Here is a 42,553-nt window from a genome sequence, read left to right on the forward strand (position 1 = left end):
ACTTATCGGTGAATTCTAAAATACTTTCTCCTGTAAATTTTTCCATTCTTTAAATTTACATAAAAAGTATAAGTAATTATCCGAACACCTCAAAACATTTTTTCTTGTGTCTCTTCTAGCAAGAGTTTCTTTTGTTCTGTTATCAGTTTATTAGATTTTAAATTTTCTTCTATTGCCGCACTAGAAGACTGCTTTATTTCAGACAAGGTACATTCTGGGAGGCTCATTAATTCCCACATTTCTGAAAGCTGTCTATGTGCTTTAATAGCACTAATGTTATTATGCTTAGAAACCTTACACTTATAATAATTAAAATATTTTCCAGATTTACCCCTCGATGGTGCACCTGTAAGCAGGTTACCACAATGACATTTTAGGATTCCTCGAAGTGGTAAGTTTTCATCTAATATAACCCTAATTTTTTCAGGCTTTTTCATCTTATTTTGCACCATTTGCCAAGTTGCTTTATCTATAATAGCTTCATGAATGGCTGGGAAAATCCCACCAGGATACTCTTTAAATCCTTGTACTTGCAACATACCTGCATACACAGGATTTGATAGCACTCTCTCAACAGCAGTATTTCCTTTCGTTCTAAATCCTACTTTATATGCATGTTCTTTTATTTTATAAAGTGGTGTATCATGTAGGTAAGCATCATACATAAATTTAACTACTTTGGCTTCCGTTTCTTCGATAATTAATTTCCGTTCTTTTCCTTCGCCTTGCTTTATATAACCGTAAGGTGGTTTAATACCGATGTATCGCCCTTCTTTTGCTCTAGCGGTATAGAGCCCTCCCCTTATTTTAATACTCCTGTTTATATTATCCTCCTCAGCAAGCAAAAGTTGTAATCCCGCTCTGAAAAAACTTCCAGGAGTATCATAGTCAAATGTTATTCCCTCAGTAACACTAACTACTTGGATATTGTATTTTCTTTGAAGCATCTTAACCATACTCATTGCTTCTCCAGCGTCCCTACTAAATCTGTCCATTTGATCCACCAAAAGATAGTCAACAGTTCTAAAATGTTTAGAGATGAAATTTTGAAGTTTTATGAAATCTGGTCTGTCAAATGTCTTGGCACTTCTACCTCGATCAATAAAGGTATCCGCTAATTCAACATTGTTAAATTTCAACCATTGATCCGTATAAAGCTCCTGTCTTTCAATGGAACCATTACTTTGTCCCAACTGACTAAATCTTAAGTATCTAATCGCTCTTTTCATTTAATTCATTTAATGTTATAGAAACAATAATTTCAATCAGTAAATTTACGAATTTCTGCTCATTTAGCTTCTCAATATCAAATTTTAACTCCTCTATCTTTCCATCAATCAAGCTCTTATCTTCCTGTTCCATCATTTACCTCCTTTTCACTTTATGCAAATGAATTTTATTTTGCTTTGTTAATTATTTATTTGCGTACACATAAATAAATTTAACAGCAAGGCCAGTTAATCAAACGGGAATGTCATGCCAAGGCTCTTTTTGACTACTAGTGGCATTTAACATCGGCTGATATATCATTTTGTTTGTCAGTGGTAATACGTATAAATAAATTTTCTGTTTCCATGGCTAAATTATATTTATCCCATTTCTATCACCTGTACTATTTCACTATTGCCTTTTCTAAAATTGAGGACTAAATAAGTAAATTAGCTCAATAAACAATCAATATAAGTTGTCCCGTTCAATACTTAATACTAATGAATAGACTTCTCTTTCTTGTAGATAAATATCCTTTGACAATGCATTATTTTCTTAAATTTTAAAATTCAGCTCAGACTTTAAGAACCCTGCCCTTTTTATCCGTAGCACAATCCTCAAAGCACATTTTTCCTACCGTTACTCTCCAGTAAAAAAGAGCTTAATCGGATATCTGATAAAAGAATCTTAAAAAATCAAAGACTTATACCATACACTATTTTTTAAGATCCTTTTACGCGGCTTTCGACGCCACTTATTATAGGAAAATACTAGACACTTAGAGTTTTCTAGTAGTTATATCACGTTAGTTCTTTCTTTTTAAATCATATAGAACCATTTCCTTAATGCCTTTTCCAGGGCTTCCACTCTTTTTTTATTCAAGAACCAATATGCTTTTTTGTTCCATTTCAAGAGCAAAGGTCTCCTAGTGTTCTTAACGCAAAAACAAGGTCAAGCCCTACGGGTTTATCAAAAAATCTCCACCCATTCGGGTTGTATTTATTTGACAAAACCTTGCTTTTGCTAAACACTACCCTTTTATGCTCGTGAAACGAAACAAAGCATACTCCGGCTCTTTATACGAATAAAAAAAATGTCAATTATGGAAAACAGTAGTAGTAGCATTAGAAATGGTAATAGAGTGAAACAAAACAGCTCCTCCTCTCATTACCGAATAAATTAATTAAAAAAAAATAACCCTAAAAATAAAAAATCATGAATATCATCGGAAGATTGACAAAGGATGGGGAAATCCACAGAACCCCGCAGGACAAACAAGTGGTAAATTTTTCAGTAGCTATCAATGATAGCTACCAAAATAAGCAAGGCGAACGAATAGAGCAAACTAGCTATTTTGATTGCTCCTACTGGATAAGTCCAAATGTAGCAAAAATACTCACCAAAGGCGCTTTAGTAGAGCTAACAGGAAGAGTAAGTACAAGAGCCTGGACAGCTAATAACGGTGAATTAAGAGCAGGGTTAAATTTTCACACGGCTACTATTAAATTACACGGTATTAATAAGAAAATTGAACATACACAAGCTACTGTAAAACAAGAAAACACAAAGGCCATTATACAAGAACCTGTAGATGACCTACCATTTTAACATTAAATAATTAATCATTTTTTCAACTTTTAAAATTTTAATATCATGGCACACAATTTAAATTTCAACGAAAGAACGGGACGTTATTCATTTTTTGGCGTACAACAAAAAGCTTGGCACGGTTTAGGTCAAATAGTAACAGACTATCCGACAAGTGCAGAAGCTATTAACCACGCAGGACTTGACTATGAAGTTATAAAAAGTCCTCTTTATTCCAAGGTATCAAACATAATTGATCCTACTGACAGTTTAGAAATTAGGGACAATGAACTAAAAGTGCCTAATTATTTTGCTACTACCCGTACCGATAACAATACTGTTTTGGGTGTAGTCGGTAAAGAGTATCATATTGTACAAAATCGTGAAGCATTTGGTTTCTTTGATGCTATTGTAGGTGGTACAGATGGAATTATGTACGAGACTGCAGGCGCTTTAGGAAATGGAGAACGCATTTTTATTACAGCAAAATTACCTGACTATATTCGTGTTGGTACTGGTGATGATGTTACAGAAAAATATATTTTCCTCACTACTTCACACGATGGTAGCGGAAGTGTTACGGCAGCTTTTACACCTGTTAGAATTGTATGCCAAAATACACTAAACGCTTCACTTCGAAATATGAGCAACGTGGTACGCATCCGCCATACTTCGGGAGCAAAACAACGTTTGGATAACGCTCACAAAGTAATGGGATTAGCAAACGAATTTAGTAATCAACTAGAGGGAATTTTTAATGAATGGTCAAAAGTAAGAGTAAACGACAACGAGGTTAAAAAATTGATACAATTAGCACTATGTCCCAACAAGGAAACCTTACAGCATATTAAAAACGGAAATGAGGACGAAATATCAACCGTTTTTAAAAATACGGTTGAAGATGCCTTTGCCTATGCTATGACGAGCGACTCACAACAAATGGAAACGACAAAAGGCACTTTGTTTGGCGCTTATAACGCAGTTACAGGCTACTACCAAAATGTACGTAGCTATAAGAACAATGAAGCAAAATTACAATCTATTATTTTGGGAGGTACTGCACAATCAAAATCGCAAAAGGCTTTTGAAATCTGTACCTCATTTCAAAAAAATGGTACTGACGTTTTCAACTTCAATTAAAAAGGCTTTAAAATTAAAGGCGACTACTCACAAAAGTAGTCGCCTATTTTAACAATTTCTATTATTTTTCAGAATAAAGTTTTTTTCTAAATCTTAAAGATTTTAGGGCACAACCTATTCCGGTTGCATTACTTCAAAGTCTGGATGCAAAAAGACACTCCCTTCCAATGGTCGGGAAAGTCTTTTTGCGGGAAATGATACAACCATTTTGGTAAAACAACAATCGCACAGATTCTCATTGCTCTTTATATTTTACCAAAAAGCTCGTGATTATTGGTTAGGATAGTCAGTATCCTATTTTTTTTTACTGGACTTCTTTTCTTTCCACATAAGTGACAAAAGAAAAGAAGCAAAAGAATGCCACTTTATTATTTTGGATTTTGATCGTGTTTAAATGGAACTTCTTTTTGAATTAGCACTTTGTTATCTTTCTGTTGTTTTGAATAACTCCATAATAAAAGTAGTCCAAAAATAATCAGAATATAAGCAATCCATCTTCCTGTACGTTCCAGAAATGAAATAAGGACTGATTTTTCATAACTTGAAAAACTTTCCGCTCCCAAAGGACTTCTTCTGTAAAATTTTCTTCTGTTTATCCAATAACGAATACCAAAACCACTTAGCAAAGCTAAACCACTTAAAACCATTGTTGGATTCATAATTTGATTTTTTTTAATTTTAAATTTAGTAAAAACTACCTCATCAGTACGGAACTTACTATTTATAGATCAGCAAGTTGCGTACTTATTTATAAACAGAAAAAAAAACACTGTAATATACCCAACAAAAATAGGCTATATCACAAGTCGTGAAACAGCCTATTTGCCCATTATTATATTTTGAATACTATGAGAGAATTATCCTCAAATACCTCCTTTATAAAGAACCAATTTTAATTATGAAACTTCCTGTCTTTTATCAGTATTGCTTTGAGTAAATCTGAATTTTTAAGTTTTATCAACTGATGTCTCGCTCCGTTTTTCTCATAAATTTCTATCAGGAGTACTTTGTCATCGGCAATAGTAAATTGATCCAATAAAAATATATTTCGCTCTACCGTTTTACCTTTAATTTCGTCCAATGGTTTGTAAATTCTTAGTGGATTCAACGTCATTTCTTGTATAACCGTACGTTTGGCTAGCTTTTTATCAACTACTTTGAAAGTAACATAGTCGACAAGGAAAGAGACATAACTGCAATTAGTAACTTGAGTATGGAAATAGAACTTGCCATCATCTACATAGATTCCTTTTAACATGAACTCGACACCATAACTTCTAGCACCCTTATTCTTTATTAAACGTTTGTCTTTTTTGTATATCGTTCCCATTAAATCGTCTACCAGTGAAGGCGAATTTTTTCCGAGTTCTTCAAAAAGAACATCATTTGAATTCTCTCTATTTATCCCTTTCTGCATTTCTAAAAGATTATAATTCATATCCACAGGACTAGAATTGTAGAGGACATTGAAATTATAAAAATGTCCGTCTTCTGTAATTACGGAAAAGTTTGTTTCCTCATCGAAATTACGGACTGAAGCTTTTACTCTTAATACATTTTCTGCATCTTCTGCTTTGCTTGCAATCAAATAGTCACTTCCTAAATCTACGTATCGTATTGCAGAAGGAAAGAGTAGATGCGACGTTTTACTATAAGTTACCTCTATCGGGTACGGATCTATTTTTTCTAAGTACAATTTTTGGGCATTAGTAACAGTCACTTGCCCTTCTGATTCCATACTGTATCCTAAAAATAAGACCAGTACTATTACTATATATTTTTTTGTAGTTTTCATATTTAAATTTTTTATTAAAGTGAATAATTATTTTTTTGACACTAGAAACACTTGAAGGCCTGCCTTCAAAGTGACTTTTGGAGTTTTCATTTTTTTTGAAAAATAACCTGAAATACCCTGCACAAGGCCACGGCTCAAATCGCCAGCTATCTGTTGTCCTGGGGAACTTGAAAGCATAATACTGCTTCCTGAAGTTTGTCCCATATTGGCAGCCATTTCTTTTAGAGCGCTCATTTCGGGAGAATAGGGTACAAATAATCCTTGTTGTCCATCTAATCCATAGATAGTAAGATCAACAGGGAGGATAGTACCATCCAACTCAATAGAAGTAATTTTCATTTGCAGCCTTCCTTGATTAAATTTTGAATTTGCCGTCAACACCGTTCCTTGCGGAATAATATGATTTTGCATTTTGGCAGGCTCTAATAAACGTAAACGAACACTACTTTCCACTGATACTAACTGTGTGGTTTGGATAACTGCTCGAATACTATTTTTGAGCTGTGTCTCCTTTTCGATTTTCCCTGCAGTGTAAAATCCTCGATTACGACTTTCGCTCCAATTGGCTATAAATGAACTGTCAGGAAGATCTCTATTCAATGACGAAACAGCATTTTTTCGAGCAGGAATAAATGAAATAAAAGATTCCTTTTCGGTTGAAGCAGTAGAAACAGCCATTGTTTTTTCATTTAATTGTTCCGTTGAAGTCTTATTGACTGCCAAATATTTAGCCGCCATTTGATATGACTTCTCCATTAACTCCAATTGATTGTCAACAATATTGGTAGGTGTTTCTTCCTTTCTTGCTAACTCTTTTTTTACCTCATCTAATTGTTTGCGTAATTCCTGCGTTTCAGATTTATCATTATTGTAAAAACTGCCCAATGTATTTTGTGCATTGCGATAACTATTCAGCGAAGTATTAGTATTGGTTTCTTTTTCTGTTTCAGGAACATCTTGCAATGATTCTTCTGTACTCCCCTCATTCCAGTAATCAGAAAGAGAGGTTAGCGCATTTTGTTTTTCTCGATTTTTTTGTTCCACTATTTCCTGTTCATAGGCTTTTTGTTTATCATTCTGTAAACCGATAGTAGAAGCCGGAGGAACGGAATCATTGAGACCTACATCTTCTGTCTTTCTTATGTTTTCCGATGGTTTGAATAGTAGATACATACAACCAAGAAATACTATACCCATCAACGCAAACAGGATTGGCTTTTTAAATTTTTCTACATTATTATCTGAAGATTCTCGCGCTATATCTGTACTTTTATCTAAGCTACCATCCGTAACCAAGACCGTATTTTTTTTGTTTTCACTTTCTTTCATGTTTTCTGTTTTTTATAATTAACAACAAGGAATCCCGTAGCGATGCTGTGGATTCGTTCTTTTTGAGAAGAGCGTTTTCAATACGCTCCTCATCCAGCTTACTGCTGTATTTTCCGGTTTCAAACCAAACGCTAAGTGTAACAACTACAGTAAGAATCAAATAACTGATAAAAGAATACAGAATGTACTTATACTGTTTTAGAAGAGGAAGTGCTCTCCAGCGTACATCAATCTTTATTAACCATAAGTCAATATTTGTTCGAAGATTTTCCATCTTGGTTTATTTTAACGTTCAATAATTTCTAGATCATTATTCTGCAGCACAGTAAACTTTTCTATATTGAAGCCTTGCGGATTAGTATCCGAACGAACGGAATTTACAAGGTAACAGGAGGTAACTAGATTGCGTTTGGTTACATTACTAGAGCGAATGATGAACTGCTTAGCATAAGTTTTTACAGCATAAGGATAGGTTTCAAAGTTGCATATCACACTATCTACTTCAAGGCGTTGTTGCACATTACCTGAAATAATCCGATTGTAATACCCCTTTTCAGCTAAGTCTTTGTAATAATCAAAAGCGCTTTTGTCTGCTAGATTAAATGCTCTTTTCATATTATTTTCTATAGCACTCTTGTCTGGTGCGAGTGTAAAGAAAAGCTCATGAAATCGGCGTATGTGTTCCCGAGCTTCTACAGGACGATTGATTGAAGCGTCTTGCGCCAACGCTAGCATTAATGATTTTCCGTTATCCAACACATAAACTTTTTGACGCTGCAATTCTGCAAACCGATACGATTCCCAAATTGCATATCCTGCTACTCCAACACAGAGTACTGCAAATACTATGGCATACAGTCGGATTTGTTTAAAGCTATTTTCGATATTTCTTAATGTTTTAAATTCCATTTTACTTTAATTTTAAATTGTTATTTCATTAATCTCCCCCCAATATTTCCAGTAACTGCTCCCGTACCAGCTCCTACAATATTTCCAGTTTTAGCGCTAGTTTGATTTATATTACGAACAAAGTTTCCTGCTCCCCCTGCCTGAATAATCCACCCAGTCACCGTAGGAATGGTGAAATATCCAATGATGCCAATAATCATAAAGATGATGTATACCGTACTGGATGAATCTGGAATAAAATTAGGATCGGATAAACTGTCAATATCCTTTTGCAGTATTAACGATTGGATCTTGGACAACATCGAGCTGAAAAGGTCAGAAACTGGCAACCAGAGATACACACTAATGTATCGAGTAAACCACTGTGTTAAGGTGGACTGAAACCCATCCCAAACCGAAATAGCAAAAGCTATGGGGCCTAAAATTGATAGCACAATCAAGAAGAAAGTTCGTATCGTGTCAATGACCAGTGCAGCAGCTTGAAAAAGCACTTCTAAAAATTCTCGAAAACTATCGCGAATCATTTTCTTGATACTATACATTTCTCTTTCAATATACATACCCGATATGGTTGCTAAATCGGAAGGCGTCCATCCTAATTCATCCAATTTCTTATCAAATTCTTCATCCGATGCTAAATAGGCAGTCTCAGGATTTCGAAGCATAGCCTCTCTTTCCAGTTGGTCTTTCTGCTGTTGTAAAACATTCAAGTCCAAAACTTGATTTTCTAATATGCTATGGGTTCCTTGTACTATTGGACTAAGTACCCCATTGAGCGTTCCTAAAATAATCGTTGGAAAAAACATGATACAGAGTCCTAAAGCAAATGGCCGAAGTAACGGAAATACATCTATCGGTTCTGCGCTACTTAGTGCCTGCCACACTTTTAATGCTACATAAAACAAAGCACCCAATCCAGCTAAACCTTTTGCTACTGCTGCCATATCAGCTGATAGTGGCAACATCTCGTCATAGAGCGATCGTAGTACTTGGTGTAGATTACTAAATTCCATGATTACCAGTATTTTTGATTAGCAGTTCCATAAAGCTCCAATACCCTTTTACTACTGTTTGCTTTCTTAGCTCGCAGATAACTAACCGAAATATTTTTATTGGTAAAATAACGAACCAAATTGTGGTACTCTTTTACTTTTAGATAAACACGATCAATAATATCCATTCGCTCCTTATCAGTAAGCGACAAGCTGGAAGTGCTTACAATTTGCTTTAGCTCTTTCAGAAGTTCGGTGCTTTCATTTAACAATATGGAATACCCATTAGCAATAGCCGTTAATTCTTGTTCATTAAAATTAGGATCGTTCAACATTTTCCCAAAATTACTTACATACATCTCAGAGACATCACCAACAAGTAATACGGTCTGCTGTACTTTTCGAGCATCCTTTACTAGGTTATTTACAGCCTTTAGCTTGTCATAATATTCTTTTCCTTGATTATATACTTTTTGGACTTCTTTAAAGTTGTTAATCATGTTAGTCGCTGTGGTTGAAGTTTGTATAATCTGTCTCGCTGAATTGACTATTCCTTGAGCCAAATTGGTAGGATCTGTTACCACCCACTGTGCTTTAGCAGTCGGCACGACAGCAAATAAAATTACCATGCACACCATAATTTTTAAATTTTTCATTTTTATTCGTTTTTAAATTTTTACTATTTGTTTTCTTTTTCCCTTTTTTCAAGAGCTAATCTTTTAATGGCCTGTTCTACATTTCCATTCAGTTCTCCCGCAAGACGCATCACTTCTAACTTTTCGGTTTCTTCTGTGGTATAGGCTAAATATTCTTCAAGACTCACTTCTGTAGCATATACTGCCGAATGCGTACCTCCTAGTCCAATCCAAACTTCTTTGTATAACCTATTAGGATCATTGTTCATATTAATCGAAAGTACCTGTGCTTTTTCTTTTTCAGTCAGACCAAGCATGGCTTGGATATCATCAAATTTGTTCATGTACTTTCGTTGGTCAAGGAGTATTTTACAATCCGAATTATTAATGATACTTTCTTTCACAATGGGTGATTGAATAATATCATCTACTTCTTGGGTAACAACAATCGCTTCTCCAAAAAACTTCCGTACCGTTTTAAAAAGGTATTTGATGTACTCTGCCATTCCCTCTTTTGCAATAGCTTTCCAAGCTTCTTCAATCAGAATGAGCTTCCTAACTCCTTTCAAACGTCGCATCTTGTTGATGAAAACTTCCATAATGATGATGGTCACAATTGGAAAAAGGATTTTATGATCTTTGATAGCATCAATTTCGAAAACAATAAATCGCTTGGAAAATAAGTCCAATTGCTTTTCAGAATTCAGTAGGTAATCGTATTCCCCTCCTTTGTAATAGGGCTCTAGTACATTGAGGAAGTTGGCAATATCAAAGTCTTTTTCTCGCACCTGCTTTTCCTGCAATACTTTTCTATAGTCCCCTTTTACAAATTCATAAAACCCATTGAAAGAAGCAAATTTATCATGCTGCTTGATACGTTCAATATAACCACTCACGGCATTGGACAATGCAACTTCCTCTGAACGAGTGGGTGGTTCATCATCCCGTTTCCATAAAGTCAATATCAAAGTTTTGACACTTTCTCTTTTCTCAATATCGAATACACCATCATCGGTGTAAAAAGGATTAAAGGCAATAGGATTGTCCTCTGTGTAGGTGAAATAAACCCCATCTTCTCCTTTGGTTTTTCCTTTGATGAGTTCGCACAAACCTTGATACGAATTACCAGTATCTACCAATAAAACATGTGCACCTTGCTCATAATATTGTCTGACCATGTGATTGGTGAAAAATGATTTTCCAGAGCCTGAAGGCCCCAAAATAAACTTATTCCTATTCGTGATAATACCCTTTTTCATTGGCAAATCAGAAATATCCAAATGGATGGGTTTTCCAGTAAGTCGGTCAGCCATCTTGATTCCGAAAGGAGACGGTGAACTTTTATAGTTGGTTTCCTCCGTAAAAAAACAAAGCGCAGGTTCTATAAAGGTGTAAAAACTTTCTTCACTTGGAAAATCTCCTGCATTGCCTGGCATTCCTGCCCAATAAAGGGTAGCGACATCAGTAGTGTTGTGCCTTGGTTTGCATTCCATCAAAGCCAAAGCGCTACCTGTGTCGTTCTTTAACTGTTTTAGTTCTGCTGGATTATCAGACCAAGCCATTACGTTGAAATGCGCCCGAATAGAAGCATGACCAAACGAGTGTGCTTCGTTCAAATAGCGTTCGATCCATTCCTTATTGATTTGATTGGCTCTGCTATAGCGTGCCAACGAATGCATGTTTCGTGCTGACTTCTCGAACTTCCGAAGGTTGTCCTCACTGTTATCCAAAAAAAGATACTGGTTGTAGATGTGGCTATAAGACAACAATAATCCTACTGGTGCAGCAAAAGACAAGAGACAATCACTCCTATCAGTGGACAGTTTTTCGTATCGAGTTTCTGCAGAAACCGAACTAGGCAGATCATCCGTATCGGACAACGTATGCAAACACAATCTTTTGTTTCCAATACGAACTTCTTCCGCTCCCAAAGCAATATCCTGCATTGGTGTCCCCTCCTCTCTTGAAAGACTGAGGTATTGTTCCAATAATCCTTGTTTGTCAGTTGTTCCAATGATGTCTTCCTCACTCAATCGTTCCAATTTTACAAAACTCGAATCATTGACGATACGCTCGAACTGTGCTACCGATTCCATAAAACGATGCATTGTTTCCTTATCTCTTATTTCTTTTGGAATAAGTACCCCTTTGCAAAGCGAAGAGAAATTACTCTGCATTCGCATACATTCTTTGGATGTTTTTGTTAAGAACAGATAACAATAATGATTGAGAAACGGACGCTCATTAAAATGTTGTTGGTAGGATTTTGCCAAAAAACTCAAATCTTCTTTTGCTATATCAGGAGCATAATTTTCCTTGATGTACCAATCCTGTTTGTGTACCACCGTGTAATCGGGCAAAGTTTTTATAGCCTTGTGCCAAGCTGAATGAATGGCATCATATTCCGCAGAGGCAACTGTAAAAAGCTCTGGTAGCTGAACTCGAAAACAAGCTGTGATATCGGCATCCTTTGAGATAATGCAATTATTTTCTACTGCGAGCAACGGAAACTTAGATTCCAGTGTAGTCGCTTTTGATTTATTTCTCATGGCTGGTACAGTTTAGAATTCAACTTAAAATAACGATGCACAGACTTGCGACAGATGATATATCGTGGATGTCGTTTATTCGCTCCTACTTTCATCAAACCATGTTCACCATACTTTCTGTTTAGTAAAAAAGTTTGCCACACCAATAGCGATCCCCCACCGATTCCTATAAACAAACACAAATAAGAATTGACACCAGTTATATACAAGATCATTATCAGGATAAGCATCCCGAGCAGACCACCTGCAAATAGGAACAAATACTGTGCTTTCAGTCCTTTGAATTCTACCGTTCTTCCAATGCCTTTATTAATACTATACGTATTCATACCGCAAAAACTAAAGGAAGAAAGAACGTAAAACAGTTGCCGCAACAATCAAAAAGATACAAGCTCCAAACCAACTCGCCGCCGTCTTGCTAGTATCTGGATCACCGCTACTAAATTTGTTATACACCTTAACCCCACCAATAAGTCCCACCACTGCACCAATAGCATAAATAAGCTGGGTAGCAGGATCAAAATAAGAAGTTACCATTTGAGTCGCTTCTGTAATTCCTGCAGTTCCGTTTCCTTGCGCAAATGCATAAAATGCTGACAGCATTGTTACCGCTAGCAGCACTACTTTTTTTCTTTGATTTTCCATGATTTAGATTAATTAATTTTTTCTACGTTCCTGCACCTTGCAGGAGTTAGGGGCAAATATCTTTTGCAATCGGTAAGGTTATTATAAAGCGGCAGTTAAGGGAATTGCTTGGCAGAAGAAGACTTGACAACTTGGTTTGTGATAATAAAAAACACTAAATTTGATTTGAAAAAAAACACATATCGCAAATCGCAATATGCAATATCATTAAAAACTATTCTATACAGTTTATAATTATGACAATAAAAAGAGTACAGAAATATATCTTTTTTGTTGCCTTTAATAAAATTATTAATTAAGTTTACATCTGCAATAAGGTATGAACTTAATACCTTATTGCAGACAAAAACTTAAAATGAAAACTAATTACGCTTATTTAGAAGACTTTATTAATGAATTACGTTCCAACGGAAGGTATGCCTTTTCGTTGCAAGAAGTAAGAAACCAATTTGATCAGTCTGATCAAGCGATTAAAAAGGCACTTCAACGACTTAAAAAGAAAAAAGAAATTGCCTTAATAAGAAATGAATTTTACGTAATAATTACATCAGAGTACAGGAGTAAAGGGACTCTTCCACCTTCCTTATTCATTTCGGAATTAATGAAATTTTTGCGAAAAGATTATTATATTGGATTACTAAATGCAGCATCGTATTATGGTGCTGCACATCAACAGCCTCAATCATTTTCTGTAATAACTATGAAACCTAGTTTAAGAAATATCAATAATGACAACCTAAAAATAAACTTTTACATTAAAAAGAAATGGTCGAAAGTTGATATAATCCAAAAGAAAGTTGATACAGGATATATAAACGTTTCATCTCCCGAATTAACTGCTTTGGATTTGGTGTGTTATTTTGATCAAGCGGGAGGTCTTAATAGGGTTGCAACCGTGCTAGAAGAACTTTGTGAAAGCATTGATGCGACTAAATTGCTTGATATCTCAAAATATTATTCACCTATAACTGCGGTACAACGATTAGGTTTTTTGCTAGAGGAGATTTTAGATATGCGGGATTTAAGCGATCCAATTAAAGAATATCTAAAAACAATAAAATATTTTCCAGTATTATTAAGACCACAAAAGGGGAAAACGGAGATGATAACAGGTAATGACTGGAAGGTTGTACAAAATTTAGAAATAGAAACAGATTTATGATTCCAAAAGCCTATATAACTGCATGGCGTAAAAAAGCACCCTGGCAAGAGGATTTCCAGGTAGAACAAGATTTGGTCATTGAAAGAGCCTTAATGGCGATATATAGCGATGACTATTTAAAAGCAAAATTAGCTTTTAGAGGAGGAACAGCTCTACACAAATTGTATCTGTCACCCGCAGCAAGATATTCTGAAGACATTGATTTGGTACAAATTACTGCAGAGCCATTTGGTCCTATTATGGATAAACTTCGTGAAGTATTGTCTTTTTTGGGAGACAAACCTATACGCAAACAAAAACAACATAACAACACATTAGTGTACCGTTTTGATTCAGAAGATGGGGTTCCTTTAAGGCTAAAAGTTGAAGTTAACTGCAGAGAACATCACACCATTTTTGGCATTCAAGAAGTACCGTACACTATGCAATCTGAATGGTTCACCGGAGCAATATCAATACCATCCTATGACTTAACCGAGTTGTTGGGAACAAAAATGCGTGCACCAAACCAACTCGCCGCAGTCTTGCTAGTATCAGGATCACCACTACTAAATTTATTATACACCTTAACCCCACCAATTAGACCCACAATTGCTCCAATAGCATAAATAAGCTGGGTAGCAGGATCAAAATAAGAAGTGACCATTTGTGTAGCCTCAGTGATTCCCGCTGTACCGTTTCCTTGTGCAAATGCACCAAATGCTGATAGCATAGCAATCGCTACCAACACTAGTTTTTTTCTTTGATTTTCCATGATTTAAATAGTTTTTTTGTTCTCTATTCCTGCACTTTACAGGATTTCGCAACAAAGGTGTTTCAGAAATTGAGGTGAGATAACAAAGTGGCAGTAATTGGAAATACTTTGCGGTTGGTGGCATTAGAAAAGAAATATTCGTCAATGAAAATTGATATGCAAGTTTTGAATTTTATGACTTGTTGTTGCTTCAATGCAACTTTTAGATTACATTTACTAACTCATAATAAAGACTATTATAATTCTTTTAAGATGAAAATATCAGGCAGACATATTGGAGAAATACTGAAAGAAGCCAGAGAAAAAATGCAATTAGCTAAAAAAGCTGGTAAAAAAAGAAGTTATATATCTAAAATAGAAACTGATTATGGTAATAATATTAAACTCCAGACCCTTAAAGAATTTGTAGAAAAAGGATTTGAAGGTAGTGTTAAAATTGATTTAGAACTCTGATTGGTATATGGATACATTATTAAAAAATGCCTTTAAAATGCAAATTCTATCTAAAGAAGGATTTGAATTCGAAGAGTTTATTGACGAACTATTTCTTTTGAAATATGGTGTAGATAATTATAGTCCTATCAGAAGGATTAGAGATAAAGGTAATGACGGCACTATTTTAACTGAGCAAAAGATATTGGCTTGCTATGCTCCAAGAAAGTACAATAAAGCAGATTTTGAAACAAAAGTAATAGGAGCAAAAAATAAAGAAGGAGATTTCGAAAAATACCAAAAAAATTGGAAAACTGAATATCCTTATTGGGAGATGTATGTAAACCACGAAGTTGCTCCAGAACAATTAACCCTTATTCAAGGATTAGACGGTAATACTTCAATCAAAGGTATAGACCAAATACTTTCTATTATAGATGATTTGACTTCAAGTAAAAAACGAAGACTTGCATCTTATTTGGGAATTGAAAATTTCTTTATCCAAGATTACATTCAGGAAATCATTAATGATTTATTAAATGCTTCAAATGTAGAGGATAAAGCCCTGCATTTTGACAAAAGGACATTGGTACCGCCTCAAAAGAAAATTGAGGTAAACTTTGAGCAGGAAGATTGGGATGGAATGAATTCGGAGATGATATTGGTAATGGAAGAATTTACTACAATTAACAATATACTTTCTGGTTATAACGATGATGAAATCAATATATTAAAAAGAAGGATAATAAATGATTACAATAAACTTTCAGGCAGTTTTAAAAAAAGATTATATAATCTTACAGACCAATATACCAGAGAATATGGCAATCCCAAAGATGATGAATATGCAAAATGCGTTAAATCCATATTGTTGTATATGTTTGAGCAATGTTTAATTGGAAGAAAAACAGATACTGAATTATGATATTACCTCAACCAGAAAGCAATTTAAAAACCAATCTTATGGTATTGGGAGCAGACATTATCAGTATTATGGGCAATTCTCCATTTAAAAATAAATATGTAATTGTGGATGACGTGATGCAGAAGTTTTTAAAAAGAGACAAAGACAGAACACCAGACCTTTTTTTGTATGCGCTAACTTTTTTGCATACGCTTGGTAGCGTAGAAAAAAAAGGATATAAAATAAAATTGGTAAAGAAAGAAAATGAAGAAAAAAACCAAATAACTTTATTCGACTAAGATGTTAATTAGAATATATTCAGATACCAACCTTATAGATACTGTTCCATTTCACAATGGAATAAACATCATATTGGGTAAATATTCGGAAGATAAGGAAGCCAGAGGAATTAATGGAATTGGTAAATCTACTTTGGTAAGGCTAATAGATTTTACTTTATTAAGTTTTAAAGCTGAAAAAAGATTTAATCAAAAAAAGTATGACTTTTTAAGAGACGACGAACATACAATTATTTTAGAATTTGAATTGCAGGGACAAAAATATTTTATCAAAAGAAGCTTTGCCGATACCAAAAAAATATTTTTTGGTAAACGACCTGATGCACTTGATGAATATGAAAAATCTGAAATGCCCAAAGTTCTTGAGGGAATATTTTTCCCTACTGAAAATAATGAAGTATTCTTTGAAGGGAAAAGATATGGAACGTTGATGGAGTTTTTTGTCAAGGATGATTTACAAAGTCAGCAAAGAGCAGACCCTTTAAATTTCGTTTCTTATAATGCAAATGCGAGAGAAAAAGCATTATATAATTTTTATCTGCTTAATCTTCCAACTAAAACACTTTTAAAATACAATGAAGTCTCTTCCGAATATGAAAAATATAATAACACCGTAAAATCCTTATCTGAAAAAATTAAAGCAGATACTGGTAAAGATATTCAGGAGTTTAGAACAGAACGGTTGAAAATTGAAAAAGACATTTCTGCAATTGAAAATAGTTTGAAAGAATATAATTTTCTCGATAATCACAAAGAGATAGAGCAAAAACTAAATCAAGTTATTTCTGAAATCAATGAGCAATCTGTAATCTATCACAATGCAAATCGAAAATTAGAAAAACTAAAATCCTCTTACAGTGATGTCTCATCAATTGACTTGTCTAAAATTCAAAAGCTATACAACGAAACGATAGCAACTTTTGGAAATTTTGTTAAGAAAAACTTAGATGAAGTTATCGATTTTAAAAAGCAACTACTTGCTAATAGAAATAAATATCTCTTAGAGGAAGAGAAAAAGCTACAGTCTTCCATAGACCAAAGCTTAAAACAGCTTGAAAAATCAGAAAAAAGTAGAAGTCAATTATTTTCCTTGTTAAAAGAAAGAGGTGCTTTGGATAGAATTGAAAGTACTTATGAAAGATTAGTGAATGAGAAAACACTTTTGGAACGTAATACATCAATTGTAAGAGAGATTGACGAAATCGAGGAAATATTGGGAAATTCTAATATTGTCATAGCTGAACTAAAAAGAGATATGCTCAGCGAATTAAACAAGCAACAACCTTATATTGATGAATTAAGATTGCTATTTCAACAAATTCTTGAAAACGCTATTTATTTAGATGAAGAATTCGATAATTCTTACTTCAATATTCCATTAAATTCTACAACACCAAGAAATCAGTTACCTTTCAAGATTAATTTAGAAATTCCAAAAGCAGATGCTTTAGGACAAGAGCGCTTAAAGATTGTAGCCTATGACTTAATGGTATTTTTGAAAAGCCGTATCGACAATAGAAATATTCCTGATTGCTTAGTACACGATGGGGTATTTCACGCTATATCAAACAAAACGATAACCAATGTTCTGAATTATATGTTTCAAAAATCAAATGAGCTGCACAATTTTCAATATATACTTACATTCAATGAAGATGAAATTGATTTAAGCCGAGATGAAAATAAGTTTGGTAAGTTCGACTTTGATTGGTCTAAACAAGTGATAGCAGAATATTCTGATAGCGAACAAGAAACAATTTTTAAAAGATTTTTTTAAATGGTAAAATATCAACTACCGCCTTTAAAGGATGATAAAATATTTGAAGAATTCACGTGCGATTTATTCAATTTTTTAGAAAATACATTATCTTATGAAAACATAGATTTTCAGACTTTTGGTGTGAAAGGTCAAAATCAAAAAGGGATTGATGTCTTTTCCGCAAAAACGAAAACGGTAATACAATGCAAATTAAAAAGCATTGATAAAAAGGATGATGCAATTAGAAAAAATTTAATTCAAGACATAAATGCGGATTTAGAAAAGGTAAAAGATCTAAAAATTGATTTTGAAAGGTTTATTTTTGTTTCAACATTTCGTGATGATGCACAAATACAGGAGTATTTAAATCAGATTAGGAAAGAACAAGAATTAGCATTTCATTTATATTACTGGGGATGGGATACTTTAACAAAAAATATTGAAAGGTCAGAAGTTTTATTACATAAGTATTTTCCACAGTTTATAAAGAAAATCAAACCAGTAAAACCGAAATTGGAATTACCTGAAGGAGCTTTAGGCAAAGAACTTTCTAAAAGGAACTACATCGATTATCTTAAAAAACGATACGGAGATTGGAAACAGTTTGAACTAAACAAAAAAGGCGAAAAATTCAATTGGGCTTCATTCACTATTTCGTTATCCAAAAGATATAAAGCTTCAGGGATTAATTATATTGATGTTAAATATTTTGATGATTTGGCATTGTACCTAAAAGGTCGAATTGATGGGACAATAATGGGAAAAATAAATAAATCTAAAGGCTCAAAAAATTATTCGGCATTTGAAGATTTTTTGGAAAATCCTTTATAAAAAAACATAGGGGAGCCTATACAAACTCCCCAATATCAAACTCCTCCAAATCATTTTTACACAAAAAAGAAGAACCAGAATCCGTTTCTGAAGAAAGTGTGCCGTCTAGTAGCTTGGCTATTTTTTGAGAAGCATCTTCAATAGAATTTTCCAATAGGTCGAATAATTCGGTTCCTTGTATTTTCTGAAGTAGTACTGTTGCTGTTTCCTTTTGAGAGGATCTCATTTTCTCTTTTTGTAACAACGTTTTTACAGTGCTTAATTCTTCAAAGGTAACCCCTTGGGCAAAACCATTATCGCTATCGGATATTCCAAAACTATTCCATTCTTCTTCTTCAGTCTCAAAATCAGGTACATTCTCAAAAACTTCTTCCAGCTCTTCTGGTAGCATTTGTAATTCGACTTTTTCTTCGTCGATTTCGATTTCAAAATTATCATTTGTTTGCTCCTCTTTTTGCTTTTGACTTTCATAGTCATTGTTTGGCACAGCAAGGCTTTTTTGAGGCTTGGGTTGTCCCATAATATCGGGAAGATTTGGATTTTTCCCTTCTTGCACTGCCTTTTGCCTTGGATATTTTTTAATAACAATTTTGTCTTTTGCCAAAAGGAAAATGACGATGAGCAGACAAATTACAATTAGAGTTTCCATTCTATTTCGTTTTTTTCATTCATTAAAAAATCGGTTTGTTTCTCTCATTAAAGAAGTCCTGAATTTCATTTCCAAAATCATTAAAATGCTGTTCTAAGATATTATCGATATAAGAATACAGTGTTGTTTTCTCTTCCCTTGTCAATTGTACAATTCGAAGGAGTCGCTCGTGGTATTCAGGTCTTATGTAGACTACTTTACCACTACGTCCTGACGGGTATCTATTGGTAAGAAACATCTCTTCATAGTTCCGCTTTTTTGTAGCACTTGCACGAGTTTTCTCTTTAGGTTTGTTTTCCGTTGGTTCAACATTTTGGCTATTATTAACCACTTCATCGCCACTCATGATATTCATGAGGTAGTCCTCATCTACATTAGGTTTTTGAAAACCTTTGTGCTTTTTATCAGATTCCATAGAAGATGGGATTTAAGGGTTTACACTTTTGAGAAATTCATTTACAAAGAGGTCTAGTTTAGTTATCTTCATCAAATTAAGTTCAGCAGGAAGAAGGCTTGACCTAAATATGTAATTGCTAGTATCATCTGTTTCCTTGCGGAAGCGCTTGCTATCCATTATTTTTGTTTCCATTATGGAAAGACCTAATTCTTCTATCACACTTTGGTAAGCCTTATATAAACTGGTCTTTTCCCTCCTATCCACTTGATTCCAAAACAACCAAAATTTTAAGTTCTTGTTGCCTCCATCTGTTTCTGGAAGCTGCAAAAATGCTTTGGCAAAGCTTAAGGTACTTTCTACTACCAAACGGTCAGCAGTGATGGGCGAAAAGATAAAGTCCATCGCTTTTAATGTGGTCAAAACACCTTTGGTATTGGCAGTTCCTGGAAGATCAAACAAAATAATATGCCAATCAGTATTCGATTGATCTACATATTCTGACGCTTTTTCTAGCGCATTTTCGGCCTTACAACGAATGACTGGAAATGCTTTTTTATCAATCGACTGAAACTGCTTCATTGCAGCTCTTTTGTGGTAGTCATTTTGCATCACCGTTTTAAGATCTCTGTCTCTCATATTACTAAGACTATGCTGCGGAAAATCACAGTCCAACACCAGAATATTAAATCCCAATCGGTAATGTAGCACACTAGCTAACAAAGTTGTCATTGTCGACTTCCCTACTCCACCCTTTTGGGTAGAAAAACTGATTTTTAAAGTTTTCTTTATTGTTTTCATTACTTATAATTTTAAAGTTATCTATTTACTAAATTGTTTTGCTCTACCTCAGTATGCCTTCTTGTATTTCCGTACAAGCTTTTGTTCTATTTATTTGCTTTAAATATGTATTTATCTACAATTGCATATTCCTATATTTTCCAAAAAGTATTCCTTGTTTTTCGGTTTTATGTAAGCTCATTTGTTTTACTGCTTTTATGCTTTTACATTTTTATAGTTGTACAACTTTATCGTTTTACAACTTTCTTTTTTGCTAATTGCTTGCTTACTCCTAAATCTTATTATTTGTGTTTATAATTGGATATAAAATCATTTTTAAATATCCCTTTACAATTTTGAAACAAAGAAAGTAGCTACCACCGCTACTTTATAGAAGCAGGATTTCATTGGCGTTATGTGGCATTATTTGGCTACACTTACTATTACATCGTTCTAAAATTCAATGATTTACTTTGTTAAGGAAGTAAAGAAATTAAAAAATGAAAGGCGTAAATAAAAAGTTAAACACTAACTGGAACGGCCTAAAGCCGTTTTTCCCTGCTCTATTAAATCTGTTCCGCCGGCAGGCGGACGGATTATCTGTTCACCAGAACAGAGCAAGTTGTGTTTTGAGGCACTCGAAATGAATTCCGTGCCTCAAAACAACTTGCCCGCCGCGGCGGGGCTTAAAACTCCCTCCGAAGTCGGGGTTTTCTAAAAATTACAAATGGAATGATGATGGAAGATCAAGAGAACAAAAAACAACACAAAGGCGGTAGGAACCCCAAAAAGGATCCTAGCATACACCGTTATGTTTTTCGTTTAACGGATCAGGAAAATGCTAAATTCCTATCTCTTTTTGAAGCTTCGGGAGCAGACAATAAAGCTCATTTTATTACTTCAGTTCTATTTGAAAAGCAAATAAAAACGGTAAAAGTAGATATGGCAACAATGGATTATTATATGCGCTTAACCACTTTGTATGGTCAGTTTCGTGCCGTTGGCGTTAACTACAATCAGATTGTGAAGATATTATACCGTAATTTTTCTGAAAAGAAAGCAGCAGCTTACCTCTTTAAATTGGAAAAACAAACAATAGAATTAGCACAATTATGTCGCGATATCGCTCAATTAACAGAAGAATTTGAACTGAAACATTTGAAAAAAGAAGAAAAATGATAGCAAAAATTGGTCGTGGTGCAAATATAATTGGTGCGCTTTCGTATAACCAATTAAAAGTAAATCAAGAAAATGGAGCAATATTAGCGACTCACAGAATAAGAGAAACAGTCAATGGACAGTTTACTGTTAACCAGTTATACAGTTCGTTCGAACCTTATTTAATGGCAAACAAACGAACAGAAAAACCTGTTTTGCATATCTCACTTAACCCAAATCCAAAAGATAGTGTATCTGATGAAGACTTTAAAAAGATCGCAAAAGACTACATGGAACTTATGGGATATGGTGACCAGCCTTATGTAGTATTTAAACATACTGATATTGAACGAACGCACATTCATATCGTTTCGACCTGCGTTGATCGTTACGGCAAAAAGTTAACTGATTCCTATGAAAAATTACGTTCTATGAATGCTTGTCGTGAATTGGAACAAAAATATCAATTACTTTCTGCTACTGAAAAGAAACACAATTCGAAAGAAGTAATTTTTAAACCAGTTGACTACAAAGAAACCAATGTAAAAAGTCAAATAGCATCGGTAATTCGCTATTTACCAAAGTACTATCAGTATCAAAGTTTAGGAGCATATAACGCTTTGCTTTCACTTTTTAATATCACTGCCGAACAAGTGACAGGAGAAATTCAAGGTCGAACTAAGCAAGGACTCGTCTATTTTGCATTGAATGAAAAAGGAGAAAAAGTGACTAATCCGTTCAAATCCTCTCTATTTGGAAAACAGGCTGGAATGGATAGTTTACAAAATCATTTCGAACAATCTAAAGAAAAAATGAAAACAGAACCTTCGAAAGAGATCCTAAAAAATTCGGTTGAAGTCGCAATGCATACCACGACTAATGAAACCGACTTTAAAAAACAACTAGTCGATCAAGGAGTTAATACCATTGTTCGAAGAAATGATCAAGGACGAATTTACGGAATGACTTTTATTGACCACGAATCTCGTACCGTGTGGAATGGATCCCAATTAAGTAAAAATTTATCAGCCAACGTTTTTAATGACTGTTGGAAGAATGAAGGTACTCAAAAAGTTCAAAATGACATGAAGAATGATAAAACAGTCCTATCCACAAATCAAGAGAAAGATTTCGAACTAGAAAATGAAAAACCACACGCTCTTTTCGATTTTCTTAATGGAAATAATTCAACCCATTCTAATATTGATTTTGGCCTTGTAGAAAGCCTTGGAAGTTTGCTACCAAATGGACAAGGTGAAGATTATGAAGAGCAAGCATTTGCTAATCAAATGAAGAAAAAGACGAAACGAAACAATCATCGCGGCAAGAAATAGTTTCAGCGAGACAACCAAGGTCAATTGATGCCAACGGAAGTCAATTAACTTAGATTCTTTAACGTTCGATCTATTTTCGCTCGTTACATTTTAATTTTTTCAATTATGCAAGGAGAAGACGATTTAAGAGGACTCGCCAAAATAATGGCTTTCATGCGTGCGGTAAGCATCCTATTATTATTGATGCACTTCTACTGGTTTTGCTATAGCTTTTTCTTAGAAAAAGGTTGGACGCTAGAAATCATCAATAAAATACTAGGTAATTTTCAACGGACGGCAAGCCTGTTCTCTCATACCTTATACACCAAGATTTTTGCTTTGGTATTGTTAGCTTTAAGCTGTTTGGGAACAAAAGGAGTCAAAAACGAAAAAATTAGTTGGACAAAAATCTACATTGCCTTAATCATTGGATTTATACTCTTCTTTCTCAATACACCTTTGTTGAAGTTGCCTGCTGGAATCGCTATCTCCTTGTATATCTTGACTACTTCAGCGGGTTATATTTCGTTAATGGTAGCTGGTGTATGGATTAGCCGCCTACTGCGTACCAATCTTATGGATGACGTTTTTAATAATGAGAATGAAAGCTTTATGCAAGAAACCACATTAATACAAAATGAATATTCCGTTAATTTGCCAACCAAGTTTTATTACAAAGGAAAATGGAATGAAGGATGGATAAACGTTGTAAATCCTTTCCGAGCCTCCATTGTTTTGGGAACACCAGGTTCTGGAAAAAGTTATGCGATCATAAACAACTATATCAAGCAGCATATCGAAAAAGGATTTTCGATGTACATCTACGATTTTAAATTCGATGATCTTTCGACAATTGCCTACAATCACTTATTAAAGCATAGCGATAAGTATACCGTTAAACCAAAGTTCTATATTATCAACTTTGACGATCCTAGCAGGAGCCACCGTTGTAATCCCATCAATCCCGATTTCATGACTGACATCTCAGACGCTTATGAATCTGCCTATACCATTATGTTGAACCTAAACCGCAGTTGGATACAAAAACAAGGGGATTTCTTTGTCGAATCTCCAATTATATTACTAGCCGCTATAATCTGGTATCTGAAAATTTATGATAATGGAAAGTACTGTACTTTTCCACATGCTATTGAATTACTCAACAAGAAATATATTGATGTATTCACGATCCTTACTTCCTACCCTGATCTCGAAAACTATTTATCTCCGTTTATGGATGCTTGGCAAGGTGGAGCGCAGGATCAGTTGCAAGGACAAATCGCTTCCGCGAAAATTCCGTTGTCACGCATGATTTCGCCTCAACTTTATTGGGTTATGACTGGAGATGATTTTTCGCTGGACATTAACAATCCAAAAGAGCCTAAAATTCTATGCGTTGGTAATAATCCAGATCGTCAGAATATTTATTCAGCGGCATTGGGTTTGTACAATTCGCGAATTATAAAACTCATCAATAAGAAAGGAAAATTAAAAAGCTCAGTGATCATTGATGAGTTGCCAACAATTTACTTCAGAGGATTGGATAACCTAATAGCTACCGCTAGAAGTAACAAAGTAGCCGTTTGTTTGGGATTTCAAGACTATTCGCAATTAACCCGTGATTATGGCGACAAGGAGAGTAAGGTGATCCAAAATACCGTTGGCAATATCTTTAGCGGTCAGGTTGTGGGAGAGACTGCCAAAAGCCTATCTGAACGCTTTGGGAAAGTATTACAAAAACGTCAAAGTTTAACCATTAATCGAAACGATAAATCAACTTCAATTTCCACACAATTAGACAGTCTGATTCCAGCTTCTAAAATCTCTACACTTACGCAAGGAATCTTCGTGGGAGCTGTTGCAGATAACTTTGATGAACGCATTGAACAGAAAATTTTCCATTCTGAAATTGTCGTAGATAATGATAGAGTAACTTCAGAAACTAGGGCGTATAAAAAGATACCTGTTATCTTATCTTTCGTTGATGAAAATGTTGAAGATCAGATGAAAGCCGAAATTGAGACTAATTACAAACAGATAAAACGGGATATTGTTTTAATTATCGAAAGTGAATTGCAACGAATTAAAAACGATCCTGATTTGCAACATTTGGTGCAGGAGGGTTAGTTGAAAAGAATATCAACTATCAAGCAGACTTAATTACATAATGCTCCAATAGTGTTTCTAAGTATTCTATTTATATAAAACCATTCAAGAAACAAACGTAAAAATGTTTGTTATTATGTACAAATTGATTGTTTTTGTTCATAATAACGAACGTATGTAAAAATGAGCACCAAAAAATAAATCTTGTTCCATAACCACCTATGCTCCAAGAAGCGAACAAGAACTAACTAAAAAGTATTCAATATTTAGAAAAAGATAGTAAGGAGTAAAAAATAAATGATACAACTCCAAAGAATAATTATAGTTTTATCTCCTATTTTTTGAGATATAATAGTAATTTAGATGCCTTTACTTACACAGCAATAAACTGTATCAGTAAAGACCTTAAAAGAACGGAATCAACAGTACTAGAATAATTTGAATTCTTTTATAAAATACGAACAATACTTTTTCACCTAAAATAATATAAGTTAACCCTAAAGATTTACAAAAAGAATAATAATGACAAGTACAGCACAAAGAGCAGAATTACAAGCGAAAATATGGAGAATAGCCAACGAAGTACGCGGCTCAGTAGATGGATGGGATTTCAAACATTTTGTTTTAGGAGCACTTTTCTACCGATTTATAAGTGAAAATTTTACAAAATATATTGAGGGTGGTGATGAAAGTGTAGATTACGCCAATTTTGCAGATGATCAAATAGTAGCAGAAATAAAAGACGATGCGATAAAAACAAAAGGGTATTTTATCTATCCTAGTCAACTTTTTGCAAATGTCACTAAAACGGCTAATACCAATCCAAACCTGAACACCGATTTAAAAACTATTTTTAATGCTATTGAAAGTTCTGCGAATGGCTATCCATCAGAACAAGATATTAAGGGATTGTTTGCCGATTTTGATACTACAAGTTCTCGATTAGGAAATACAGTTGAAAACAAAAATAGCCGTTTAGCAGCGGTGATAAAAGGTGTAGAAGAACTAAATTTTGGCAATTTTGAAGACAGCGAAATTGATCTTTTTGGGGATGCTTATGAATTTTTGATTTCCAATTATGCCGCTAATGCTGGTAAATCAGGTGGTGAATTTTTTACACCGCAACACGTATCCAAACTAATTGCGCAATTGGCAATGCACAAGCAAACCACTGTAAATAAAATTTATGACCCTGCAGCAGGTTCTGGTTCTTTACTCTTACAAGCCAAAAAACATTTTGATAACCACATTATCGAAGATGGTTTTTATGGCCAAGAAATAAACCACACAACCTATAACTTGGCGCGTATGAACATGTTTTTACACAACATCAATTACGATAAGTTTAATATTGTGTTGGGAGACACGCTAAAAGACCCGCAATTAGGCGATGAAAAACCCTTTGATGCTATTGTATCCAATCCTCCCTATTCGGTAAAATGGATTGGAGATGAAGACCCAACATTAATCAACGACGACCGCTTTGCTCCTGCTGGGGTATTAGCACCAAAATCAAAAGCAGATTTTGCCTTTGTGCTTCATGCACTACATTATCTATCTCCAAAAGGAAGAGCTGCATTAGTTTGTTTTCCCGGTATTTTTTACCGTGGTGGTGCCGAACAAAAAATTAGAAAATACTTAATAGATAATAACTTTGTAGAAACCATTATATCCGTAGCTCCCAATTTGTTTTATGGAACTTCTATAGCGGTTACACTTTTGGTACTTTCTAAACATAAGACAGATACTACCACGCAATTTATCGATGCCAGCGGCGAAGATTTCTTCAAAAAGGTAACCAACAACAATATGATGAGTGATGCACATATTGAAAAAATAATGGACTTATTTGATCGTAAAGAAGATGTGCCTCATGTTGCCATTTCTATCGAAAATGCAAAGATTGGGAAAAACGATTACAACCTATCTGTGAGTTCTTATATAGAAGCAAAAGACAATCGTGAAAAGATTGACATTACCGAATTGAATAAGGAAGTTGCCAAAACAGTAAAAAAAATTGATAAGCTGCGTGTGGATATTGATGCCATAATTAATGAAATAGAAAGCTAAATCATGGACGAGAAGAAAACAAATAGCAAATCAATTAGTAGATCTTCTGCTGCAGAATACTTAACATTTATTGCTGCCACAGGAGATGGAGGTGTAGATGTTATTTATGCAGATGAAAACATTTGGCTGTCACAAAAAATGATGGGCATTTTGTATGATGTAAATACTCGCACCGTAAATGAGCACTTAAAGCATATTTTTACCGATAGTGAAGTAGATGAAAATTCAGTTGTCCGGAATTTCCGGATAACTGCCACTGATAGAGAAATACTCCAAAATGCAGGCAAAGTTACTGCCGAAATTGCCAAAGCACATGCAGAAACCGAATTTGAAAAATATAGAATTTTGCAAGATAATTTGTTTGAAAGCGATTTTGATAGCATGATAAAACAACTCCCATCAACTAAAAACGAACCCAAAGCATGAATTATTTAGAAAAATTATTGGAAGGTGTTGCCGTTGAATGGAAAACTGTAGATGACATTTTTCAGGTTAAGAATGGCTATACTCCGTCGAAGCAAAACACAGAGTTTTGGTCTGATGGTACAATTCCTTGGTTTAGAATGGAAGATTTACGACAAAATGGAAGGATTTTAAGTTATTCTATTCAGCATGTATCCACCATAGCTGTAAAAGGAAACCTTATTCCCGCAAATTCATTATTAATGTCTACTACAGCTACATTGGGTGAACACGCATTGGTTCTAGTACCTTATTTGACTAACCAGCAAATAACTAATTTTTCATTAAAAGAAATTTACCAAAATAAAATTAATATTAAATTTCTTTTTTATTTATTTTATGACTTTGGTAAATGGTGTGCTGACAATGCTAACAAAAACGGAGGCTTAAGTATAATTGGAGTAAGTAAATTAAAACAATACCAATTCCCAATCCCTTGCCCCGAAAACCCTAAAAAATCACTCGAAATTCAACAAAAAATAGTTGCAATTCTCGATTCTTTTACAAAGCTTACAGCAGAACTTACAGCAGAGCTTACAGCTCGTAAATTGCAATATAGTTATTATAGGGAACAGTTGTTTATTTTCGATGAAAAGTTAGTAACAAGTAAATCTCTTGGAGAATTGGCAGAGAATATGGATTCTATGCGAAAACCTGTAACAGGCGGTTTAAGAGAATCCGGTAATATTCCATATTATGGAGCTTCGGGCATTGTTGATTATGTAAAAGACTATATTTTTGATGGTGATTTTTTATTAGTTTCGGAAGATGGGGCAAATCTTTTAGCAAGAAACACACCCATTGCATTTAGTATATCAGGAAAAAACTGGGTAAATAATCACGCTCATGTTTTGAAATTTAATACTTATGCTGAAAGAAGATTTGTTGAATACTATTTAAACAGCATTGACTTAACGCTATATATTTCTGGAGCAGCTCAACCAAAATTGAATCAGAGGAATTTAAATAGTATCAAAATACCTCATCCTACACTTGAAGTAAAAGAAAAAATTGTTTCCATTCTAGACAAATTCGACACTCTTACTACTTCCATCAGCGAAGGTTTACCAAAAGAAATAGAACAAAGAAAACAGCAATATGAGTATTATAGAGATTTGTTATTAACGTTCAAACAGCAAAATGTCTAAAATATCTATACGTTTTTTTGATGATCGCGAAGTGCGAGCCGTTTGGGATGATGAAAATGCCAAATGGTGGTTTAGCGTGTTAGATATTGTAGCGGTTTTAAGAAACCAAGAAGATTACACTAAAAACCGAAACTATTGGAAATACCTAAAAGCTAAACTAAAGAAAGAAAATAGTGAGTTGGTTAGTAACACTACCCAACTGAAATTAGTAGCTAACGATGGCAAGCGATATGCAACAGATATGCTCGACTATGAAGGCATAATAGCCTTGGGGAAACAATTTCCTAGCAAAACCGCCAACAGATTTATCAATTGGTTTACTTATAGCCCAGAAAGTATAGATGGCAAAAGCAAAACCAAGGCGTATGCCTTATTTGAAACCAGTTTTGTAGAGAGTCTTGAAGTAGGAACAGCCAAAGGTTTACAACAAATACACGCTTATTTATTTGGGGGATTATATGATTTTGCTGGACAATTACGAACTAAAAATATTTCAAAAGGAGGATATAGATTTGAATATGCACACTATCTAAATAGTACTTTGCTAAAAATTGACGCTATGCCCGAAACCAATTTTAATGAAATTGTAGAAAAATATGTGGCTATGAACAAAGCACACCCATTTATGGAAGGCAACGGCAGAAGTACCCGAATTTGGCTAGACTTGATATTGAAAAAACAAGAAAAAAGATGCATCGATTGGAGCAAAATAAGCAAAACCAATTATATGAATGCAATGATTATAAGTTCGGTAGATAGCAGCGTTTTAAACGCACTACTTAAGACAGCAATTACCACTGACATTAACAGCAGAGAAATGTATATGAAAGGCATCGATTATTCATATTATTATGAAGAAAATGAATAATCAAACTAAATAATTAATAGAAATGAAAGAATACACCACTATAGCAGAATCAAACAACTTCATTGTTTTAGATAAATTTACCAAATATTTAGAGGTCAATGAAACTCCTGCAAGTTATCAAACAGAAGCTGCTTTAGAGAAGGAATTCATCCAAGATTTAATCAATCAAGGATATGAAAACCCTACTAACCTTACCACACTACAAGCCATGTTAGCTAATGTAAGGGTACAATTGCAAGCGCTAAATAATATGGAGTTTTCTAACAATGAATGGGCTCGTTTTGTAGAAGAGTATTTAGACAGACCAAGTGATAATACCGTAGATAAAACAAGAAAGTTACATGAAAATTATATCTATGATTTTGTTTTTGACGATGGACATATCCAAAACATTTACTTAGTAGATAAAAGGAATATTGTTCGTAACAAAGTGCAAGTAATTTCACAATTCGAACAAAAAGGAACCCATTCTAATCGCTATGATGTAACCGTTTTAGTAAATGGTTTACCGTTGGTGCAAATAGAATTAAAAAAACGTGGAGTAGCAATCCGTGAAGCGTTCAATCAAGTGCATCGCTATAGTAAAGAAAGTTTTAATAGTGAGAACTCCCTTTTTAAGTATTTGCAAGTATTTGTAATAACTAACGGTACAGATAGCCGCTATTTTGCTAACACTGTGAAACGCGATAAAAACAGTTTCGATTTTACAATGAACTGGGCAAAATCAGACAATTCTTTGATTAAAGATTTGAAAGATTTCACAGCAACTTTTTTTCAAAAACATACGTTGTTAAATGTACTACTCACCTACTCCGTTTTTGATACAAGTGATACCTTGCTAATCATGCGACCGTATCAAATCGCTGCAACCGAGAGAATGTTATGGAAAATAGAAAGTTCCTTTAATACTAAAAAATGGTCCGATAGAGAAAGCGGTGGCTACATTTGGCATACAACAGGTTCGGGTAAAACCCTAACCAGTTTTAAAGCGGCTAGACTAGCCACAAATCTAAATTTTATTGATAAAGTTTTCTTTGTTGTAGACCGTAAGGATTTGGACTTTCAAACTATGAGAGAATACCAACGCTTTTCTCCTGATAGCGTCAACGGTTCTGATAGTACGGCTGGTTTAAAAAGAAATATAGAGAAAGAAGATAATAAAATTATCGTTACAACTATTCAGAAGCTAAACCACTTAATGAAAAGCGAAAGTGATTTAGCCATCTATCAAAAACAAGTGGTATTCATATTTGATGAAGCACACCGTTCTCAATTTGGTGAAGCGCAAAAGAACCTGAATAAAAAATTTAAAAAGTTTTATCAATTTGGTTTTACAGGAACGCCCATTTTTCCTGAAAATGCTTTAGGTGCAGAAACAACAGCAAGTGTATTTGGTCGCGAATTACATTCCTATGTTATTACGGATGCCATTAGAGATGAAAAAGTACTGAAATTCAAAGTAGATTACAACAATGTACAACCTAAGTTTAAAAGCTTTGAAACAGAAGTTGATGAGAAAAAATTAACGGCCGCAGAAAACACAAAAGCATTACTTCATCCGGCTCGTATCAAAGAGGTTTCGCAATACATTCTAAAGAATTACAGAATTAAAACGCATAGAAGTCACGCAGGAAACACAGGCTTTAATGCCATGTTTGCCGTAAGTAGTGTTGTAGCGGCTAAATGTTACTATGAAGAACTAAACCGTCTTCAAAAAGATACAGAGAAGCCTTTAAAAATTGCAACGATATTTTCTTTTGCAGCAAATGAAGAACAGAGTGCTATTGGAGAAATTACAGAGGAGAACTTTGAACCTTCTGCTATGGATAGCAGTGCCAAAGAATTTTTAACAGCAGCAATAAACGATTACAACGCAATGTTCAAAATGAATTGCGGTATTGATGGTAAAGGTTTTCAAGACTACTACCGTGATCTTGCCAAGCGGGTTAAAAGTAAAGAAATTGATTTAATTATAGTAGTAGGTATGTTTCTTACTGGATTTGATGCACCAACATTGAATACCTTATTTGTAGATAAGAATTTACGTTATCATGGATTAATGCAAGCTTTTTCTCGTACCAACCGAATATATGATGCTACAAAAACTTTTGGAAACATTATTACTTTCAGAGATTTAGAAATGGCTACTGTAGATGCAATTACCTTATTTGGCGATAAAAACACTAAAAATGTAGTACTCGAAAAGAGCTACAAAGAATATTTAGAGGGCTTTACAGATATTGCTACTGGAGAAGCACGAAGAGGTTTTATGGATGTGGTTAAGGAATTAAATGAAAAGTTCCCAAAACCAGACGAAATTGAAAGAGAAAAAGACAAAAAAGAATTCTCAAAACTATTTGGAGAGTACTTGCGTGTAGAAAATATTTTACAGAATTACGATGAATTCAATAATCTAAAAACACTTCAAACAATAGATGTTGACGACGTTGAAGCTCTTGAAGCATTTAAAGAAACTAATTTTGTAACAGACGAAGAACTAGCTACTATGCTAGAGATAAAACTATTACCGGAACGAACAATTCAAGATTATCGCTCAACTTATAATGATATACGTGATTGGTTACGACGAGAGAAAAACGGCAAAGAATCAGAAGAGTCAACTATTGATTGGGATGATGTGGTATTTGAAATTGACTTGCTTAAATCGCAAGAAATAAACTTGGATTATATTCTTGAATTGATTTTTGAGCATAAGAAAAAGAACAAAGATAAAGCCACCTTAATTGAAGAAATCCGTAGGGTAATTAGAGCAAGCATTGGCAATAGAGCAAAAGAGAATTTAGTGGTAGATTTCATTAATGAAACAGACCTTGAAACCATTCATGATAAAGCGAATGTTATAGATTCTTTCTTCAAGTATGCACAAGAAAGACAGAAAAAAGAAGCTTCAGAATTAATAAAAGATGAAAATTTAAATGAAGAGGCTACAAAGAGATACATAGCTGCGTCTTTAAAACGGGAATTCGCAAGTGAAAACGGCACCGAATTAAACGCTATTTTACCTAAAATGAGTCCCTTAAATCCTCAGTATTTAGCAAAGAAACAAAGTGTTTTTCAAAAGATCAGTGCCTTTATAGAGAAATTTAAAGGTGTTGGTGGGCAATTATAAAATTTATATCTCTATCAAAACCCGATGGAGCGGATTTGTAATCCGTTCCTACTATCATACACTAAACAGCTATGTCCAACTTTGATAAAACCGAAAACCTGCCTATCTACCAAAAAGCAGAACTAATTTTCCAGTTAGTAGAAAGCTTGATGGCTTCATTGCCAGAAGACGATGATTATATTCAAGTTACCAAAGATTTAATGCGAGCCAATGCAATAGCCATTCCTGCTAAAATAGCTGGGGCTGAAGGTGGCGACTTATATAGTATTCGCATGCAAAACGCCGCTATTATTAGAGATCATGCCATGCAAGTGTATGTACAAGTGGGTAGTTTACGTTTTTATGAAAGCTACAAAGATTTAGAATATGTAACACTTATCCGGAAAGAACTCGATGAATTCCAATTGCTATTCATCGATTGGGTAAATGGTTTTGATACTAACAACCACATATGGGATGAATGGGGTTTATTCAATCCTCCGGGCGCCATCCCTCCTACCGAGATTGATGGGTTTGAAGAAGATGATTTTGATATTGACGATTTTTTTGATGAGGAAGATTAAAGATTTTTGATCTACGTCAAAACTCTCTAACTTAGAAAAGGAAATTCCTTATTTTTTAAAAACTAAACAACTTCCTTCGTATGAAAATCCAATATTGTTCCGACCTACACCTAGAGTTCCCAGACAACAAAAAGTATATAGTTCAAAATCCTATTAAACCAGCAGCGGATATTCTAATTTTAGCTGGTGATATAGTGCCGTTTGCCTTAATGGATGAACATCAGGATTTCTTCGATTATATTTCAGAGCATTTTAAAATGACTTTTTGGATACCCGGAAATCACGAATATTACTATTACAACATTACAGAAAAAAGTGGTGTTTTAGAGGAGCAAATCCGTCACAATATTTTTTTAGTAAACAATTGCGTTAAAGAAATTTCAGGTGTTAATCTGATTTTTTCAACTTTATGGTCTAACATTTCGCCTTTAAGACAGTGGCTTATAAAAGAAAGTCTTTCTGACTTTAAAGTAATTAAATACAAGAATCGTTTATTCAATCCGGATGATTATAACATCCTGCATCAAGAAAGTTTGGCATTTATTAAGAAAGCAGTACAGGAAAGCAATGATAAGAAAACAATTGTAGTAACACATCACGCGCCAACATTTAGCCATTACCCTGAAAAATATGCCAACAGCAAAATCAATGAAGCCTTCGCATCAAACTTAGATGTCTTTATTGAAAATAATACTATCGATTATTGGATTTATGGGCATCATCATTGTAATGTTAATGATTTTGAAATTAAAAACACAAAACTGCTAACCAATCAATTGGGATACATCAAATACAATGAAAATGTTGGATTTAATGACAAAGCAATTATTTCAGTATAAAAAATTGAATTTTTATTCATTAATTAATATATTTTATTCATTAATAAATTAATATTTAGTATAATAAACCTATCTTTGTATAATAAACCTATATAGTTTATTATAACTTTTATTAGTTTATTATGGAGCAATTAAAAAAATATTTTCAACAAATACTTGGTGTACAACTCGAAATACAAGAGTTGAAAAAGGAACAATTGAATAAACTACCTTTTGTATTCAAAAGTAATTTTAAATTCTATAGCACCACCTTTAGAAATCATCAATTAATTTTATTGGAGCTAAACAAAGAGGATACTTTCAATGCAAATCAGTTAAGAAAACAAGTAGTTGAGATTCAAAAAAAACTCGAAAAACGGATAATTATAGTAACTGACACTATAACCGCAATAAACCGTAAACGGCTAATAGAAAACAGAATAAGTTTCATTATACCTGGGAAACAAATGTTTATGTCAGAATTATTAATAGACCTTCAAGATTTTGAGAAAGACAAAGTATTTAAAAAATCTGTCTTACTACTACCCTCAGCTCAATTAATCTTGTTACATCAAATTTTACACAAAGAGGATAATTTAAGCCAATATACATTCAAAGAACTAGCTGAGAAATTCCAATACACACAAATGGGAATTACCAAAGCAATAGAAAACTTGAAAAGATTAGCCATCGTGAAAGTAGAAGGGACAAAAGAAAAGAATATCATATTCGAAAAAGACATTCAAAAACTGTGGAAAGACAGTGAAGGATTATGTATTAGTCCCGTAATGAAGACGGTTTATGTAGATGAAAAACCACAAGGGTTGTTTAAGTCAAACACAACCGCGCTGGAAGAATATACGGATATGAATCCAAGCTCAATAGAATATTTTGCTATTGAGAAAAAACAATTTTACGAATTGAGAAAAAACAATCTGTTAGTAAACCTAAATAGTGAAAATGGCAACTATGCATTAGAAGTTTGGAAATACAATCCGGAACTACTCACAAAAGGAATAACAAATAAAAATAATGTAGATCCACTGTCATTATATTTAAGTTTAAAAGACGGATTTATTGATGAACGAACAGATATGGCATTAGACCAAATAATAGAAAAATACATATGGTAAAAGGTTTAGAAATTTTCAGACAGCATTTCAAAGAATTCACAGATAACTACATTATTATTGGTGGAACCGCTTGCGACATTATCATTGATAGCGTTGGACTTACACCAAGAGCAACAAAAGACATTGATATAATTTTAGTAATCGAAGCATTAAGCCCCGAATTTGTAACTCATTTTTGGGAGTTTATAAAGCAAGGAAATTATGATGTTAAGGAGAAAAGTGAAGAAGACAGAAAATATTACCGCTTCCAGAAACCACAAGTAGAAGAATTTCCATTTCAAATTGAATTATTCTCTAGAATACCTGATTTATTAGATTTAAATGAAGAAACATATTTAACACCTATTCCTGTTGACACTGAAATTTCAAGTTTATCAGCCATATTGATGGATGATGATTATTACAACTTCACGATCCAACACAGTAAATTAGATAAAGGCATACATCTCGCCAATAGTGAAGCTTTAATAGGATTAAAAGCCAAAGCATTCCTCGATTATAAAACGCGCAAAGAAAACGGAGAAAAAATTGATGAAAGACAATTAAGAAAACATAAAATGGATGTTTTCAGATTGTTATTACTACTAGCTCCCGAAGATAACTTTGCAATTCCAACAAGTATAAAAACGGATATAGCAAATTTTGCTGAAGCAGTAAAGAATGATTTGCCAGACAAACAAATTTTTAAAGAAATGGGTGCAGGAAATGTGAATGTAAAGGAGTTATTTGAACAATTAATTAGTGCTTTTAATATTTAAAAATAAAAAAATAAATGGGAAAGTATTTAGGACTTGATTTGGGCACAAATTCAATTGGTTGGGCTATAATTGACAATGATACAAATCATGTGATTAATAGTGGAGTGAGGATTTACAACACTAGTTTTAAAAATAAACAATTCACTCCAGTCAAAAAAACTAAAAAACGACAAAAAAGCGGCATCGTATTATGTGTTATCGCTACTATCCTACTAATCGTCAGTATCATAGATATTGTAAATTGGCAATTTTGGCTCAATATATCGTTGACAACATACATTGCAGTTCTAACACTTTATCTTCAACGCAAGAAATAATAGAATTTAGAAACAATGACGAACACGATAACCAATTTAACTCAATAGCAGAATCGTTCTAAGAGACAATTTAGGTAATCAATAGGTCTCACTCCAGTCATTCTCTTTGCTCCGTTCGGCTGCTCCACTCGGTATGCCTTCAACAGTAAGGTGTAAACGAAAAATAGTTTTTCGGCATCCCTACCTTGCGTAGGCACTTCACAGCCAATAAAAAAACAGCCTCTTAAAAATAAGAAGCTGTATTTTTACGCTGTTCCGTTCCTCAGCTCCACACGTTCATTCCTTGCGTTCGGTCAGGCTTTAATAACCCGGATAAAGCTTCATTTCGTTATGCTCCGTTCCTACGCTCCACTGCATTCCAGCCCTATCCAGTTTATACCCTTCCTTTTTACAATATGAGTTGACACTCTCATAAATTACCTCTTAATTTTTTAAGTGAAATACATCAGTAAATCTTAGTTACATTTTGCTATAAACAAATAGAACTAATTCAATGGCTTTATCTCCTTTTTTTCTTTTGTGGAAACACAAATGACGTTTCTCCATTTTCATTCATAACGATAAAGGCGTCAAATTTCTTTCCAGATTTACTAATCATCCCTTTTAAGAGGCTTGTTTTGCCTTTAGTAATTAATGCTTCCAGATCCACAACGCTTAGCTCTACGCCACATATATTTCGAAATTGAACCCAATTGCAATTTTCATCCTTACATTTAACTAACTTATCCCGAATCGCTATTTTCTGAAATTTACACCTTGGACAAATAAATTCAGGTTGATTTTCGACGGCAATAGATAAAGCAAGTATCTCGTGTGTTATAGTTGTTGTATAAACTTCTATTTCTCTTTGAAAATTTGCTATATTCTCTTCGTTGTTTTCTATTTTTTGCAAGGCTAGTTCCCACTCGGAAGTCATAGCAGCATTAGCGATCTTCATTTCTTTTACCATTTCGTAAACTTTTAATCCTTTTTCTGAAGGTACTAATAATTTCTTATCACGTTTGACATATTCCCTCTTAAAAAGGGTTTCAATAATAGCTGCTCTTGTGGCAGGCGTACCAATCCTTACATTTTGAATTGCTTTACGTTCTTGTTCATTGCCAATCTGATTTCCTGCATTTTCCATTGCGGAAAGTAAACTTGCTTCCGTATAAAGAGCAGGTGGTTTAGTTTTCTTTTCCAATACTCTTGCTGCCTTAATCTTGACTTCATCATCGATTTTTAGTTCTGGTAAGTCTTGAATAGGATCTTTTTCTTCATCTGAAAAACTTCCTTTAATAGCTCTCCAACCTGCATCAATAATTTTAATCCCTTTTAGTTCAAAATCATAGTGTATAACTTGCAGGACAACATCAGTTATCTCTTTAATACAAATAGGAGAAACGGCTTCAAGTAAACGGTATGCGATCATTTCATAAATAGCTTTTTCCTTTGCAGACAAAGCGGATGGAACCTTATCTGTAATCAATAAACCATGGTGATCAGTTACTTTTAAATCGTTAACAATTCGTTTATTTAAACGTCCTATTTTCATTTTAGCAACTACTCCTTTAAATTTCTCCATCTCTTCTAAATTCCATATAAGCTTAGAAACTTCTACCCACATATCTTCTGGAATATACTTACTCCCGGTACGAGGGTAACTAATGAATTTATTCTCGTATAGGCTTTGAGCGATATTGAGAGTTTCCTCAGCAGTTAGGTTTAATTTTATATTAGCCTCTTTCTGTAATGCTGTAAGATCGAATAGCAATGGTGGCTGTTCGTTAACTATTTTAGTTTCATTGGCAATTACCGTGGCGATCCCATGTCTCTGTAGCGATTTCAACGCGTCTTCAGCTTGTTTACTACCTTCCCATTTTATTGTGGAAAGACTTTTGAAATCAATAAACTCTTTGCGATGTTCTAATTCAATTTGCCAATATTGCTTGCTAACAAATGACTTGTTTTCTAAAAATCGTTTGCAAATGATTGCTAGTGTCGGTGTCTGAACCCTTCCCAGAGAATAAATACCGCTTCCGTTTGCAATAGTTAATGCTTGTGAGGCATTAATTCCTACTAACCAATCTGCACGGCTTCTACCTAGTGCTGCTTGATATAAACCATCGAAATCCTTTCCTGGTTTCAAGTTATTAAACCCATTTATAATGGCTTTTTCAGTTAGAGAACTAATCCATAAACGTTCAAAAGGCTTATTGCAATTGAGATATTCATAAATATAACGAAAAATAAGCTCCCCCTCTCTTCCCGCATCGGTGGCCACGATGATACTTTCGCAGTTTTTAAATAGTTGATCAATGATGTTCAGTTGTTTCAATGCCCCTAGATCACGAACATAACTTTTATCTTTCTTGACCCTGCGCACTGTTAGCAAGAATGGATTAGGTAATACAGGTAAAGCCTCTCTTTGAAATCCAGTAACACCATAATCTTCTGGCATTGCCACAGTCACTAAATGTCCAAATGCCCAGGTTACCTGATATCCATTTCCTGTCAGGAAACCCTCTTTCTTTTCTGTAGCTCCTAACAAGATGGCTATCTCTCGAGCAACACTTGGTTTTTCTGCAATTACTACTTTCATTGATTTAACTCTTTAGAATAGTTACATTTTTCGACCTTTCGATTTAGCTGCTGCTTTTGGCTTATCCTGTTGTTCTTGCTGTTTGGCACTTTCAGGATTATTCTGTTCGCTTTTTAAAGGCTCTTTAATTTTCTTAGTCGCCTCGTTGGTTTTACCTTCTGAGTTAACCGCAACCTGTGTTTTACTTTCCTCTTTTGGAGTTGCTTTCTCTTTTAATTGATTAGGATTATCAAAAGAAAAAACAGTTTTGGCGGTCTCTTTATCGAAACTAATATACCCTTGATACTCCTTACCTTTCTTATCAACCAAACCACTTACATAAACGGTTTGCCCGTCTTTAAGTTTTTGATGTTGTTGTTCGTCAAGTTCTTTGCCTCGAAATTCTTTTGGGACATCTTGTTGTTTAGCTTGTGATTGTTTATTAGTATCTGGTCTATCAAAAAGGAATTCAACGTAACGTTTATCCGCATTGAATTGAACAGATGCATTGAAGGGTTCTCCTTTTTTAGAGATCATATCTTCGATATACAACGATTTGCCTTCTGTCAAAGTTCGCTTTTGTTGCTCATTTAGTTTTATCCCTTTAATTTCTTCTGGAATTTTGATATGTTCTGTGCGTAGTGCAATAACTTCTTTGGTCAAACGGTCAATGCTAATAATCGAAGGTATTGTTTCCCCCGATTTGGGATTAATCAAATCAACGACTCTGCCCATGTTGCCACTTTTGAGCAAGTTTTCTTTATCATCTTTTGAAAATTCATGTCCGAAGAATTTGTAGTTTAACTGAGGTTCTTTTCGGATGCCATGAATAGAAAGAACTACTTGTCCGTTTTCTTTTTCTTGTAGTGATAGCCTAGCGTCCATTCGAGTGATGGAGGTTCCTAAATCAAGACTTACAGGAACTAGTTCATTGGTTTTATATCCTTTTAACAGCGGCTCTAGTAAGTTCATTTTTTCGAGACGTTCTTTACCTAATCCTAGATTAGACATAGCTTTCCAATCGATTTGTTCTAATTTGTAGCGATACTCGCCAGCTTCGGGTGTTGATTGTTTGGTTTCCATATTATTTTTATTTTCAGGTTTATAATCTAATTTTATCTCGTGTTGTTCAAATTGCTTCCCTCCCATTTTCGTAGGTTTATCAACTTCTTTCTGCATTCTTTTCGCTATTTGTATTGCTTGGTTTTCTGGAAATCTAAAAAAGGTAAAATGTGTAGGATCATTTAATTGCCGGTAAAAGTTGGAGAAAAAATTAGAAAACAAATCACCTTGTTTGTCTACACGCAGGAACTGACTTTCATTTTTTTTATCCGGGCCTACTGTTTGTAATTCTTTATCTTTTCCAATTCCCTTAACTGCCCTTACTTCCTTTTTATTGGTATCGAATACCAACAAAATATCCGAAAACTGTTCCTTTAATTGTGGATTACTAATAGTTTGTTCGCTCATGTTAATGCTGTTTTAAAATTTACTTAATCGAAAATAAATAGTTACGATCAAATTATTCACAGACTGACTTTAGCTGGCAGGTGTTGTCGTTCGTTGGCTTTAAATTTTGTCTAGGAGCATTAAAGCTATCACGTATAAACTGATGAACATCGGATAGTTTATAATAAATTTTTCCACTAATCGTATAATACGGTAGTTTACCCGTTGAACGATAACGCTGAAGTGAGCGGTTACTAATTTTCAACATTTGAAGGAGGTCCTGATTGTCCAGTAATTCTTCTCCGTCAATGTTATTTCGTTTTTTTTGGATATCAGTAATGTGTTCGCTTAAAATATCAAAACGATCCATGATCCGTTCCATCCATGCTATAAATTCCATTCTATCTATATTCATAAGGGTATGTTTTTAATCAATTAATAGTGTTAGACTTGCTATTGGTCAATTATTCACTTCACTTACCAGTATTGAGAATTGTTACTCTTTCAAGCTATAATTTCCACAGTAAAGATGTTGTAGCGACCTGTACAAAATTGCCAAGTATCTCTAGAACTTTATGCCAAGACTTACCAATTGAAGTAGATAATATTTAAAAAACTTATGGATGGATAAAAGTGACGGATAGTAACGCTTTATTACTATTTGTAGAAAAACAATACTGTACTAGAAGACGTTTTGCCAATTGGCGGAGATGGGTAAACATAAAAAAGCAGTACCATTGGATACTGCTTTCGAAACATTAAAATGTATTATATTATAAATCCTTATCCATATAATCCTCGACTGAAGATTTTAGCTGGTCTAAAAATAGCGTTCTATTACCAGCACGATCCTTCATTCGATGAAAAGAATGATGTATATCGCCCAGCTGAATTTGAAATAATACTTGAAGAACCGAGCTAATCTTTCGAATTCCTGCTTTACCATGAGAAATGGCTCCAGATACATGAAGGGCATAAATCAACTCTATTAGTGAATTTTTGGATTCTGTCCAGAAAAGATTTTCGGTCGACTCTCTATTTGTAGAAGCAATGTTAGGTCTGTCCACAGGATTTATTTTTATTATTAGATAATTGTACAACAATTCATTGGCAATTATCCGAGAAACTTTATAATCATAATAGGTAGAAAATTGAGTATCAACTTCAAATATAAAACTATTAAGTCCTGTGTTAATATTTATATTTCCTAACTTGAAAAAATCATCATCATGGTCCGTTCTTCCCGAACGATAGTAACGGTAAAATTCAGAATTAAAAATATGTTCCTTATATTCATTTTTTAATTGCTGCAGTTCCACTGAAAAATATTCATAATACATTTTTCCACCATGTACTGGACACGAGGTCTCTATTCTATAAACCTTATTGTAGTAAATAAGCTTTCCAAGTATTTGTGGTTTAATCACCCTAAAGAATTCAATTTCTTCATTTTGATCTTTAAATTTTTTTTCAGTAACATATCTTTTCATATTTGCCAGAAGATCCTGTAGAAATATAGTCATGCAGTATGATTCATCTATTACATGTGCCGACTCTAAACTAATTTCTTGTTCTTTTTTCAGGATACTATATAAGGTATCTTTGTAAGTTGATTGCATCATAATTAAAATAATATTAAAGAGAATAAGTCTATTCTAGTGTAATTATTAGTTTATTAAATCCTAAAGGCAAAACAATCTCTTAGTTGGCTGCATTTAAGAATTTAACAAATGACAAATTTTTTTATAGTTAATCATTATAAATTTAGTCTTAAACGATATTCTGTTGGAGACAAACCAGTATACCTTTTAAAAAAATTGCTAAAGAATGATAGATTATTAAATTGTAGTTCTATGCTGCGACCTATTCACGATGCAACTTTTTCAAAAACTTAAGATAGTTTTTAAGTTTTAATTTTCTGTTGCGCGGCTGAAATCGGAAATAAC

At 33.9% G+C, this 42,553-nt stretch carries 41 protein-coding genes and 1 pseudogene; 22 read left to right on the forward strand and 20 right to left on the reverse strand.

What is annotated here, in order from left to right; all coding sequences use genetic code 11:
- Positions 1 to 89 precede the first annotated feature (89 nt).
- Both IWX83_RS14485 and IWX83_RS14490 read right to left on the reverse strand, forming a co-directional pair.
- On the reverse strand, positions 90 to 1,229 hold the full coding sequence (locus IWX83_RS14485) for a recombinase family protein (RefSeq protein ID WP_196830677.1): 1,140 nt from the start codon (positions 1,227 to 1,229) through the stop codon (positions 90 to 92).
- Positions 1,213 to 1,365, reverse strand: coding sequence for a hypothetical protein (locus IWX83_RS14490; RefSeq protein WP_196830679.1), 153 nt, complete (start codon positions 1,363 to 1,365; stop codon positions 1,213 to 1,215). The genes IWX83_RS14485 and IWX83_RS14490 overlap by 17 nt, the downstream gene beginning before the upstream one ends.
- Before the next feature lie 1,059 nt (positions 1,366 to 2,424).
- Here IWX83_RS14490 and IWX83_RS14495 point away from each other — a divergent pair.
- Together IWX83_RS14495 and IWX83_RS14500 are read left to right on the forward strand one after the other, a co-directional pair.
- Complete coding sequence (locus IWX83_RS14495) at positions 2,425 to 2,817, forward strand: single-stranded DNA-binding protein (protein ID WP_196830681.1); 393 nt, start codon at positions 2,425 to 2,427, stop codon at positions 2,815 to 2,817.
- Between the two features lie 45 nt (positions 2,818 to 2,862).
- Positions 2,863 to 3,936 carry a DUF932 domain-containing protein gene (locus IWX83_RS14500; RefSeq protein WP_196830683.1) on the forward strand — a complete coding sequence of 358 codons (1,074 nt, stop codon included), beginning with the start codon at positions 2,863 to 2,865 and terminating at the stop codon, positions 3,934 to 3,936.
- Positions 3,937 to 4,304: 368 nt separating this feature from the next.
- Here IWX83_RS14500 and IWX83_RS14505 read toward each other — a convergent pair whose 3' ends face one another.
- The 10 genes from IWX83_RS14505 to IWX83_RS14550 all read right to left on the reverse strand — a co-directional run bounded on the left by IWX83_RS14505 (position 4,305) and on the right by IWX83_RS14550 (position 12,790).
- A complete protein-coding gene (locus IWX83_RS14505) occupies positions 4,305 to 4,595 on the reverse strand; it encodes a molybdenum ABC transporter permease (protein WP_196830685.1) in 291 nt (96 codons plus the stop codon).
- A 233-nt stretch (positions 4,596 to 4,828) separates the two neighbouring features.
- Positions 4,829 to 5,731 (reverse strand): conjugative transposon protein TraN, encoded by a 903-nt coding sequence (gene traN / locus IWX83_RS14510; protein WP_196830687.1) that lies wholly within the window; start codon positions 5,729 to 5,731, stop codon positions 4,829 to 4,831.
- A 27-nt stretch (positions 5,732 to 5,758) separates the two neighbouring features.
- The gene (traM, locus tag IWX83_RS14515; protein ID WP_196830689.1) at positions 5,759 to 7,060 is read right to left on the reverse strand and encodes a conjugative transposon protein TraM; all 1,302 of its coding nucleotides are present in this window, start codon (positions 7,058 to 7,060) and stop codon (positions 5,759 to 5,761) included.
- On the reverse strand, positions 7,047 to 7,334 hold the full coding sequence (locus IWX83_RS14520) for a nitrogen regulatory IIA protein (protein WP_196830691.1): 288 nt from the start codon (positions 7,332 to 7,334) through the stop codon (positions 7,047 to 7,049). Before IWX83_RS14520 ends, traM begins: the two co-directional genes overlap by 14 nt.
- An 11-nt stretch (positions 7,335 to 7,345) precedes the next feature.
- Complete coding sequence (gene traK, locus IWX83_RS14525) at positions 7,346 to 7,969, reverse strand: conjugative transposon protein TraK (RefSeq protein WP_196830693.1); 624 nt, start codon at positions 7,967 to 7,969, stop codon at positions 7,346 to 7,348.
- 20 nt (positions 7,970 to 7,989) lie between these two features.
- A complete protein-coding gene (traJ, locus tag IWX83_RS14530; protein ID WP_196830695.1) occupies positions 7,990 to 8,982 on the reverse strand; it encodes a conjugative transposon protein TraJ in 993 nt (330 codons plus the stop codon).
- A 2-nt stretch (positions 8,983 to 8,984) separates the two neighbouring features.
- On the reverse strand, positions 8,985 to 9,617 hold the full coding sequence (locus tag IWX83_RS14535; protein ID WP_196830696.1) for a DUF4141 domain-containing protein: 633 nt from the start codon (positions 9,615 to 9,617) through the stop codon (positions 8,985 to 8,987).
- Positions 9,618 to 9,640: 23 nt separating this feature from the next.
- Entirely contained in the window at positions 9,641 to 12,145 is a 2,505-nt protein-coding gene (locus tag IWX83_RS14540; protein ID WP_196830698.1) for a TraG family conjugative transposon ATPase, read from the reverse strand.
- Positions 12,142 to 12,474 carry a DUF4133 domain-containing protein gene (locus tag IWX83_RS14545; RefSeq protein WP_196830700.1) on the reverse strand — a complete coding sequence of 111 codons (333 nt, stop codon included), beginning with the start codon at positions 12,472 to 12,474 and terminating at the stop codon, positions 12,142 to 12,144. Before IWX83_RS14545 ends, IWX83_RS14540 begins: the two co-directional genes overlap by 4 nt.
- Positions 12,475 to 12,484: 10 nt before the next feature.
- A complete protein-coding gene (locus IWX83_RS14550; RefSeq protein WP_196830702.1) occupies positions 12,485 to 12,790 on the reverse strand; it encodes a DUF4134 domain-containing protein in 306 nt (101 codons plus the stop codon).
- Between the two features lie 355 nt (positions 12,791 to 13,145).
- On the opposite strand from IWX83_RS14550, the gene IWX83_RS14555 reads away from it, so the two are divergent.
- Together IWX83_RS14555 and IWX83_RS17310 are read left to right on the forward strand one after the other, a co-directional pair.
- The gene (locus tag IWX83_RS14555) at positions 13,146 to 13,952 is read left to right on the forward strand and encodes a type IV toxin-antitoxin system AbiEi family antitoxin (RefSeq protein ID WP_196830704.1); all 807 of its coding nucleotides are present in this window, start codon (positions 13,146 to 13,148) and stop codon (positions 13,950 to 13,952) included.
- Between the two features lie 92 nt (positions 13,953 to 14,044).
- Positions 14,045 to 14,395: pseudogene (locus tag IWX83_RS17310) on the forward strand (nucleotidyl transferase AbiEii/AbiGii toxin family protein); the annotation flags it as partial.
- Between the two features lie 20 nt (positions 14,396 to 14,415).
- On the opposite strand, the gene IWX83_RS14560 reads toward IWX83_RS17310, so the two are convergent.
- Complete coding sequence (locus IWX83_RS14560; protein WP_196830706.1) at positions 14,416 to 14,706, reverse strand: DUF4134 domain-containing protein; 291 nt, start codon at positions 14,704 to 14,706, stop codon at positions 14,416 to 14,418.
- 87 nt (positions 14,707 to 14,793) lie between these two features.
- On the opposite strand from IWX83_RS14560, the gene IWX83_RS17495 reads away from it, so the two are divergent.
- From IWX83_RS17495 to IWX83_RS14585, 5 genes are read left to right on the forward strand one after another with little or no spacing between them, the layout of a single operon-like run.
- The gene (locus IWX83_RS17495; RefSeq protein ID WP_370568433.1) at positions 14,794 to 15,159 is read left to right on the forward strand and encodes a helix-turn-helix domain-containing protein; all 366 of its coding nucleotides are present in this window, start codon (positions 14,794 to 14,796) and stop codon (positions 15,157 to 15,159) included.
- 7 nt (positions 15,160 to 15,166) lie between these two features.
- The gene (locus tag IWX83_RS14570; protein ID WP_196830707.1) at positions 15,167 to 16,063 is read left to right on the forward strand and encodes a hypothetical protein; all 897 of its coding nucleotides are present in this window, start codon (positions 15,167 to 15,169) and stop codon (positions 16,061 to 16,063) included.
- The gene (locus tag IWX83_RS14575; RefSeq protein ID WP_196830709.1) at positions 16,060 to 16,341 is read left to right on the forward strand and encodes a hypothetical protein; all 282 of its coding nucleotides are present in this window, start codon (positions 16,060 to 16,062) and stop codon (positions 16,339 to 16,341) included. Before IWX83_RS14570 ends, IWX83_RS14575 begins: the two co-directional genes overlap by 4 nt.
- Position 16,342: 1 nt before the next feature.
- Positions 16,343 to 18,118 carry a DUF2326 domain-containing protein gene (locus tag IWX83_RS14580; RefSeq protein WP_196830712.1) on the forward strand — a complete coding sequence of 592 codons (1,776 nt, stop codon included), beginning with the start codon at positions 16,343 to 16,345 and terminating at the stop codon, positions 18,116 to 18,118.
- Complete coding sequence (locus IWX83_RS14585) at positions 18,119 to 18,931, forward strand: endonuclease (RefSeq protein ID WP_196830714.1); 813 nt, start codon at positions 18,119 to 18,121, stop codon at positions 18,929 to 18,931.
- A 16-nt stretch (positions 18,932 to 18,947) separates the two neighbouring features.
- On the opposite strand, the gene IWX83_RS14590 is transcribed toward IWX83_RS14585, so the two are convergent.
- Genes IWX83_RS14590 through IWX83_RS14600 form a run of 3 tightly spaced genes read right to left on the reverse strand, consistent with a single transcriptional unit; the run spans position 18,948 to position 20,775 of the window.
- Positions 18,948 to 19,580, reverse strand: coding sequence for a conjugal transfer protein TraD (locus IWX83_RS14590; RefSeq protein ID WP_196830716.1), 633 nt, complete (start codon positions 19,578 to 19,580; stop codon positions 18,948 to 18,950).
- 22 nt (positions 19,581 to 19,602) lie between these two features.
- Positions 19,603 to 19,995, reverse strand: a complete 393-nt coding sequence (locus tag IWX83_RS14595) for a DUF3408 domain-containing protein (protein ID WP_196830724.1) — start codon at positions 19,993 to 19,995, stop codon at positions 19,603 to 19,605.
- A 12-nt stretch (positions 19,996 to 20,007) separates the two neighbouring features.
- A complete protein-coding gene (locus IWX83_RS14600) occupies positions 20,008 to 20,775 on the reverse strand; it encodes a ParA family protein (protein ID WP_196830726.1) in 768 nt (255 codons plus the stop codon).
- A gap of 711 nt (positions 20,776 to 21,486) precedes the next feature.
- Between IWX83_RS14600 and mobA the strand changes: the two genes are divergently transcribed.
- From mobA to IWX83_RS14665, 13 genes are all read left to right on the forward strand, one after another.
- Positions 21,487 to 21,933, forward strand: a complete 447-nt coding sequence (gene mobA / locus IWX83_RS14605) for a conjugal transfer protein MobA (RefSeq protein ID WP_370568434.1) — start codon at positions 21,487 to 21,489, stop codon at positions 21,931 to 21,933.
- The gene (gene mobB, locus IWX83_RS14610) at positions 21,930 to 23,246 is read left to right on the forward strand and encodes a conjugal transfer protein MobB (protein WP_196830734.1); all 1,317 of its coding nucleotides are present in this window, start codon (positions 21,930 to 21,932) and stop codon (positions 23,244 to 23,246) included. The genes mobA and mobB overlap by 4 nt, the downstream gene beginning before the upstream one ends.
- A 105-nt stretch (positions 23,247 to 23,351) precedes the next feature.
- Entirely contained in the window at positions 23,352 to 25,352 is a 2,001-nt protein-coding gene (gene mobC, locus IWX83_RS14615) for a conjugal transfer protein MobC (protein WP_196830736.1), read from the forward strand.
- A 501-nt stretch (positions 25,353 to 25,853) separates the two neighbouring features.
- The gene (locus IWX83_RS14620; RefSeq protein ID WP_196830738.1) at positions 25,854 to 27,401 is read left to right on the forward strand and encodes a type I restriction-modification system subunit M; all 1,548 of its coding nucleotides are present in this window, start codon (positions 25,854 to 25,856) and stop codon (positions 27,399 to 27,401) included.
- A gap of 3 nt (positions 27,402 to 27,404) precedes the next feature.
- On the forward strand, positions 27,405 to 27,827 hold the full coding sequence (locus IWX83_RS14625) for a hypothetical protein (RefSeq protein ID WP_196830740.1): 423 nt from the start codon (positions 27,405 to 27,407) through the stop codon (positions 27,825 to 27,827).
- Positions 27,824 to 29,011 (forward strand): restriction endonuclease subunit S, encoded by a 1,188-nt coding sequence (locus IWX83_RS14630; protein WP_196830747.1) that lies wholly within the window; start codon positions 27,824 to 27,826, stop codon positions 29,009 to 29,011. Before IWX83_RS14625 ends, IWX83_RS14630 begins: the two co-directional genes overlap by 4 nt.
- Complete coding sequence (gene fic / locus IWX83_RS14635; RefSeq protein WP_231380056.1) at positions 29,004 to 29,879, forward strand: protein adenylyltransferase Fic; 876 nt, start codon at positions 29,004 to 29,006, stop codon at positions 29,877 to 29,879. The genes IWX83_RS14630 and fic overlap by 8 nt, the downstream gene beginning before the upstream one ends.
- 22 nt (positions 29,880 to 29,901) lie before the next feature.
- Positions 29,902 to 33,009: a type I restriction endonuclease subunit R gene (locus IWX83_RS14640; protein WP_196830749.1), complete on the forward strand. Its 3,108-nt coding sequence runs from the start codon at positions 29,902 to 29,904 to the stop codon at positions 33,007 to 33,009.
- Positions 33,010 to 33,080: 71 nt separating this feature from the next.
- Positions 33,081 to 33,572, forward strand: coding sequence for a hypothetical protein (locus IWX83_RS14645; protein WP_196830751.1), 492 nt, complete (start codon positions 33,081 to 33,083; stop codon positions 33,570 to 33,572).
- An 80-nt stretch (positions 33,573 to 33,652) separates the two neighbouring features.
- Entirely contained in the window at positions 33,653 to 34,411 is a 759-nt protein-coding gene (locus IWX83_RS14650) for a metallophosphoesterase (RefSeq protein ID WP_196830753.1), read from the forward strand.
- Between the two features lie 122 nt (positions 34,412 to 34,533).
- Positions 34,534 to 35,523, forward strand: coding sequence for a MarR family transcriptional regulator (locus IWX83_RS14655; protein ID WP_196830755.1), 990 nt, complete (start codon positions 34,534 to 34,536; stop codon positions 35,521 to 35,523).
- Positions 35,517 to 36,281: a hypothetical protein gene (locus IWX83_RS14660; protein WP_196830757.1), complete on the forward strand. Its 765-nt coding sequence runs from the start codon at positions 35,517 to 35,519 to the stop codon at positions 36,279 to 36,281. Before IWX83_RS14655 ends, IWX83_RS14660 begins: the two co-directional genes overlap by 7 nt.
- 14 nt (positions 36,282 to 36,295) lie before the next feature.
- The gene (locus IWX83_RS14665; RefSeq protein WP_196830759.1) at positions 36,296 to 36,598 is read left to right on the forward strand and encodes a hypothetical protein; all 303 of its coding nucleotides are present in this window, start codon (positions 36,296 to 36,298) and stop codon (positions 36,596 to 36,598) included.
- 499 nt (positions 36,599 to 37,097) lie between these two features.
- Here IWX83_RS14665 and IWX83_RS14670 read toward each other — a convergent pair whose 3' ends face one another.
- The 4 genes from IWX83_RS14670 to IWX83_RS14685 all read right to left on the reverse strand — a co-directional run bounded on the left by IWX83_RS14670 (position 37,098) and on the right by IWX83_RS14685 (position 42,226).
- The gene (locus IWX83_RS14670; protein ID WP_196830761.1) at positions 37,098 to 39,179 is read right to left on the reverse strand and encodes a type IA DNA topoisomerase; all 2,082 of its coding nucleotides are present in this window, start codon (positions 39,177 to 39,179) and stop codon (positions 37,098 to 37,100) included.
- A 21-nt stretch (positions 39,180 to 39,200) separates the two neighbouring features.
- Positions 39,201 to 40,628 (reverse strand): DUF3945 domain-containing protein, encoded by a 1,428-nt coding sequence (locus tag IWX83_RS14675; protein ID WP_196830763.1) that lies wholly within the window; start codon positions 40,626 to 40,628, stop codon positions 39,201 to 39,203.
- A 52-nt stretch (positions 40,629 to 40,680) separates the two neighbouring features.
- Positions 40,681 to 41,022, reverse strand: coding sequence for a helix-turn-helix domain-containing protein (locus tag IWX83_RS14680; RefSeq protein ID WP_196830765.1), 342 nt, complete (start codon positions 41,020 to 41,022; stop codon positions 40,681 to 40,683).
- Positions 41,023 to 41,380: 358 nt separating this feature from the next.
- Entirely contained in the window at positions 41,381 to 42,226 is an 846-nt protein-coding gene (locus tag IWX83_RS14685; protein ID WP_370568435.1) for an RteC domain-containing protein, read from the reverse strand.
- Positions 42,227 to 42,553 lie beyond the last annotated feature (327 nt).

The sequence above is a fragment of the Flavobacterium sp. CG_9.1 genome (assembly GCF_015751645.1).
GTDB classification, from domain to species: domain Bacteria; phylum Bacteroidota; class Bacteroidia; order Flavobacteriales; family Flavobacteriaceae; genus Flavobacterium; species Flavobacterium xanthum.

Coding starts and splice junctions, on each gene's coding strand:
- IWX83_RS14645 (WP_196830751.1), top strand. CDS start 33,081: ATGTCCAACTTTGATAAAACCGAAAACCTGCCTATCTACCAAAAAGCA.
- mobC (WP_196830736.1), top strand. CDS start 23,352: ATGCAAGGAGAAGACGATTTAAGAGGACTCGCCAAAATAATGGCTTTC.
- mobB (WP_196830734.1), top strand. CDS start 21,930: ATGATAGCAAAAATTGGTCGTGGTGCAAATATAATTGGTGCGCTTTCG.
- IWX83_RS14555 (WP_196830704.1), top strand. CDS start 13,146: ATGAAAACTAATTACGCTTATTTAGAAGACTTTATTAATGAATTACGT.
- IWX83_RS14590 (WP_196830716.1), bottom strand. CDS start 19,580: ATGGAAACTCTAATTGTAATTTGTCTGCTCATCGTCATTTTCCTTTTG.
- IWX83_RS14680 (WP_196830765.1), bottom strand. CDS start 41,022: ATGAATATAGATAGAATGGAATTTATAGCATGGATGGAACGGATCATG.
- IWX83_RS14670 (WP_196830761.1), bottom strand. CDS start 39,179: ATGAAAGTAGTAATTGCAGAAAAACCAAGTGTTGCTCGAGAGATAGCC.
- IWX83_RS14580 (WP_196830712.1), top strand. CDS start 16,343: ATGTTAATTAGAATATATTCAGATACCAACCTTATAGATACTGTTCCA.
- IWX83_RS14535 (WP_196830696.1), bottom strand. CDS start 9,617: ATGAAAAATTTAAAAATTATGGTGTGCATGGTAATTTTATTTGCTGTC.
- IWX83_RS14620 (WP_196830738.1), top strand. CDS start 25,854: ATGACAAGTACAGCACAAAGAGCAGAATTACAAGCGAAAATATGGAGA.
- IWX83_RS14490 (WP_196830679.1), bottom strand. CDS start 1,365: ATGATGGAACAGGAAGATAAGAGCTTGATTGATGGAAAGATAGAGGAG.
- IWX83_RS14660 (WP_196830757.1), top strand. CDS start 35,517: ATGGTAAAAGGTTTAGAAATTTTCAGACAGCATTTCAAAGAATTCACA.
- IWX83_RS14500 (WP_196830683.1), top strand. CDS start 2,863: ATGGCACACAATTTAAATTTCAACGAAAGAACGGGACGTTATTCATTT.
- IWX83_RS14520 (WP_196830691.1), bottom strand. CDS start 7,334: ATGGAAAATCTTCGAACAAATATTGACTTATGGTTAATAAAGATTGAT.
- IWX83_RS14575 (WP_196830709.1), top strand. CDS start 16,060: ATGATATTACCTCAACCAGAAAGCAATTTAAAAACCAATCTTATGGTA.
- traN (WP_196830687.1), bottom strand. CDS start 5,731: ATGAAAACTACAAAAAAATATATAGTAATAGTACTGGTCTTATTTTTA.
- fic (WP_231380056.1), top strand. CDS start 29,004: ATGTCTAAAATATCTATACGTTTTTTTGATGATCGCGAAGTGCGAGCC.
- IWX83_RS14600 (WP_196830726.1), bottom strand. CDS start 20,775: ATGAAAACAATAAAGAAAACTTTAAAAATCAGTTTTTCTACCCAAAAG.
- IWX83_RS14545 (WP_196830700.1), bottom strand. CDS start 12,474: ATGAATACGTATAGTATTAATAAAGGCATTGGAAGAACGGTAGAATTC.
- IWX83_RS14685 (WP_370568435.1), bottom strand. CDS start 42,226: ATGCAATCAACTTACAAAGATACCTTATATAGTATCCTGAAAAAAGAA.
- traK (WP_196830693.1), bottom strand. CDS start 7,969: ATGGAATTTAAAACATTAAGAAATATCGAAAATAGCTTTAAACAAATC.
- IWX83_RS14585 (WP_196830714.1), top strand. CDS start 18,119: ATGGTAAAATATCAACTACCGCCTTTAAAGGATGATAAAATATTTGAA.
- traM (WP_196830689.1), bottom strand. CDS start 7,060: ATGAAAGAAAGTGAAAACAAAAAAAATACGGTCTTGGTTACGGATGGT.
- IWX83_RS14485 (WP_196830677.1), bottom strand. CDS start 1,229: ATGAAAAGAGCGATTAGATACTTAAGATTTAGTCAGTTGGGACAAAGT.
- IWX83_RS14630 (WP_196830747.1), top strand. CDS start 27,824: ATGAATTATTTAGAAAAATTATTGGAAGGTGTTGCCGTTGAATGGAAA.
- IWX83_RS14505 (WP_196830685.1), bottom strand. CDS start 4,595: ATGAATCCAACAATGGTTTTAAGTGGTTTAGCTTTGCTAAGTGGTTTT.
- IWX83_RS14560 (WP_196830706.1), bottom strand. CDS start 14,706: ATGGAAAATCAAAGAAAAAAACTAGTGTTGGTAGCGATTGCTATGCTA.
- IWX83_RS14675 (WP_196830763.1), bottom strand. CDS start 40,628: ATGAGCGAACAAACTATTAGTAATCCACAATTAAAGGAACAGTTTTCG.
- IWX83_RS14570 (WP_196830707.1), top strand. CDS start 15,167: ATGGATACATTATTAAAAAATGCCTTTAAAATGCAAATTCTATCTAAA.
- IWX83_RS14640 (WP_196830749.1), top strand. CDS start 29,902: ATGAAAGAATACACCACTATAGCAGAATCAAACAACTTCATTGTTTTA.
- IWX83_RS14655 (WP_196830755.1), top strand. CDS start 34,534: ATGGAGCAATTAAAAAAATATTTTCAACAAATACTTGGTGTACAACTC.
- IWX83_RS14625 (WP_196830740.1), top strand. CDS start 27,405: ATGGACGAGAAGAAAACAAATAGCAAATCAATTAGTAGATCTTCTGCT.
- IWX83_RS14665 (WP_196830759.1), top strand. CDS start 36,296: ATGGGAAAGTATTTAGGACTTGATTTGGGCACAAATTCAATTGGTTGG.
- IWX83_RS14495 (WP_196830681.1), top strand. CDS start 2,425: ATGAATATCATCGGAAGATTGACAAAGGATGGGGAAATCCACAGAACC.
- IWX83_RS14540 (WP_196830698.1), bottom strand. CDS start 12,145: ATGAGAAATAAATCAAAAGCGACTACACTGGAATCTAAGTTTCCGTTG.
- IWX83_RS14650 (WP_196830753.1), top strand. CDS start 33,653: ATGAAAATCCAATATTGTTCCGACCTACACCTAGAGTTCCCAGACAAC.
- IWX83_RS14595 (WP_196830724.1), bottom strand. CDS start 19,995: ATGGAATCTGATAAAAAGCACAAAGGTTTTCAAAAACCTAATGTAGAT.
- mobA (WP_370568434.1), top strand. CDS start 21,487: ATGATGATGGAAGATCAAGAGAACAAAAAACAACACAAAGGCGGTAGG.
- IWX83_RS14550 (WP_196830702.1), bottom strand. CDS start 12,790: ATGGAAAATCAAAGAAAAAAAGTAGTGCTGCTAGCGGTAACAATGCTG.
- traJ (WP_196830695.1), bottom strand. CDS start 8,982: ATGGAATTTAGTAATCTACACCAAGTACTACGATCGCTCTATGACGAG.